Raw genomic sequence first — 53,616 nt, forward strand, 5'->3', positions numbered from 1 at the left:
ACATTGAATAGTAAATCCTTCTTTATTTAAAAGTATTGCTTTTTCATTCCATGATTTGTATTCTGTTTTATCTGGGTAGGCAATAACTTTATACTCTTTTATAGGTTGTAGCATTTCTTTTTTAAAACCTGTTTTACTACCTGTAGCTAACCATAGGAAATTTGGTATTACTATACTCATTATTACGGCAGTTTTTTCAGATTCTACAATACAAATAGTATCATCTTTTGAAATATTATTTATTTGATGTAAACCAAATAAACATTGTTGTAATACAAAGTTGTCTAACTTCAATTGCTTGTGCATCCAACTAACATGATTATAAGGTTGTTTCACCCTTTTACCTGTGTTACAATTGTACAACATAATTTTACCACCTCTTATTTTTTTTTTAGTATCTATTTGCCAAAATATAGTTGCTCCTTGCCAATAGTTTGTAATACCAATGTTGTACGTTTTTATGGCTTGTATTACACTTTTTACGCTAAAAGTGCTTAATAAATAGGTAATAAAGCTACTTTGTTGCAATGTATCACAATATTTTACTGCAATATCTTTACTGTGATACGTTGGTTGTATTACAGTTGTGATAGAGTTATTGTTATTTGTAATACAAATGTTATTTGAAGGTTTTTTAAAATAACCACACTTACTTTCTCTATCACATCTGCCATCAATATCATTTAGATAATGTTTTGTTTCCTTGTCAATAAATTTCACAAAGGTCTTTTTATGGCAATTGGGGCAAACAAATTTTTTACTTGTTCTGTCTAAACTATACTTATAAGAATTATTCATATTATATATACACCTCGTACCATTCGTACCATTATTATGGGTACGAATGGTACGATTATGTTTTAATTGTTTTTGTTATGTGATTCTTTAGTAAATAACGCAATCCATCTTCTAGTGTAAAATCTGGTAACTTATTTTTCTTTTTTAGTTTTATAGGATCTGGGTTTACTTCACTTCTGATTATTTCGTATAGCTTTATATACTCTTCTTTTGAAAGAGCTTTTGCTATAGTATGTACATCAGAAGCATTCATTCTAGATATCTAGTTTTTTTCTTCTTTTTCTAACAGCTCCTTCGGATAAACTAAATATTTCACCTATATGAACATTTGACTTTCCTTCAGAAATTAAAGACTTCATCTGCTCGTCTCTTTCTTCTAAGTCTGAAGAACCAAAAGTTTTAAGATGATTTTTCTCTGATCCAAATTCTACAAACTGAAATTCTAAAAAGTTAGATTCCTTTTCTACACTACATACTATTACATTTTCAGAATGATATAAATGTTCTGTATTACGTTGTTTAATTTGTTTGATATATCTAAATGAAGCGTCCTGAGAACTTGTACCAATGGCAAACGAACTGTCACAAAAATTCATTAACATTTTACTACCTGCTAAATCATTTTTACTGATGGGTTTAGATTCATCTCTTTTAGGTGTATGTGCTAAAACTAGAATTGATAAATCCTCTTTCTGTGATAATTTTTTAAGAGTTTTCATTAAAACTAAAGCATCTTTTGCTTTCTCATTTTCACTACTTAAAAAAGTAAGATTATCAATTATTAAAACCGAGACATCATTATTTTTAATAATTATATCTAATGTAGCGCATAGGTAATCTTCAACACCTTTAAACTCTTTAGGTATATCAAGTTCGGTATTAATTTCAGCTCTTAAAAAATTAGAGCTAAATTGATAATGGTTTTGATATTCTTCTGAACAACGGTTTTCAAATTGTTTATCAGACAACTCAAAGTCTAAATACAGTACTTTTCTGGGGTCACTTTCTAATTTAAAGCCAGAAATAGCAGTTCCTCTACTGATACTATCTGCAATTTGAACGGCTAGAATAGATTTCCCTAAATTTGTATCTGCAAAAAGAATACAAACTTCTTTTTCATACCACAATTCACTAAAGAGCATATTGGGTATTGGTCTATTTTTAGCTTCTTCAACCCATGTGTTGGCTTTTTTAACAACCAAACAACTACTCAATGTACTATTGTTTTCGAGTAGTTTTTGATTGTTTGCTATATCATCCGTAATTCTATCTATTGTATTACTTATCATAATGAATAGATTTAATACGAATTATTGTTTTCTTTTTCGTCTATGAATATTGTAATTACATTTGGTTTATTATCTGAATTAGCTTTTTTTAATTCACATAGATAATCAGAAATTATTTCTCTAATAATTACTGAAATTTTCTCTCCTCTTTTGTTTGCTAGAATTTGAAGCTCTTCTTTGTATTCGTTGTAAATTCTAAAATTAACTGTTGTTTTCATACTTTAAATTTTTAAGTATTATTAATAAATCTATTAATAAATGCTTGCTAAAAAGTATGATGAATTTATACCATAAACACAACGTCTTCACTAGCAGCACTTAACTAAGCGCAAGTTAGGAAGACATTGATGTTATTAAAAGGGCACTGAAAGGGTCAGTTGAGGAAATACTGGGTATTTCTGGGTCAGAAAGACCGAAGTTGGGTCAATGGTAAAAAAAGGCTACTTATTTTGAAAATCATCCCATTCTTTTGATAGCTGTTTTAACCTTTTTTGATGTGAATTACTTGATGAATCACTAACTTTAATCCTATTAAATTTAGTATTAAAATAATGATTTATGATTTCCCTAAAAGTTGGTTCTTTAGGGATTTTTAATTTTTTTTCGTTTTTAAAAAAGAAATAAAGACTAGTAATATATTTAGGTTTTTTATTATATTCAATGTTAAGCTCTTGTTCTATAAAATCTAGCTGCTTTAAAGAATAGAATTGCTCATGATATTCTTCATAGATGTTTTGTGCTTTCGTTTTTGGAGTAAAAAAATTTTCTTGCTCAAAATTAAATTTTTTATTTAAGTCAATCAGAATGGATAGAATATTTTCAAAATTGAACATTTTAATTAAAAAAGGAAGAGATTCAAATGTTTCTCTACTAAAATAATCTAAACTTCCAAGGAGGTATGATAAAACTAAATTATTGGGCTCTTGCAATTGATATCTAAAAGATTCTCTAAGAGCATACAGTGTTTTAAATCTTTTTTCGGCTACTATCTCTCGTTTAGAGTTGTATTCCATACCTATTGGAAAGTCTCCTTTTACTAAATTAAAATATTTATTAAAGTAATCTAAGGCTACCTTTTTCTTTTCTAATTCGGGTAATCCAAATGTTTCATCATCAAAATCTCTTTGAAATAAGGCTTTCTCTCCTCCAATACCAGCTTTATAGTGTTCTAAAAGAAAATCATGAACTACTTCGGTAACTTCATCAATATATAAATAGCTCATATTTTTATCAGAAATTTCAAGTCTATTTTTTACTACACCTAACTCACTAGTATGTGTTGGTTTTGTATTTGTTTGTCTATAGCTTTTATATGCTAATTTTTTGTCAAATAAATAGGTGTCAATTTGATTAAAATTGAGAGAATCTAATTGTTTGGCATCTATTATTCCGAAGTATTTTTTATGTATCATTTTAATAAGTTTGAATAGTCATCTGGTAAAACCGCATCAATATCTCTTAGGTACATTTCTAATGCTTTCATATCTGCATGACCTGTAATTAATTGTAATTTACTTTTTACCTCTAATGGAGTAGCGGTTTTTGCCATTTCTTTATATAATTTAGTAATAAAAGTATGTCTAAAACTATATAAGCCATAATCTTTACCTAAACCAAAATGGTCTTTTACTTTTTTAAATTGCTTTGAAAAATAATTTCTTTTATTATTTTCTATAGTATCCCATTTACCTCCAATAACTTCAGGGGTAAAAAGAAAATCATCTTTATCTAATTTTGTTAAATCGGGTAGTTGCTTAATTAAAATATCAGGAATAATTTTAATCTTAACTGGTTTGTTTTTCGCTCTAACATATAATTTCTTATCAGTTAAATCAATATCTTTAATTTTTAGCCTACATACTTCTACTGGTCTCAAATAGTTATAGGATACAAATTGTACAAACAAATATAAAATTTCATTACTTTGTTTTAGGTATTTAAAAATATCTTCTTGTTGTGTATTGGTATATGTTTTGTTTCTTTCTGGTGTAGCTTTTAACACATTTATTTCACTAACAAAATTTCTCTGTATTATTTCATTATCCACCAATGTTTGAAAAAGAGAACTTAGGTCTAATCTTGTATTATTTCTATTTCTAGCACTACTAGAATGTAATACAGAGTTTAGATATTGTATTACAGTTTTCTTAGTAATACTATTAATGTCTTCTTTTGAATCAATTTTTTCATTCTTTAACCATTTTTCAAATCTATTTATTCTACTATTAAAATTAGAATAAGAATTTTTACTTTGTACTTGTAATTTAATTTTTAATACAAGTTTAAAAGCTTTTTCTATAGGATAAATAGTTTTTATTATCTCTGTTTTTTTAGAGGGCTGAATTTCCTTAACTACTGTTTTTGTGGTTTTAACTTCTTTATTTTTATTTAAAAGCTTTTTTTCAATAAATTCAGCTAAAGAACTGTTATCTTCATAAGGATTATAACCTTCTGATAAAACATACTCTAAACTTTCCTTAAGGATTGATAAAATATGATAACGACTTTTTCTGTCTCTATATCTGTTAGCACCTCCTTTAATATTTGGTTGTCTTTTTAATCTTCCTGTTGTTGGATTTCGATAGGAGTAATGTACGTACCAACTTTTAGAAAGTGCGTCTTTTTTCTCCTTAAAGGAGAGCTTAGACCATGAGTTAATATCTACACCACCTGTGTATATTTTGGGTTCAGAATAATTCAATTTCATAGTTGAATCGTGTACTTTTTCGTGTACTTTTTGCAAAAGTAAGTAATATGAAGACATAAAAAAACGAATTGTGAGACACAATTCGTTGATTTAATTAACATTAAGTTTGTAGCGAGAACGGGATTTGAACCCGTGACCTCAGGGTTATGAATTATAAATTAGAGATATCAAAGTAAACTAAATCAACTGTAAATCAACTAGTTAGTTGTATTTTAATTTTGTATGATATTGAATAATATCATATAATATCATCAAATGTTGTACCTATGTTGTACCTAAATTTTGTATCTTTAGCTTAATAAATTTATTAAGGTGTCTTCAATTAAAGCAGTTTTAAGGAAAAAAGCAAATTCTCAAAAATTATATCCTATTGCACTTAGGATTATAAAAGATAGAAAAGCTACTTTTATTTATATCGGTCAATATATAAAACAAATTGACTGGGATAATAAAAATTGTGCTGTTAAGAAGTCACATCCAGATTTTTTGTATATCAATCAACTTATTTTGAATAAAAAGTCTGAGGTCAATAAAAAGTTAATTGATGCTGAGATGGAAACGAACTATCAGTCGGTAACAGCTATAAAAAGTAAAGTTTTAAATAAAAAAAACGAAGACTTTTTTCTAGTATCAAACTATTATTTGAATCAATTAAAAAATCGAAAACAATTCCATCAGGTAGATATAGAAAAACAGCGCCTTCAAGTTTTTAAAAATTTCATTAAAAAAGATACATTTAACTTAGGTGATTTTGATTTACGTTTGATGAAGGAATTTGAGAATCATTTATCTACTAAAAGGAAGCTATCTAAAAGAACGATTGCAAATTATATGATTACAATCCGAACAATTCTGAATATAGCTATTTCTGATTTTTCGATTAAAAATGTAAGTTATCCATTTGGTAGAGGGAAGTATCAAATAAGGTTTCCGGAATCAGTTAAGATAGGTTTAACTATTGAAGAAATTAAAATTTTAGAAAATATAAAAGACCTCACTCAGGCGCAACAATATGCCTTAAATGCTTGGTTACTTAGTTTTTATTTTGCCGGAATTAGAGTTAGTGATGTTTTATTATTGAAGTGGACAGATTTTTTAGATAATAGGTTGCATTATAGAATGGGCAAAAATAAAAAACTTGTTTCTTTAAAAATTCCAAATAAAGTAATAGGTATTCTTAGTCAGTTAGAGAAAAATGAGGAAACAGTTTATCTTTTTAAAGAGTTGGAAGGTGTTGATTTAGATGATGACAGGTATTTAAAAACCAGAATAAAAACAGCTACAAGAAATTTTAATAGACGCTTAAAAATGGTAGCAGATAAAGCTGGTATTGATAAAAAACTAACAATGCATATTGCTCGTCATAGTTTTGGTAATATTTCAGGTGATAAAATTACAATTCAAATGCTTCAAAAGTTATACAGACACTCTTCAATTACAACTACTATTTTGTATCAGTCTAATTTTATGCAACAAGATATTGATGATGCTTTAGATAAAGTTGTGGAGTTTTAATGTTTGAAGATTGATCTATTTTGCTAGCGACTTGAATCATTTCTTGCTTTTTTAATTTGATATTAAAAAAGTTTTTTTTGTTTTTAAAAAATGCTGTATTATAAATAAAGTTTGCAATATGGGAAACCGTAAAGTTATTTTAGTAAGTCATTGTATCTTTCCTGATTGGCAATAATGCTGGGTAGTTAAAAAAAATATCATTGATAGCAAAAGATAATAAACATTATGAATTGTCGATCGGGTATGATTTGGTAACTGTAAAATTATTGATGCCAGAAGATAAAGAAGAGTTAGCGTTAAATCGTCTTTTTATCAATTTACAGAGAAGGTAATTGTTGGAGGAATTAGGATAGCAATAAATTTAAGGGTGATTCGACGGAATTAAATAATATGAAAATAACTAAACCTAATGCTGTTTACAATTAATGACTTAATCTAATCTAAAGTTAGTTACTTGTTTGCTTTTTATTTTCATTCTGAAAAAATACTAGATTACAAGCCGACTACTTTTCTTGAATATTTATAAAAAACGTTAGACTAAATAAAAAAAAACAAAAGAATGAAAAATAGTTTTATCTTATTTATTTTCTTAATCGCATTTACATCTTATAGTGCACAAAATGAAAATTACTTAAAAGAGAAATCGTTAATTCTAAAAAATAAATATGAAACCTTGAAAAAGTTTTCAGAAATTGCAAATATTATTGACAGTGATTCAGAATCATATTGGGCTTACAAATATGCTGATAGTACATTAACAACAATTGATAAATCAGGAAAAAATTACTACAAAGACTTAACTAAAATTTATTCCGCTTACAGTCATATCTTTTACGGAATGTCCTACACCAGAACAGTGATGTCAATATCAAGAGGAGGTGATTATTCTTTAGAAGAGTTAAATAAGACAATAATAAAACCATTCAACAAAACTGTTGATTTACCAAACCTTTCAGAAACTGAATTAAAATCGATATATAGTATTATAAATTTTTATAAAGTTAGCAGAATGCAACGTTATAACAACATGAATGATCTGTTTAAAAAAAATATTCTGAAAAATGAATCAATATTTAAAAACGCTTCAAAAGAACAAGCTTATAAAATAGCATCATTCAATAATAAAAAATTATTCTTTATGATATTTGCAGGATTGATTATAGATATTTACACATTAAATAATAAAGGTGTTGACGATACTATATACAATAATTATATGCAGAATATCCTTAAACTCGGAGAAAAAATGGATGAGATTCCTTCAGATAACACAAAAATCATGAATCTAAAGGAATCTGAATATTATTTATATTTATTAAAAAGTTCCGAGGTGCAAAAATCAATGCTAAAGTTGTTAATTAATGAAATTAATGTTTTGCAAAAAAGAAATTAATGAATTACAAACTTAAATGGTTCATGAAAACCGCTAGTTTCCTTAACAGATATTCCAAAATCAAATTGAAATAAAATGGTTAAACTTTTTCTAAAAGTATTTACGATTCTAGTACTTATTTTGTTTTTTGTTAGCTGGCATATTAAAATTATTTTTATATACATTTTATTTAGGGTATTACGTAAACGAGTACCATTCTACAGTGAGAATAAAAAGAGAATAAATCGTGGAGTATTAATTTTATTCTTTGTGTCATTTTGGTGCTTTTTTCCAAATAGAAGCTCTGATTCAGGTGATTATCTTCAAAGTGTATATTTTGATATCAAGACAGGAGATAAAATTAAACAACCAATTATACCATATTTATCTAGTTTTATAGGTGAAGGAGATGTAATGGCAGTAGTTTCTTTTGCTTCTTATTTTGTGCCTGAAAAATATTTTAAAGGGAGTGCTGTTGGTGACATAATAAATTATAATAAGAGTACATATTTTATTAACAATAATTTCCATAGTTTTTATAGAGAACTGGAGCCAAAAAAGACACCACCGCATAATGTCCCTTTCCAAATTATGCAAGATATGGGACATTATAAAGGAATAGGACACTATTATTTACATGTACCTAATATTGATAAATTACAAGATTGTGAAGTAATTGTGTTTTGTCATGGATATGCAGGAAACTGGTTGTTATACCCAGCTTTATTTGCAAAATATACAAATGCAATTGTTATAGCTGTAGAAACTCCAAGTTTTAGTGGGTATTTTACAAAAAAAACAATGAATGATATAATGAATAAAATATTACCTCATGCATACGACCAAGCTGGAATTAGCTATAAAAAGGCTCATTTAGTAGGGCTTTCTAATGGAGGTTCGGCTATAAATACTTCTATTGTTAATTTTCCAAATAAGTTTAAATCATTTACAATTCTATCCGCTAGCTTAAAAAATACTCCTAGAACAAATAAAAGGGTACATGTAATTTATGGTTCAAATGATAGGAGTGGAGGAATATACAAAAACATTCCAAAGTCAAAGTATGTAAGACACCGAATCGAGGGAGAAGATCATGGTTTATTAGTTGCTCACCCTGATATTATATTTGAGTTGATTAATAAAATAATAGAGTAATAAGTTAAAAACAAATAGCAATGGAGAATCTAAACATGAGATATATATTCTATTACTTCTCTTTTTTTGTTGATTTTTATTAAAATAGATTTAACATGTTTTTTAGAACTAACTCAAAAGGAATATAAAGAACAACGAATTTTTAGAACACATAGTAGTAAATAAAACAAATAATGGAAGATAAATTTAATTTACAAAGATTCATTGACGCACAATCAAATTCCTATGAAAGAGCTTTAACAGAAATAAAAAACGGTAGAAAAACTAGTCATTGGATGTGGTATGTTTTTCCTCAATATCGTGATCTTGGTAGGAGTAGTATCTCTATAAAATATGCTATTAATAGCAAAGAAGAAGCAACTAGTTATTTGAAAGATCCCATACTTAGTTTTCGTATTTTAGAGATTACAAAGGCACTTCTTTTAATTGAAAACAAATCTGCTTATGATATTTTAGGTAAGCCAGATGACTTAAAGTTAAAATCATCAATGACCTTGTTTGCCGCTATTCAATCTGAAAACGATTTCTTTAATTTAGTTTTAGAAAAATATTTTGAAGGAAATAGGTGTAGGCGCACATTAAGTAATATAAAGAAAAAATAAAACGACTGTATTTGTAGTTGTAGAGAATCGTCTATTGTTTTTTTATTCTATTAAAGTTATTAGTGGTATCTATTTTTTTAATAAAAGTCGGTGGAAATAAATTTTTAAAGTTTTATACAATGATTACGGAAACCCGTAATCATTGTTGCTTATATATAAGTACATTTGATTCTTAAAAAAATGCTTTTTATATAGGTTTTTGTGATTTTATTTGTTGATAAATCAATATATTTGGCTTAAAAAAAATGCATGGCAATAAACTACAAAACTCGAAATAATCCGGAAAAGACTGACGATAAGCAAGAGGTCGGTTTTAAAATCATCTTTTTTGCATTAAACTTTCTCCTAGTCCCATTCAGTGCTATAGCAACCTATAAAGGTTACAGAGGTTTTCTTGACGAATATTTAGCAATTGTTTTAGCTACTGCAACGGGTTTATTGTTCTTTGGCTTGAATTATATTATAATGGAAAGGCGAAAAAAAGGGGAAAGCCACTTAAAACAATCATTAGGTTTTTTACTACCATTATTAATTAGTTTTTTCGGAAACTTCACTTATTTTTATGGAAATCAAATGGAGGGCAGTCTTTTAAATAAGGATTTAACCGAATACAAAACGACGTTTAAAAAAACTTATGAAAGTGCTGTTTCCGGATTAAATAACTCTACGGGTATAATTGATCTTGAAACAAGGCTTAAAGGAGAATTGAAGCTTTTAAAGTTTCAAATGGAAACACCTCCAAGGGGATATGGTAAAGAAGCTAAAAAAAAATGGGAAGATATCTCTCAACTGTTTAGTGAATATAATTCCAAATTTAATGCTTCATCACAATCAAGTATGACTAAAATTCATATTAAGAAATACATCAATTTTGAAAAAGCAGCAATGAGTTATTTTAATTCGTTAAAAGATTCGAAAGAAAGTGAAGTTAATACTAAGTTAAATGAGCTTACTTCTTTATATGAGCCTGTGAATATAGTTGCGGACTCCCTTTTGAAATCAGCTAATGAAGCACAGTTAAAAATGGGAGGTGTTGATATTGTTAAGAAAATTAAAAGCGTTAATGATGATATTGGTCAAAAAGCCAAAGGATTTTTACCAACTTTCACTTATGAGGAGGTATCTGATTATGAGGCTGTAAATGCTAAAAATATAAAATCTGTATTGGATAGTGCATTCGTTAGGAGGGATAATAACTCTGCTACGGTTTTTTCAATAATTATAAGTTTAATAATTGATTTAGCAACATTAGGGTTTGTTTTTTTAGCACTTTCTTACAACAAAGAAAGAAAATACACATCAACAGGTCCAAGAAGTTTATAAAAAATAATTATGGCTAAGAAAATTAAAATACCAATAAACCGAAAATCAATTCATGAAATTGATGTGGAGAAACCGAAAGAAATTATTATAGATACTCCAGAAACTTCAAACCCTTTTGATTTTAGTGATAACGATTCGGTAGATCCCTTCGAAGATACCGAACATTCTCAAAATACATTTCCTACAGATGATAATCCTTTTGGGGATAATGAATTAGATGAAGATGATGACTATGTGTTTGAAGAGCAACCTACCTTAGTAACATCTGAGCCAGCTACAACAGTATCCATGGATCTAGAGATAGATCCTAATATGCCATATTTCTTTGTATTTGGTAATTCAACTGCGGGTAAATCGGCAATGCTATCTGGGCTTTTATATTATATTCAAACCTCTAGAATAGGGCAATTAAGGTCGCTTAGTTTAAATGAACATAATCATCATCGAAAAGGAGACTATATTTTAAGCGAAATGACTAAAAAGGTTAGGAAAGGTGAGTTTATTGCTGGAACTCAAACTTTAGATCCTACCGAATTTGTGTTTCCAACGGAAATTAATTTAGAGTTTCAACCTAGTGGAAAGCCCAGTATGCCTTTTTGTTTGTTGGAAATGGCAGGAGAAGATCTTAGTGAAATTGAATTAAGAGATGAAGGTCGTTCTGGAGGTGATTTTGATGAGCGTATTAATGCATATATGAAACATCCTGAATGTAACATGATTTTTATTTGTGTTGTAGATGTGGATACGCCAGAGAATAGTGAAGACTTAATAAATCAATTTTTAAAGCATGTCCATAAATTAGGGCATACTCATAACCCTGTTTTAATTACTGTTAATAAATGGGATAAAATTGAAGATGAATATGAAAACGTAAAGGATTACTTAGAGGCAAAATTACCTATTCTTACTAATAATTTATTTGATGATAATAGAGAGATGGCCTATATGAAGTTTTCTATTGGAGATGTAATATCAAATTCTGAAAGAGGTGATACTTATAAGTTTATACCTGAAGACTCAGAAAAACTTTTAAAATGGATGTATTCTACAGCAACGGGTATATCGTTAGATCAAGAGGTTAAAAAATCTACAGTTAGTAATATTATTCAATCACTAAAAAAACTATTTTCAAATGAGTAATATAGGATATGCGGTTTTTGGAAGTCCTAAAGGTATTTCGGTGTTATCCAATGGCTTGTTTAAAGAATTAAATTTAGATAAATCTTTATATTTAAATAGCTCACATGTTGTTCTAGAAAAAGGAGAACAAGTGTTAATGATTAGACGTATTCCATCTAGCTCTCAAAATTTAGATAAAAAAGATGCGTTGCTAATTGTACTTTATGAAAATGCACTTCAATATGGTGAAAATAGATCTGGAGGCTTTGTTGGTAGTGCAATATGTTTTAAGAACAAAATGCAAAATTCCGAGAAAATGGTTTCTGGACTTCTGTATTTATTTTCTAAAATGAAAGAAAATGTAGATGCTGATAATCGTTTTAAAGCTATTGACTCATCTAACTGGAATGTTAAATTACCAGACACCAATAAGGAGTTTGGTATGTTTGAAGAGAGTAAATTAAATTATTCTTCTATTTCTACAACTAGTAAGAACCTAGTGGTAAAGTTACATAGTCTAGAAAAGGATGCTGTTTCTCTACTGACTAATTTTTCTTTAAATAACTCTTATCATTCAGTAGATTTTATTTATGCCAGTATTTCTACTAAGGTTTTAAATAAATTAAAAGCTAATGGTTTTTTACAGATAGATTTTAGCTCTTTATTTAATTACGACAAACACTTAGGTTTTTATAAAGACAGACTAATTAATGCTGAGGAAAAGTTTGGCTCAATTAAAAAAGAAGCAGTTACTCTTAAACGTAAAATTGATGTTGAGACTAATGAAGTAAAACGCTTAGATAGTCAGATAATCTCAAGGAAGACTGAACTTGAAAGGTTAGATAAAGAAATTAATAGAGGTAATGAAGATTTAACTCAAGTTAAAAATAATACTAGAAATGCTTCTAGAGAGCTCAATGAAGCTAAACGTTTAGTGAATAATACTTCTAACAGTAGGAATACATTAAGTGAGAATCAAAACTCTAATAAAGTTAATGAGCTAAATGACATAATTAGTAATGCGGCTAATGTATTAAAACCAAATTCTCTAAAAAGTAATGAAAGTATAGTAAAGAGTTATTTTGAGAAACTACCAGGAAATATAAGGAAGAACACTATTCGTAACATTTCAGTATTTTCCGTATTATTAATATTCTTATCAACTTTTGTAGTCTTATTTATACTTGAAAAAGGAGATTCAAAAGATTTAAGTAAGCAAAATAAAAAACTTAATCAAATAATTTCAAAGACAAATAAAGATATTAAAGAGGAAAAAGAAAAGCTAGAGGAAGAAGAAATAAGGCAATTAAAAAAGATAGATAAAAGTAGTTCTACTTCTGATCCTATTGAGTTTAAAAAACTTGCAAAAAAAATATTAGAAAAACATTTAAAAGGTAAGACGAGTTCTTTAGAAGAAAAATATATAAATAAACATATATGGGAATTTTGGGAGTTTGATTATACTAATAAGGATTTAGTTGGAAAGTTGAAGCCAAGTTCTAAAAATACATTTTTTGTTACGCTTAAAAATGAAATTAAACCACTTAATCCGTCTTTAAAATGGCAGGGAGAAGGGAACTTAGATAATGTTTTAAAACTATATATTGAAGATAGAGATGATAATGATATATATCAAAAAATGGATCCAAAAATTTTCGAAACATTAAAAGGTTCAGAAGTGTTAGAACATTTTAAATGGATGATAGAAAAAGAGAATGGGGAATTAGATAAATTAAAAAAAGGTTCGAAAATAAAACTACCATTTTTCAAAAAATAAAAACAGCATATGAACAATATTGGCTATGCAATATTTAAAAAAACGTCAAACCTTGTTGTAGATTCAAACGGTATGTTTGAAGAATTGCAGTTAGCTAATAATGTTAATTCAATTATTGATAATTTAAACCAATTAAAAGGAGTAGAGGAAAAAGTACTCTGTTTTAAAAGAATAAGTAGTAAGTTAGGGACTGTAGGTTTAAAAGATGCGTATTTAGTAGTTTTACTAGAACGTGTGAATAAAAATAATGAAAGCTTTCTTTTAGGTAGCGCAATCTGTTTTAAAGAATTTCAGATTAATGAGAATAAAATAATTGATGGTGTTAAGTATTTACTAAGTCAGTTGCAACGTAATTTTGAGAGTAACTTTGATGTTGAAGATGAAAATTTGGGAGTAATTTTACCCAGTACTAATAAGGATTTTAAGATATTCAAAAATCAAAAGCTATCTCCTAATAATTTAAAGCCTTCTATAATAGCATTTGATGAGGTTTCAATTTCTAATAAGGGAGTAAATACATGCCTAAATCAATTTTGTAATAACACTTCATTCGGTAAAATAGAATGTTTATTGCTAACTCCTTCCACAGTTTTACTTAAAGAGTTTGGTTACGAAAAGTATCAAAGGATAAACATCCAAACCATATTAAACCCAAGGACATCAATTCAAAAGAAGGAAGTTTTAAGTTCTAGTACTGCTGAAAATCTTAATTTTAAGAATGAATTAATTAAGGTTACTTCGGAAAAAAACAAAATACAGAAAGATAGAAACCTATTTAGAATTTTGACATTTTGTTTTTTTATTGGAGCACTCGTTTTTGCTTTGTTGTTTATTACTAAAAATGGAGGAGAAACGAAAAAGGTAGTTAATAGTTCATTGTTTCCAATTAACGATGTTGTTTATATCAGTCATAGTAATTATAATGTGAATGTTAGAAGTACTCCTGTTTATGATTCTAATATTAATAATTTAAAAACGACATTATCTGATGGTGATAAAGTAGTGTTATTAGGTTTTGATAAAAAAACGCTTTGGGCAAAAATTAGCTACAATAGTGGAAGTGAGACGGGCTATGTTTCAAATCGTCTTATTTCAAAAAACATTGATACCGATAGAGTTAGGGTGATAAATAAAAAAGCGTATATAAATGGTGCTTCATATTCATATATACCATTATACTCTTCCCCAAAAGAAATAGGGAAGTCAACCCCTAATGTTTTGATATATTTAAAAAGCAATGATGAAATTTTTATTAAAAATAAAGATTTAAAACTAAATACTTATAGTGTTAAGGTTGAGGGGAACAATGAAATTTATCACGGCTATTTGGAGAGCCAGAATATTAAATATTACTAAATAGAAAATTCTATAAAATATGATCGAATTAATTCAAAATACAGGAATTCAATTTATAGAAATTCCATTAAATATAGATGAAGACGATAATTTAAGTAGTGAAAAAAGTTTTGCTGAGGAAATTATATATGATGAAGAGGGTAAAGAAGAGTCGGGCTCTATACTTTTTCCCTATAAATGGAACGACCAATACATAGATTTCGACTCCATTAATGCAGAAGCCATTGATAAAAATGGAAATGTAATTCCTGATGAAATTCGAGAAGATTTTATAAAAATTATTGCAAAGAAAAATATTTATAAAATAAGAGGTAGAGAAGCTTTTGACATTTATACAGGTCATTGGATTCCGATTCCATATTTTAGAACAAGAAACGATAAATCTAAACCATTTCATGCAGGACCGCAAGACTGGTGTAGAATGTGGTTTGGTGAAGTAGATTTAGAAACAAAAAAAAAAGAAAACTGTACACATAAAATTGTACTTGCATTCGATACAGAAACGTCTAGCAATGAACAAAAAAAATATTTAAAACCAAATGAATCAGATGCGACTCCTTCTGGTAACATTAGATTTAAATGTGTAATAAAAGAGCGTTTTTTTACTTCTTTTTATAGTAGGGAAGATATTGATACTTGGTTAACGAATATTTATGACTTAAAAGCTTCCAATACTAAAAACTATTTTAGGCACTATGCAAACTACTTTGTACTACTTGATATATTAGATAAGGTAGGTGGTTTTCCAGAAATAGCACTGTTGACAGGAGAAAGAACTATAGATACTAGTCTAATATTAGACATAGGTAACTCTAGAACTTGTGGATTGCTTGTAGAAACAACTTCTCCCAAGGCAAATTCTACATTTGACTTAACATCATCCAAGAAAGTTCAAATACGAGATTTATCGATACCATATAAAACTTATGCAGAACCGTTTGAAATGCAAGTGGCTTTTGCTGAAGAAAAATTCGGAAATGAAGCGAGTGCTTTTTTTAACGATGTTTTTCAATGGCCAAGTCTTCTAAGGGTTGGTAAAGAGGCTGTAAGGTTAACTTCTATTTTTGAGAGTGAAGACTCTCAAGCAACAATGAGTAGTCCTAAGCGCTATTTATGGGATTACAGTGAGTCTAATTTACCATGGATTAAAGTAGATAAGGATGGTTATATTGGGTATAGCCAGACTCAAAATTTAAAAAAAGCGGCATTATTCGGAATCGCTGAATATCTAAATATTGATGGTTCTTTAAATGAAAGTGGGTTTCCAACAACAGAAAGCAACTATTCTAGAGCATCCTTAATGACTTTTGCTTTAGTAGAGATAATATATCAAGCCATTTCCCAAATTAATAATCATAATTTCAGAAAGGATATGGGGAACTCTTCTTTTCGAAGAATTCTAAAAGATATTGTTATTACTTGTCCAACAGCAATGACGTTGAAAGAGCAAACTTATTTAAATAAATCATTAGAGACAGCTGTTTTACTTGTAAAGAAACAGTATCCAAATATTATTCATGAACAATTAAAAATTCATCCAAGTGAAAACGAGGAGTCTTTTGAAGAGGAGCAAAAATATTGGAAATATGATGAAGCAACATGTTCTCAAATCACTTACTTATATAGTGAGTTGGTTGATAAATTTAAAGGTAAACACGAATTATTTTTTAGATATAAGGGGAAAAAACGAAAAAACACGTTACACCCAGATAAGGAATCTGTAACCATTGCAAGTGTAGATATTGGGGGAGGAACTACTGATTTGATGATTTGTAATTATCAAACAGATGCAGATTCTGAAATACCAATTATTAAGCCAATTCCTGTTTTTTGGGAAGGCTTTAATGTTGCTGGAGACGATATTGTTAAACGAATTATAGAATTTGTTGTGCTTCCAAGTATAGAAAAGAGTTTAAAAGAAGATGGAGGTATTAATGTAGATGAAACACTCAATTATCTTTTTGGTCAAAACTTAGGTAATCAGGCTGCTACTCATAGAATTTACAGAAAACAATTTGCAAATCAAATTGCTACTTATTGTGCTTACGAAGCGATAAATCACGTTATGAATAATGCGATAAATCGGAAGAAGAAAATAAGTGATATTTTTAAATCATATCCAAAACCAAAAAATAATTTAATTCCCTACATAGAAGAAGTAATTCAAAAAAAGTGTGCACTTCCTACTTTTAACTTTTTAGATGTTTTAATAGATTTTGACACTAGCTTGATTAATTATGCCATTGCAGATATTATTAAGCCTGTAATAGAACAATTGACGGCCTTAATGGGGGTTTTTGATTGTGATGTTTTATTGTTGTCAGGAAAGTCAAGTAACCTAGGAATTATTAGAGAATTATTTGAAAAAACACTTGTATTAAGCCCAGATAAAATTATAAATTTCGGAAATTATAAATTTGGAGATTGGTATCCTTTTGCAAATTTCGGTGAAGTAAAAGATCCTAAAACAACAGTGAGTGTAGGGGCTTTAATAGCTTTTCTTAGTTCTATAAATAGATTAGATAAGTTTAGAATAGATTTAAGTAGGTTATCTGAAATTCAATCTACAGCAGAATATTTAGGGGTAATGAGTGATGATTTTTCACGAATTAAAGATTCTAAAATCATATTTGAAAAAAATAAATTTGAAGGTGCATTTAAATTTTTTGGAGCACCGATTTCAATAGGAATGCGTCAGTTACCTTCGGAAGATTGGATTGCAACTTCCTTATATGTTTTTGGTTTTAAAGATGATCTTCATAAAGAACTATTAACGAAAGAAGATTTTGAGTATCCTTTTACTATTACCATTAGCAGAGATGAAGAGAATAAGGAAGAGTTATTAATAGATGATATTGCTATCGTAGATAAAAATGGTTATGAGGTTGATGGAGAAAGCTATTTTACACTGCTCTTTAAAACGTTACCTAGTGGTCTAGAATACTGGAAAGACAATGGATCATTCTTACTTAAAAATTACACTGATGAATAAATTAAGAATTAATCCAAGAGGGAATAATAATACACAACAAAATGAAAATTTGAAGAGTGGCAATGATACTTCAAAGGTATCATTGGAAAATGTTAGCGAGACAATCGATTTTTTTTTAAATAAAAATGAAAAGGAGTTTACTAAGGATGATATTCAGACGTTTCAGAATCTAAATCAACAAAATACTGATAAGTATTTAGAGATTTCAAGAAGAGTTATAAATAAGTTATTTGCGATTTCAAAAGTACTTGTAGACAAAAATAATGAAGTTATAAAAAATGTAAAACAAGAAGATTCTTTTGAAATTGTTTCTCGCTTACCTAAAAGCTTTGTAGAATTAAATTCATTAATTGCAGAAATTGTAGAAGATAATTATGAAGAAGGATTATTGTTTTTAACTACATTAATAAATGAATTAGTTATTGTAGACGTAGAACTACAGAAAGAACAAATAAGCATTGAAAACCTATATAATTTACTTAGTGAAATGCTTAGGAAATTACAAGCTTATAGTATTACACAGCAAAAATATATTTATAGATCGATTGCTAATTCAATCAACCTAAAAACTCCAAACTATAGTTTTATTTCTCCTGAAGATGGGAATTTTGTAGATCCAAAATTTCACAAAAACGTTTCAGGTAACGGTCAAAGAATCTTAAGAGGCTTGACTTATATTCTTTTAAGTACAGAAAATGACGAAGTTTTAAAATTTGGAAACGTAAAAACCATCTAATTATGCAAAGTATTAATAACAGATTTAAGGACATAAATTCGAAAACTGAAAAAGTAGTTTCAGCCCTTCAGGATGGGATTAAATGGATAGATGAAAATGGAGATATCGCTACAAGAGAAACTAAAATAAAGTTATTACAAGAAACTAAAAGAAATTTAAATAGGGTAATTCAAGCTACTAATAAAAGACCTTCAGTGGCAGTTTTTGGGCAAAGTCAGGTTGGTAAGTCGTTCTTGGTTAGGAGTTTAGCTAAATCTCCGAAAACTTCAAAATTAGAGGTTTTAAACTCCATCACTCAAGAACGAATTGATTTTTTACAAAAAATAAATCCTCCAGGAGGAAGAGAGTCAACCGGAGTTATTACTCGTTTTTCAACAAGTAAACCAAACAATGTAAAAAAGGAATATCCATATAAAGTAGAATTATTAAGTCAACTTGATGTGGCTTCAATCATTATCAATGGATATTTAGAAGATATTCAAGATTATATTGATGAATTAGATAAAGAGGAAATTTTAGAGAAAGTAGCCTCTTTTAAAGCAGAAAATAATAATGTAAATGTTTCAGATTTACATGAAGATGAAATTTATGATTTTAATGATTACCTTACTAATAATTATAAAGATAATTACCGTATAAAATACTGTGAAAGTATTGATTTTTTTAATGATTTAATTCTACTACTTCCTAAAATAGCCCATAATAGAAGGTGGGAGTTGTTACATTTTTTTTGGGGAAAAAATGAATTTCTTACTAGTGTTTTCAATAAATTAAGTGACACTTTAAATGTGGTTGGTTTTTCTAATATTGCTTACGTAAATGATAAAGCAATTATTAACGGTGAAAAAAATCCGCTATTTGGCAACACAACAAATATTTTAGATGTAGAACGTGTAAAAGAAATGTTTCATACAGCTACTTTAGAAGAACTTTCCGTATGTAATGAAAAAGGAGAATTAAATAATGTTGGAGTAAGTGAATTTAGCGCCCTTATTAAAGAATTGCATTTTGAAATTCCAAATGACTTTCTTGAAAAAGAGGAGAAAAAGTTTCTATTATATACAGATATATTAGATTTTCCAGGAAGTAAAAGCAGAGATAGGATACCTGAAGTAGTATTCAACTCTAACAAGGAAAATGCAAAACTTTCGATGTTTGTAAGAGGTAAAGTTTCTTATTTATTCTATTTATATAATAGAGATATTGGAATTTCAACCTTATTATATTGTATGGACAATGAGCCACCGTTAGTTTCTGAATCTCCTGGATTGTTAGATAAATGGATAAAAAGATATATTGGTAATAACCCTGAATCAAGAAAAGAACACCAAGAAAAAGTATTAAGACTGCTTAAATCTGAAAATATTGAATGTGAGGTAAATAATATTTCACCGCTATTAATTGCGATGACCAAATTTAATGTAGAACTCAATGGAAAAGGCGGTGCAGAAGTATTAAATGATCCAGATTCCCATAACTCAAAATGGTACGCTCGTTTTAAAGAAAACTTCAGTAATTATATGAGTAAACCTGTTCAGGATAAATGGACAGAAAATTGGTCTCATAAAAATGAACCTTTCAAATTTATATTTCCAATACGAGACCCAGGTTTTTCAGGTGCTTTCTTTCAGGGATACGAGCCTGTAAATCAAAAAGAAGAAATGCTTAGACCTGAAAAAGTAGGGATTATAAATGATATGGAAACATCATTTATGAATTCAAAAATAGCAACTGATTTTATTTTTGATAAAAAGACATTGTGGAAAGAGTTACTTACACCAAACAAAACAGGTATAGATTATTTATGTAAATATTTGGAGCCGTCTTCTCACCCCATAAATATGTTAGCTCAATTACATAATATTTATGAAGATGCTGTTCAGAAAACTCTAAACATATTAGAAAGTGAGTATTCGTCCGGTAATATGGATGAAGATTTGCGACAAGCTAAAATAAAAGGAGCAATGGCATTTACTTCGATTTTAAGTCTTAATAATAATTTTGATAGCCCATTAAGTAATTATTTAAAACAAATAGCAACTACAGAAAATGAAATTTGGCGATTACTATATGAGTTTAAATTTAATATTCAAAAGGAAGAGGTAGAGGAAAAAATTGATTATAATAAAGTTAAAGCATTTCTAAATCCCCTAGGTATTGATTTAGATAGTAATACCCCTAAAACCGTTGTTAAGCAGGAATTGTTAGACTTTTTTGAAGTTGGAGAGGAAGATTTAAACGAAATATTAAAAAGTCAAATAGGAGTAACAATTGATGATCTATTATCAACAAAATTAAAAGCAAAAAATACAAGTGAAATGTTTTCTGACGTAGTATTGAATCATTGGTCTAATAAACTAACTTCAATACGTTTTAAAAATGATGCAAAACCTAAAAAAGGGAATAATGAAGTTTTTAATACAATCTTTTCAGAAATTTTAAAAAGCAATTCTAAAAAAAATATAAAAAGGGAAATTATTTTAATAATTGATGAAGAGTTGAAAGATGGTCTTACTAAAGAAAAGTTTAATTTAATATCAAGTTGTATTACAAGTATATTAAATCGCTACGTGTTTTCGGCAACATGGTTGTTTAGTAATCAGGAGGATAAACCTATTCAGAGACAAAATAATTTACCTATCTTTTCTAATGAATCGACTTTATATGATGGTAATGTCATAACAAAGCAAGTATTGAATGGAGCTTCTAAAAAATATATTTCAGAATTTTCTCTTGGAGTTAAAGAGTTATTTAAAGAAAATGTAAAAAAAGAATATGGTATAGATAGTGATTTCAATACTGCACTAAATGCTGAATTGGGGGGAGTTATTAATAAAATTCAATCACTTTAAAGTTTTTATATAATGCAAAAAGAAGAATTTGAATTTCAGAAATTTGGAAAAAGTAGTTCAATTTTACCATTCATAATAGCAGCTTTGGTAATTTTGACTGCGGTGTTCTTATTAAGAAATTGCAATTCTCCTAATGAGTTTTGGAATGGTACAAATCCCAATTATGCTCATAGAAAACCTGTGTTTCCAGAAAAACCAAATTTATTAATTCCTATTGACACCTTAAAAATAATAGTAAGACCCGACGATCCCTTAAAGAGACCAATAATATCAAATTTATTAAATGTATATGTACAGGATACAACGGATTTAAAAGTCTTTTCTCAAAATGTAATTAGTAATTACATTAAAGATTCTTTAAAAGTAACCTATTATGCCGATGCATATAAACGTGTACAGTTTGAGGTTCCTCCAAGTAGAAGAATAGGCCTAAAGGCACAAATTAAACAAGATTTTTCATTAGTTAAATTTGTGTGTTATGAATCCATTTTAACCTCTAGTCAAACTAAAACAGATCCTGGGTTTAATAACCCAAATTATGATTGGTTTTACAGTCAAATTGGACTTTTTAAGGCATGGAATCAAACAATGGGAGACCCTAGCATCAAAATTGCTGTTATAGATGATTCCTTTGATCCAAATCATAAAGAACTTATAAATCAAATAGAAAAACCTTGGAATGTATTTGAATATTCAAATAAAATAAGTTCCTACAATAATAAAATGATTCACGGTACTCATGTTGCAGGTACAGTTGTTGGAGAAATTAATAATGGTATTGGAATTTCAGGAGTTGCGCCTAGGTGTAAATTAATACCAATTCAAATTGCAGATCATAAAGGGATGATGACAACCTCTTCTATATTAGATGGTATTTTTTATGCATTAAAAAATGATGCGGATATCATTAATATGTCATTAGGAATGAATTTATCTTATGCTTTTGGAAATTTAACAGAAGAGCAACAGGAAGCGTATGCAAAGACAATTTATATAGATGAAGCCGAAATGTGGAATGAAGTTTATGAAATTGCAGAAAAGGAAGGTGCTATTATTGTACAAGCTGCAGGAAACTCTTCTGTAGTTTCAGATTTAGATCCTATGAAGAGGTCAAAAGTCTCCATAATTGTAGGTGCAACCGATAGAAATGAAAAAAAAGCACAATTCTCTAATTATGGAGAAGGAGTTGATATTTATGCACCAGGTGTTGATATTTATAGTAGTATACCTAATCAGCAATTTAAACTTATGGACGGTACTTCTATGGCATCACCAATTATATCTGGATGTGTGGCTTTAATTAAGTCGATTGATAGAGATATTTCCTTAGAAGAGATTAAGAAGCTAATGAAGGAAACTGGTAAAAAGGTAAATGGTACTAACAATAAGTTAATTCAAATTAATCAACTTTTATTAAAAATGAAAGCATTATGAATATAGTTAATGAATCCAACTTAGGGAAAATAAAATCGGTATTTAATGATAATGCTTCGAATTCACATTATTATAAGATTATTCATAAAAAAATTCAAGGAGTCCTGCAAAATTTGGAGTTTGCTAAGCCAATCATACAAATTAATAAAGGTACAATTGTATGGCAAGCAGACACTGATGGACCGTATCTTAATTACACTTCGTTAGATCAAGAAGGTAAACAGTATATTGATGAGTTAATTCAAGGTGCACTTAATAAATTGGCTACAACCCTAGAAGGTATTTCAGATAAGGGGTTCTTAGAAAATATAATAGAAATACCAGATGAAAATGCTATTTTTTATACAAAAGATTTAAATAATAATATTAGTATTATTCTTACGGAATGGGGGTATACAAAAGATGAACATATAAAAAGAGAAGGTGTTTTAAAAAAGATATTCTCTGCAACTATGAAATCATTTATTATCAAATTTAAATCCAATAAGAATGAATTCTTAGAGGGTATAAATGCTGTGATTTTATCAGAAAATTTAAACTTTCAAGGAACTTCGAATAAGGAGGGGGTAATTAAGATAAATAACTTAAAAAAAGGAAATACAATAGCAATCAGTAGCCCTGAAAAAAGTTTTCAAGAGGTGAAATTAAAATTAAATACAATAGAAGAATATGTTATAGTTGTCCAAAGAAACTATACTTTAACCTTTAACATTATTAACTCGAATGGTATAGCTGTAGCAAACGAAAATTTTTCATTTAAATCTGAGTTATTCAAAAATAGAAAATTCAAAACTGATTCAAATGGGGTGTATGAATTTGAACATCCTGAAAAAGATGGAGATTTTCAAATATTCTCAAATAAGGGAGATGAATTATTGTATTCAAATTTACCTAGTGAAAACAAAACTTACACAATTACATACGATTTACCCATTATGGAAGAACCAATCAATATAGAAAAACCATTATTGGAAAGAAATATTGAATTAGAGTTTTTAAATAGGAAACGTAAGCCTATTGTTAATCAGCCAATTGATATTTATGGCTTAAATGGAAAAACAAGTTATACAACCGATACAAATGGTATTGTCTCTATTACTTCTCTAAATAAAGATATTGAGTATGGAGTTTTTATGAATTATAAGAAGACCAGTTGGAAACAAGAGTTTAAACATACAGATAAAAGAAAGTATACTTTTATAGTTAAGCAGAAACGAATTTTATGGTGGTGGTTGCCATTCGTCTTTTTTTTTTTACTCTTACTACTTATACCAACTGAAGTTGTTCACGATTATACAGTAATAGATAAAAAAACTAAACAGGCTATTGATTTAGCTGAGGTTTCAAGTTCTGAGTTAAGTGTTTATCAAGTGCAGAGTAATAATCATAAAACAGATAGTCTTGGAAAATCGTCTATAAAGTATGGTAAATACCCTTTGTACAAGCAAATTTTTAATAATCAATCTACAGATATATTTATACAAAAACCAGGATATGAAAGTTTAAATGCTAAGGTCTCTTTAAGTTATTTTAATACACAGGAGAGTATTATATATCTCAATAAATTATCTCTACCTGTGTTTGTAGAGCCAATAATACCTTGTGGGGGAGGTGAAAATTATAACAATACAGGAAATCAAATAAAACGTTTTGATTTAGGAGAATCTAATGCTGATTTTTTGTTTGAATACTATAATGATACTGCCTTAGATATTATAACAGTGTATTGCGATGATGGTACTGCATTATTTAAAGTTGATACTGTAACAAACACTTCATCTTTTCAGGATTCAAAAATAATTAATGCGCCATGTAGATATATTTATGTAGAAGTGGTTGGACAAACTAATTGGGGGATTAGAGTAAATTGTCCAAGATAATTTTTTTAATTATTATTGACTTTAAAGAACTAAAGGTGTTATTAACACTTTTGAAGCTCTGCGCATTTTGATATTGTTAGATTTAAAAGATAAATTTGTTTCATAGTTAAAAATAAATTTAAATGACTTATTCCTATATTGATAATTTTTTTCTTGTACTCCAAATAATAAGAAAAACATGGTACTCCCACAAGAAGAGTTAGCATAAATTGTTTTCTTGTCTCTAAGTCTATGCAGCTAAGTGCGACAAACAAAAAGAGGTGCATCTAATTAATTTATAATTGCAGCTTGGACTATTCAATATTTAGGAAGATGTAAAGAAAAATAGGGAATTCTTGAAATCGCTAAAAATCTTAGAATTTTTGATTTAGTATCGATTCAAGAAATAGTTGTAAAAGATCCATTAAGAGTTCATGCAGTAGCCAAAATTATACGCTTACTATGACAGAAAAAGAAACGATTATAAAATACATTTTTGAAATGAATGCGGACGCCTTATCATTAATCTTAGATGATAACAAATCATACATGGATGTTTCAAAAGAAACCTTTATAAATAAGTTGAAATCTAAATTTTCAGATCTAAATAATCAGGGAATAACTCAATTTGCAAAAGTTATTAAAGGATATTGTGCGGGCGGAGATCAGTGCAAGAAAAAAGGCTGTGGAGGATATTTATTTCTTACAGAAGACAATCAGTCTCTTAATTTAATATTTGAGGAAGAAAATGATATAGTAATTGATATTTATAGATGTTCAAACTTTCATAGTGAAACACCTGTTCTAGTTAAACGAGTAATTTTTTTTTGTTTTAAAGAGTATGAGAAAGTAAATTATGTCCCCTCTAAAAGGCACTTGTTTTTACAATCAGAGATTGAAAGAATTTATAAGGAATTTAAAGAATTTAGTAATGATGTTACACTGATCGAAGATTTTTGTATTTGGAGTGACAAGGTTGCAGTATTTTATAGTGATATTCAGATATTTGAAAAGATGAATTTCATCTCACCTTATAGTCTTTTAGGATTAATAAGTAGTAACTCATACATTAAAGAGTTATGTACTTTAAATCCTTTAGCAAAGAAAGCTTTAGAAGAGTATAATAATTTAGACCTTTCAAATAAAAAAGAACTGATTAAATGGGTGCTGCAGTATGAGGAGGATGCTGTATCCTATGGGGATTATGAAAAAGTAGATAATTGGCAAGTTAATAACCTTATTTTGCATGGTTGCGATGAAAGTGTTGTCTTAGATTGTAAATTATATGCAGAGACTTTACAGTTTAATGATACTCATGAAAGACAGTATAATTTACTTTTTGAAGAATATAGAATGACTAGTGCAGAATATAGAGAAGAACTAGCTAAAAATGAAAATTTCCAATTCGATCTTAGAGATTTTGTAAAATATAGAGGTATTGATATTTCAGATGAAAGCGATTTTTAATTATTTAAGTTTCGGACCATAATTACCAATTTAATCGCAGTGTGATATCTAAATTAAAACCTAATAATTTCTATAAAATGAGAACCCAAAAATTATGTTATTTAGCAATTATCTTAATTTCTTTATTATTTATCGAATGCAATAAGAAGGCTAGGAATTCTAGTTTAAAACCATCGAGAAAAGACACTATTAAAGAAGTGCATCAGAAAGAAAATATTGATTATGAAGCAATATATGACGCTCTTGTAGAAGAGTATAAACCTGAAAAAATTACAGAAGAGGAATTTCTTAACTTTAAGAAAAAGAGTAATTATATTAAGGAGATAGAAGCATACGATGCTAAAAATTCAGTTGAATTTTTTGGAGGAAAAGAGAATGAGGAAAATATTAATTACGCTCCAATTGCAACAAGAATAAATGAACAAGAATATGGAAATAACACCATTCTGTTTGGAGATTTAAACGGAGATCATAAAAGAGATTGCATTATTAGTGTTTTTAGATCTAATCATTATGATGAGGTAACTTTCTTTTATGTGTTTATAAATAGGGGAACAACTTTTAAATTAGAAGACGTAACCAATGAAACCGAAATTTGTGGGTGTAAAAGCAATTTTTGGCCAAATATATTTAGATATCAAAAAATAGAAGACGGTTTTTTAAAAGGAATCTCTACGTGTCATTATAACGATGCGCATTGTTGCCCGTCTATATATTTTAAAACAAAAGTTAAGTTTATTGATGGAAAACTACAGTTTTATAGTACAAATTTTGTAATGGATGAAGGTATAAAATACAGACCAACACCTAATTTAGATTCGATTATTTTTAAGAAGAAAGATTTAAGAAAGTAAGATAAAACAATGAAGAAAAAAGTACATGAATTAAGATTATATCTACAAAGGATTTATCGTCTATCAATAAAGATTAACAAGCATGAAGAAATAGTTTGGAATCATTTAAAAAAGGTACATGCAGAAAATGATTGGAAATCTGGGATTTATGAAAAAGATAAGTTTATTGAGACTTTTTTTAAAACGGATAATACAAAATCATTCGCTTTTAGTTATTTTATTTTCGATTCTGGCTTTCATTGTATGTCTAGAGTGATAGAAAAATTTCCGACAGAGATCACAACAGATTTATTTATTCTAGCCTCTCATTTTAATAATATATTGAATAATGGAGTTGTAAAAGTAAATGTAAATAATCAATGTGTGGAGTATCATATTAACAGTGATCTTTTAATCAATTTGTTGTATCCTGGCGAAATAAATAGACAAATAGAGCGTCATTTTTCTACTTCAAAAGATGTTTTTTATGCATTTCAAAGGCTTATTATAGAGCAAGAAGCACCCGCAATTATAATTGCAGATTTATTAAAGTCTAAAGAGGTAATTGATGAGAAGAAAGAGTAATTATAATATCAATAAAATATAAATTATGTTTAAATCATTATTTAATAGAACAAAAAAAACTCAAGAAAAATCTAATACTCAAGAAAAGTTTAATGAACATAAACATTATTTTTCTTTATTAGTAAAATCATATTTAGTGAAAAATGGATTTATTCAAGAGGAAAATTTAACATGGAATTCTGAAGTAGAAGAAAACATAAAAAGAATTCAATCTGCATTGTCTTTTGAAGATAATATTGAATGGGTAATTATTGAAGAATGGAATTTGGTTTTAAAAGAGAATAGAAATATAATAATAGAAACTTTCCTAGAAACATTTTATAATAAATTCCATAATTACAAAATATCTAAATATGCACCAGATTATGTACAAGAAAGAAATATAAAAATTGAAAAAGCGTATGATTCATCGATAGAAACTATAACGAGAATTCAAGGATGGTTAGATGATAAATTATTAAGATCTAGAATTGAAAGTGACACATTGAGTACAAATGAAAATTTTTCTACAATTAAAATGTGTAGTACTCCTTTTTGTATCATTTCATTAGGTTCTGACACTTTGGGAAGATATAGTATTGTTTACAGTCTTGATCATCGAATTATCCAAATGATATCCAATGATTTTACAAGTACATTAATACGTAGAATTTATGAATTTACCTCTGGAGAAATGGAGTCATTTGTTGCTATTGGGTCATTGTATGAAGATTGTTTAACGTCGTTTAATAATTTATTAAAAAGAACTGAAATAGAAACAAATCATAAAGTCATAAACAAAGAACGTAATAAAGAAAAATCAATTGAGGATATGTTAAGTAAAATTGAGTTAAAGGATAATTTAGATTAGGGGGCAAAAAAGGGTTTACTAAATAAAAGAAAATAAGAGAATGACTAAAAAGCAGATTTTTTATTAATTTGAATTTATTTCAGATTCTTATCTTTATTGGTTTTTGGTAAATTGAGATATTGAAACAAATAGGGGGTGATAAAATTTAGTTCTATTTTGACACCTTCTTTAAATTTATATGCTACAAGAAGTTCTGTCCTCTCTATTTTATATTCCTAATTTATTTTTGTTTTATTGTTGAGATATTACTGTTTAATAATTCATAAAATAACTGTAATAATTTTATTAAAAGTATTACAGATGTAAAATTAGATTGTTTTCATTTTATTCCCCATAAGCTATAAATGTAGTTTTATAACTCATCATTAATTTTGAACTTCTGTTTTATTAAGACTTAAATCAGTAAAAAAATATTTATTTTTGCAATCTAATATGAATGCAGAAATCGTTTATCAGGTAGTTAAAGCACTTTCAGTAGAGGAGCAAAGATTGTTGTTTATTAAATTGAACAAAGAATTTGATAATGTACTTCCATCTAAAAAAAAATGCAAAAAAAAACTAATTATTAGTGATGAAGAGGCAATAGCCTATTTGATTAAAAATGTGTTTTCTAAGAGTAAATTAATCAAAAAGTAGATGTTTATATATCAATTGTATGTAGACTGATTGCAAAATGAAGTTTAACTATTTCTAAAATTATTTTTCACAATACTGGAATATTTCAATTACTAAAATATAAAACTTGTAGATGGTTCCTTAATAATAATCTAGTTTATATTTTCTTTGAAAAAGCCTACTTTGTTTTAAATAATATTATTACTACACCCTAATAGGTATAAATATTGTTTTTAATTAAATTTTACACCCTAATAGGTATAGTTATCGAATATTTCACTACATTGTACCTATAAAGGTATACTATGATAAACTGGGATAGAGAAAATAACATCGCCCAATTTGTAAGGGAAAGGCGTAAGAAAGCAAAACTAACACAAGTAGAGTTGTCTGACTTTACAGGGGTCGGTTTGCGTTTTGTACGCGAACTAGAACAGGGTAAAACAAGTCTAATGTCAGACAAAGTAAATCAGGTACTCTTATTTTTCGGACACACATTAACTCCAACACCTATAAGCGATGAGACAAGGCGAAATATGGGTAAATAATACATTGGCAGGTGTTTTAACTGAAAATGACAATGATTATAGTTTTGAGTATGAAAAAACATACTTAGAAAAAGAAAATGGCATACCAGTTAGTGTAACGCTACCATTACAAAAAGAATCTTTTATATCAGAACAACTATTTCCTTTCTTCGATGGTTTAATCCCTGAAGGTTGGTTATTAGATATTGCACACAAAAACTGGAAAATAAACCCAAGGGATCGAATGGGATTATTACTAACCACTTGCAGAGATTGTATTGGTAATATTAGCATTATAGAAAAAGTATGAAGTATTGTTTAGCCTGTCATAAAAAACTAAATAAAGGAGATAATAATTATCACCAAAAATGTCTTGCCAATTTTTGGCAAGAAGATACACCTGTGCTAGAACTAGATTATGAGTTATCACAAATAGAAGATTTAGCAAAAGAAAATGTAGCACAACGTATTATTGTAACAGGAGTACAACCCAAATTATCGTTAGGTTTTACGGAAGAGAATGCTCAAAAAAGATTAACTATTGTAGGGGCTTTAAATGGAAGATATATTTTAAAACCACCGTTTCAATTATATCCACAAATGCCAGAAATTGAGGCTTTGTCTATGCTGTTAACCCAAGCTTGTGGTATTGCAACAGTACCTTTTTTATTAATTCCTTTAAAAGATGGTTCGTTAGCCTATTTAACAAAACGTATAGATCGAAATGGAAAGGGAGAGAAATTCCCAATGGAAGATGCTTGTCAATTTACCGAACGCTTAACGGAACATAAATACCGTGGTTCTTACGAGCAAATAGCAAAAGGTATTTTTAGGTATACACAAAGCTCTTTACTGGAAACCGTAAAGTTTTATCAACAAGTGATTGTATCTTTCCTGATTGGAAATAACGATATGCATTTAAAGAACTTTTCTATAATAGCAGAAGATCATAAACATTATGAGTTATCACCTGCTTATGATATGGTAGCTGTAAAATTATTGATACCAGAAGATCAAGAAGAATTGGCATTAAATCTTAATGGGAAAAAACGAAAACTGAAACGTGAAGATTTTAATGAGGCAATGATAAGAGGTCACATACCAGAAAAAGCTATTGAAAATCTTTGGAAACGTATCGAAAACGGAATGAAAAATTGGAAGGAACTTATTAATAATAGTTTTTTAAAAGAAGAGAATAAAAAACTATTATTAGAATTAGTAGAAAAAAGAAGAAAACAACTTGAATTATAGTTTTAAGTTGCTAAAAAAAATAATTGCAAATGAATATATTCAACGTACATAATCAAATTATAAGTGATTATAAATCGTATATTAATAGTTTTTTATTAATTAAAGATCAAAGAATAAAAGAAAAAGTTGAAAAAGAGTTAGAAGAAGGTCGACTTTGGCCTGAGCCATTAATTCAATTTAATCCTACATTCGAAAAAGGGACTTCAATTAAAGAATTAGCAGATAATCATATTGTAGATAATAGATTAAATGATTGTTTTAAAGGATTTGATTTATACCGTCATCAAGTAGAAGCTATAAAAAAAGGAGTTAGTGGAAATAGTTTTATTGTTACTTCTGGAACAGGTTCTGGTAAATCATTGACTTTTTTAGCTACAATTTTTAGTGACTTATTAAAGAATAATTATGCTCCCGGTATAAAAGCTATATTGGTTTATCCAATGAATGCTTTAATTAATTCTCAAGAAGAAGAAATAAAAAAGTATGCCGAAAACTTTAAAGAGAATACAGGTAAGGAATTTCCGTTAACATTTGCAAAATACACGGGGCAGGAATCTGGTAGTGATCGAATAGACATTAGAGATAACCCGCCAGATATAATTCTTACTAATTATATGATGCTTGAGTTAATTATGACAAGAGCTTCAGAAAGGTTAATGCGCGACTCTATTTTTAATAACTTAAGCTATTTGGTTTTTGATGAATTACATACATATAGAGGTCGTCAGGGAGCAGATGTATCTTTATTAATTAGAAGAATTCAAGCTTCTTCAGTTAATGAATTAATTTGTATTGGAACTTCGGCAACTATGGCAAGTGGAGGTGCTTTGTCGGATCAAAAATTAGCAGTAGCAAAAGTAGGGAAACAAATTTTTGATAAAGAGTTTAATGAATCTCAAATTATAGGTGAGTATTTAGAGAATACAACCATCAGTAATACTATAAATTTTAAAGAAGTAGCAAGGGGTTTAAAAGAGGATATAGATCTATCAGGATCTCCAGAGAAATTCATTAATGATCCATTGGCTATTTGGTTAGAAAATAAAATTGCATTAAAATTATTAGAAGATAAAACGACAACAAGAGCAACTCCAAAAACTTTATCAATAATAGGGCAAGAATTATCAGAAGATACGGGTCTAGAGCAAGAATTATGTAAAAGTAAATTAGTTGATTTTCTTAAATGGGCAGAGAATTTAAATGAGGAAGCTTCTAAAATGAATAACCGTAAAAGTTATTTACCTTTTAAATTTCATCAATTTATAGCGCAAACAGGTAACGTTTCTGTAACCATGGAAATTCCTGTTGATAGGCAAATAACGCTAGAAAATACGTTGTATACTAGAGATGACGAAACCAATGAGGAGCTTTTTGTGTATCCTGTGCTATTTAGTAGATATTCCGGCCATGAATTTATCTGTGTAAGAAAAGATTATAAGAATGGTCTTTTAACACCTAGACACCCTAGTGATTTACCAACAAAAATAACAAAAACGTCTTTATCTGGTAGTAAAGCTTTAGGTACAAAAAAAAGACAATTAGGGGCGTTAGATTTTCCTGATGGATATATTTTATTTGACAATAATCAGCCAGTTTGGAAAGATGATGATGTTTTTGATTTACCTGAGAATTGGAAAAAAAAGAGTGATGAAAGAATAATTGAAAATTTTTATGAGTCTAAGGTTCCTCAAAGAATTTGGATTGATAAAAAAGGAAATTTTTCAGAAAATGAAGATGCTTCTAAAACACAAGCTTGGTTTTTACCTTGTCACTTATTATTAGATCCAACATCAGGTGTAATCTTTGATTCAAAAGTTCATGAGTTTACCAAGCTAATGAGATTAGGAAATGAAGGGAGAAGTACTGCAACAACGATAACAGCTTTAAGTACAATAAAAGCACTAAATCAAGAAAAATTAGACCCAAGTTTACAAAAGTTATTGAGCTTTACAGATAATAGGCAAGATGCTTCGCTTCAAGCAGGTCATTTTAATGATTTTATTTCAACCGTTCAATTAAGATCTGCAATATATTATGCGCTTTTAGAGAATAAAGGAGGATTAAATGCTAGTAATATTGCAAATAAGACTGCTGAAAAATTGGCACTGAAAGAGGTTGAATACGCAAGGCGACCTTCTGAAAATCCAAAATATCCAGTTGCTAAAAATATAGAAATGCTGGAGGAATATTTATTCACCCGCATACTTTACGACCTAAAACGTGGTTGGCGTTACAACACTCCCAATTTAGAACAATGTGCATTATTAAATATTGATTATAACACATTAAAACAATTGTCGGAAGATGATGAAGAGTGGGAAAACATTGCGTTAATGAATACATTACCTGTTTCAGATCGAAAAGATGTATTAAAACAAATAACAGCCTATTTTAGAACTTCTTTTGCTTTAGATCACCGTAAATTAGAGGACAGTAAAAGAATGGAATTGGCCAATGAAATAAAGGATAAGTTAAGGGTTGATAGCAATTGGTGTTTAGATGAAAACGAGCCAATTGATGCTCCTGTTACTTTAATTCCGAGAGGTGTTGGTAAGTTGCCTTATGGCGTGCAGACTGCAGGTTGCGGACATTTAAGTGCTTTAGGAAAATATTTCAAAAGACTATTTAACCAGCATCAAGGTGAAATACCTTTTAAAGGGGATGAATTAACCGACTATATGGTGAAAATATATGAGGTAATGTGTGGAGCTAGAATTCTTACTCGTTCTGAAGTTAAAGGAAGAAAAGGTTCTGTAACTGGATATCGCTTAGATCTTGATCAGGTTCTCTGGAAATTAGGGGATGAGAAAAAAGTGGAATTAGACAAAGTTAGAATTAATACAATTTCTGATCTTGTAATAAAACCGAACACTTATTTTCAAGACTATTATAAAATCAACTACGCAGATTTAAATAAAAATATTTATGGAGCTGAGCATACAGGTCAATTACCTTCAAGTGACAGACAAGAGAGAGAAATAGATTTTAGGTCAGGAAAAATATCAGCACTATTTTGCTCACCAACAATGGAGTTAGGAATTGATATTAGTAGTATGAATGTGGTGCATATGCGAAATGTTCCACCAGGTCCTGCAAATTATGCGCAAAGAAGTGGACGAGCAGGAAGAAGTGGGCAAACGGCATTAGTGATGACATACTGTTCAAACAATTCGCCTCATGATAGAAATTATTTTGACAATGCTACAGAAATGGTGGCTGGTGTTGTGGCAGCTCCAAAATTAGATTTATCAAACCAAGAGTTGATCATTTCTCATTTAAATGCATATATTTTTATGGAGTTGGGCTTGTCTCAAGTAAAAACCTCAGTTGCTGAAATTTTAGATTTATCACAAATAGATGAATTTCCTATTAGAGAAGATATCGAAGCTTTTATAAAAGAACAGATTGAATTGAATCAAGGCAAATGGATCATTCAATTTAAAAAATCCTTAAAAAATATACTTCCTCAATTAGAGGAAAGCAACTGGTATTCTGATAAGAAATTAGAAAATCAAGCTAAAAAATACTTTGAGATTTTAGATTATAGCTTCCATCGTTGGAGGGAGTTATACAGAAACGCAACGAAAATGATTAATAGAGCACGTATGATTATGGATGATCCTACAATTAGATCAAGTGCTCAAGAAAAGAAAAATGCTAATAAAGACCATTTTTTAGCACAAAGACAAAGAGAACTTTTATTAAATGATTCTCGAAATCACAACTCACAATCAGAATTTTACATCTTTAGATATTTAGCTGCAGAAGGTTTCTTGCCAGGGTATAATTTTACACGTTTACCAGTAAGAACATTTATTGGTAATAGAGATAAAGGAGAATACATTTCTAGACCTCGTTTTATTGCATTAAAAGAATTTGGACCTAACAATCTTATTTATCACATGGGAAATAAATACCGTGTAAATAGAATGATGTTAACGGATTCTGAAAATTTATTACATAATTTAAAAATTAGTAAAACTACGGGATATGTGTTCTTGGATGATGAAGGAACTAGTATTAATAATGACCCGATTACAAATGTTGAATTAAACAATGAAGATACTTTAGAAGTCAAGCCCAATTTATTAGAATTAGCAGAAGGCCAAACAAAGCTAATGGAGCGTATTTCTTCACAAGAAGAAGAACGTGCTTCATCAGGTTATGATATTGAACAATATTTTTCTTTTGCAGGAGGAATTAGAAATACGCAAAAAAGCCAATTGACTTATAACGGAGAATTGTTATTAGAATTACGTTATGGTCCTTCGGCTAGGTTATTGCAAATGAACCGTAAATGGAGAAGATCTAAGCCTGGAGAAGAAAACGGATATAATATTGGATTAAATACAGGTTTTTGGAAAAACCCTTCTGAAGAAGAAAAAGAGCCGGAAAAAGATCCTATTAGAAAAGTACATGTATATGCAACAGATACAGCAGATGTTTTATACATACAACCTGTAAAAACATTAGGGTTAGATGAAGATGGTGTTATTACGCTAACTTATGCTTTAAAAAGAGCTATTGAGAAAATTTTCCAAATTGAAGAAAGCGAATTAGGTGCTTGGAATATGGGGTCAGGAGAACATTCTAATATCTTGTTATACGAAGCTGCTGAAAGTAGTTTGGGAGTACTTTCTGAATTGATTAAAAATCCTGAAAAGCTAAAAGAAGTTTTTAAAGAAGCCTACAGAATCTGTTACTACAATCCTGTTACATTAGAAGATGAAAAACCGGATGCTTTACGTGCTTCTTATGATGATTTACTTTCATATTACAATCAAAGACATCATAAAGTAATAAACAGAGAGTTTATAAAAGAGCCTTTAGAACTACTTTTTAACGCAACTATAGCAGTTGGTAAAAACGAGCAAAGTACTTACCATAAGCAATTTGAATTTTTAAAGGATGCGTATGATAAAAGCTCATCAACAGAATTAAAGTTTTTAAACCATCTGTACAACCAAGGTTTGGCACTACCAGATAGAGCTCAGGTTAATTTTAAAGACTATTATATTTCCGCAGATTTCGTGTATGATAATCATGATAATGGTACGCAAACATTTGTATTTATAGATGGTTCTGTGCATGATAAAGAATCGGTAATAGAAGATGATCAGAAAAAAAGAGGTTTATTATCAGATGCAGGTTACGATGTAATTGTATGGAGATATGACCAACAATTAAATGAGTTAGTAGAAAGTAGAAAAGATATTTTTAGAAAAGTAATTGACAATGAATAAAGAACATAAACCAGGGACTTTAATTGATTACAGAGGGAGAAGTTGGATAGTAATGCCTTCGGACGATAAAGAGATTTTAAATATAAAACCGTTAGGTGGATCAGATCACGAAATGACAGGTATCTTTTTACCTATTAAAATCCCTGGGCAAGAAATTAAAAATACAGAAATAGCGTATCCAGAGAAAAAAGATATTGGTGATTTCCAGTCTGCTAAATTATTATTTCATGCTGCAAGATTATCTTTTAGAAATGCAGCAGGGCCTTTTCGATGTATGGGAAAATTATCTTTTCGTCCACGCTCGTATCAAGTAATACCATTAGTAATGTCGCTGAAACAAGACGTTACTCGATTGTTAGTTGCAGATGATGTGGGGATTGGTAAAACCGTAGAAGCTTTAATGATTTTAAAGGAAGCTATGGAACGTGGAGAGGTAGATCGTTTTGCGGTGATTTGTTTGCCTCATTTGTGTGAACAGTGGCAGTCTGAATTAAAAGACAAACTAGATATTCAAGCAGAAATTATTCGTTCGTCTACAATTGCTGGTTTAGAAAGACAAATACCAGATGATAGAAGTGTATTTCATCATTATCCTTTTCAGGTCATCTCTATAGATTACGTGAAACAAGATTCTAAAAAAGGAATTTTCTTAACAGATTGCCCTGAATTTATCATTGTAGATGAAGCACATACGTGCACACTACCTGCAGGAGCAAAATCTAAAACGCAACAACAACGCTATAGTCTTTTAAATGATATTGCTAAAAATGAGAAAAGACATTTGTTGTTATTGACAGCAACACCACACAGTGGAAAAGATACAGAGTTCCGCTCTCTTTTAGGCTTGCTAAATCCTAAGTTTGATGCGTTAGATTTTGAAAACATTACACAATCTCAAAGAAAAGAGTTATCCAAATATTTCGTCCAAAGAAAAAGAGCCAATATTAAAAGATGGTTGAATGAAGATACTCCATTCCCTGATAGAGAAACAAAAGAAATAGGGTACACGCTAAATACAGCCTATAAAAACTTTTATACAGAAGTCTTAAGCTTTGCCCAAGGAATCACTAAAAAAGGAGAAGAAAACAAAAAAGGAGCTGCACATTATTGGGCTGCTTTGGCATTGTTAAGAGGCGTAATGTCTAGCCCTAGAGCAGGTCTAGAAATGCTAAAAGTAAAAAGAGCAAAACAAATTACTAGCGAGATTATTCAAGATGAAAATCCATTATTAGATCCTCAAAATGAAGACTCTGATGTTTTGGAAACCGATTTAATGGAGCAATTAGAGTTGCAGTCTGAAGATGTAATTACTATTGATAATTTAATTGCACAAGTAGAGCAATTAATGACCTTAAAAAATGATAACAAAGCAAAATTTGCTACGGATCAAGTAAAAGAATGGGTTGCAAAAGGTGTTTATCCAATCATTTTTTGCAGATACATAGCAACTGCGAAATATTTGGGAGATTTATTAAAAGATGCTTTACCAAATAATGTAGATGTGCAAACAATTACATCTGAATTTGCAGATGAACAGCGTAAGGAAATGATTGATGCTATGGGCAAAAGCGAGAAACGCGTGTTGATTGCAACCGACTGTTTATCCGAAGGAATCAATTTACAAGAACATTTTACAGCAGTATTGCATTACGATTTACCTTGGAATCCAAACCGTTTAGAACAACGAGAAGGGCGTGTAGATCGTTACGGGCAACAAGCAGAAACCGTATATGCATATTTGTTATGGGGAGAAGACAACCCTATAGATACGGTAGTATTAAAAGTATTGATTAAAAAAGTTAGAGACATTCAAAAAGCAACGGGAGTTTCTATTGTTATTGGAGACGAGAATAAATCTATTATGGACTCGGTGTTAAAAGAAGTATTATTAGATCCCTCAAAAGCAGCCTTTAGTGATAATCAAATGGCCATAGATTTTGGAGATGAAGTTTCTAACGCAAATAAAATAATCACCAATCAATTAGAACAAGCAAAAGAGAAGGCAGAAAAGTTGCGTAGTATTTTTGCACACGAAAGCATCAAACCAGAAGCTATTGAAAAGGAGTTGAAAGAAGTAGATGAAGTTATAGGAGATGTTACTACTGTAGAAAGTTTTGTGGTACAAGCCTGTAGAACGCTTGGAGCTACCGTAAGCAATGAAAAGTCAGGCTATGTTTTAGACCCTGTGAATTTACCTGAGCATTTAAAAAGAACTTTGCCAGAAGTACCTCAAATTCCATTAAGTTTTGTGTCTCCAACACCTAGAGGAAGAATCTATATTGGTCGTAATCATAAATTAGTAGAACAATTAGCGCAGTTAATGATGTCTTTGGCTTTTGAGCCTAAACAAGGGGTCAATCATATTGCACGTGCAGCCGTAATTCAAACAGATGCTGTTTCAGCTAGAACTACCATTGTACAATTTAGAGTTAGAAATGTAATTAAAGAAGTGAATAGAAATAAAGAGGTAATTGCAGAGGAATTATATTTATGGGGCTATTCAGGAAAAGAAGATGAAAAAGAAATTCTAGATTATCCAACCTGTAAAGGTTTGTTAAACGAGGCAAAAAGTGCCGTAAACATTTCGCACGAGCGTCAAGAACAAATATTTTCTGAAGTAAAAGAAACCTATCAGTCTTTAAAAAGTGAAGTACAAACTTTATCGGAAGAACGCGCCATGCATTTAGTAGAATCTCATGGAAGGTTTAAAGAGCTAGTTGGAGGAAGAAGGTATGAAGCTGTGCATCCTGTTTTACCGCCAGATGTTATCGGAATCTATGTATTAATGCCAAAACCTAAAATGCTCTAGACTATGAAATTTTCAAGCATCAATATTCAAGGAAATATAGTTTCTTCAGAGATTTTAGATAAAATCCGTTCAGAAGAAAAATTCAAACATCAATCACCAGAAGCTTTTGGTTTATCCCGTACAGCATCTTTAAGAGATGAAATAGGAATGTCTTGGGCGATCATGAGAACGCATTGGCAAGCCTATAAAAAAAGACTAGAAACTTTACCTAAAGGAGATACAGGTACCACATTAACCAGAGAGCGTTTAATTATTCCTTTGCTAAGTGAGTTGGGTTACGAAGTCCATCGTCAGAACGCGCAAATAGTCAATGGTAAATCGTATGCCATTAGTCATAATGCTACCAATAAAGATCAGTATCCAATTCATATTATGGGGTATAATGATCATTTAGACAAGCGTAGAGATTCTGGTGGTCCGCGTTTATCGCCTCATGCATTGGTACAAGAGTATTTAAATAATACCGAGCATTTGTATGCTTTAGTAACCAACGGAAAGCAATTACGATTATTACGTGATGCCACGCGTTTGGTGCGTATGAGTTATTTGGAGTTCGATTTAGAACGTATGTTCGAAGAAGAGCTCTATGCCGATTTTTCACTGCTATTTCGTGTGCTGCATGCCACACGAATGCCAGATAAAATAGATGGTGGTTCAGAAAGTGTTATAGAATACTACCATCAAGAAAGTATGGCTTCGGGTACGCGTATTCGAGAAAAGCTAAGTGAAGCGGTAGAAAACTCTATAAAAACATTGGCAAACGGGTTTTTAGAAAATGCTAAAAATACGGAACTAGTCATGTTGTTTAACGATAATAGCATTTCTTCTAGTCAATATTATACACATCAATTAAGGTTGATTTACCGTATTCTTTTTCTAATTGTTTTAGAAGAACGTAAATTAATTTATCCTGATGATTTAACGGAAGATCAACAACGTCTAAGAGAAGTCTATTATCGTTATTATAGCATAGAGCGTTTGCGCACATTAACAGAAAACAGAGTGTATGTAGATGCTGATAAATATGATTTATGGGAAAGTTTAAAAACCACTTTTTTACTATTTGAAGAGGAAGACTACGGAACCAAATTAGGTATAAAACCATTGGGAAGTGGTTTGTTTGCTCCCAATGCCATTGGTATTTTAAAAGAGCAATTTTTAAGCAATGGGAATCTAATAGAAGTTTTAAAACGATTAACAACCTTTGTAAACGAACAGAAAATATTAGTTCGTGTTAATTATTCCGATTTAGATGTTGAAGAATTTGGTTCTATTTACGAAGGCTTGTTAGAATACGATCCTAAAGTAGAAAAGATAGGAAGTGTATACCAATTTAGTTTTGTAAAAGGAGACGACCGTTCTAGTTCGGGTTCGCATTACACGCCAGAAGAATTGGTAAAACCTTTAATAAAACATTCCTTAGATTATATTATTGCAGATAAGCTAAAAGAAGAAAACCCAGAAGAAGCATTACTCTCTATTACAGTCTGTGATGTGGCATGTGGTTCTGGACATATATTACTCTCCGCAGCTCGTAAAATAGCCACAGAATTGGCAAGTATACGTGAAGGTGCAGAACAACCTTCGCCAACGTATTATCGTGCAGCCATGAAAGATGTAATACGCAACTGTATTTACGGAGTAGATTTAAACCCATTAGCTGTAGAATTGTGTAAAGTAGCCTTGTGGTTAGAAGCACACAACCCCAACGAGCCTTTAAACTTTTTAGACCACCACATTAAATGTGGAAATGCTATTGTAGGTTTAGCCCATTTTGAAGAATTACAAAACGGTATTGCAACCGAGGCTTTTAAAACCTTACCAGGAGACGAAAAAGAGTTTGCAGCAACGCTAAGAAAGAAAAATACAGCAGAACGCAAAACCAAACAAATTAGCACCTTCGATACAGAAAAAGAAGATGTAAACTTACAAGGCATACAAAAAGAATTTACAACGTTTGTGCAATTGCCAGAAACGACACCTGAAGAAATTACAGCAAAAGCAGCAGCTTATAAAAACCTAACAACAGATGAAAAATGGTACCGTTTAAAAAATTTGGCAGATTTACAAGTAGCACAGTTTTTCATACCCAAAACCGTTGAAAATAGAGAAAAACTAACCACGAATGAAAAGTATAAAACTTATTTAAACTCTGGTGCACAAATTATAGACCGTGGAGCTGCATCTGCAATGGCAGTAGAAAAGCGATTTTTTCACTGGTTTTTAGAATTCCCACAAGTGTTTAGTAATGAAGGTTTTGATTGTATTTTGGGAAATCCTCCGTATTTGGGGGGTGCTAAAATAAGTGGACATTATGGACGGTATTTTTTGAATTTTCTTTTTTCAAGTTATGAAGGGTCAAAAGGGCAAACGGATCTTATTGCTTACTTTTATAGAAGAATATTCGATATTTTGAATAGAAAAGGATTTCAAGGTTTAATTACAACGGAAACAATATCAAAAGGGGACACAAGGTCTTCTTCACTAGAAATAATTCTTAACAATTTTGGTGAAATTATCTTTGCTATTAAATCTATTAAATGGCCTGGAGAGGCAAATGTACAAGTTGGATTAAATGTGATTTCTAAATCTAAGCATCATGATATTCAAAAAGTATTAAATGATAAAAATGTTGATTTCATTAATTCATTTATTTCAGATCAGTTAGAGTTAAAACCTTATAAATTATTATTTAATAGTAATACAATTTTTAAGGGAACAGATATATTAGGAACTGGTTTTTGCATAACACAAGAAGAAAAGGATTCCATTTTAAATGATAAAAACAAGAGTATAATTTTTCCTTATATCAATGGTTCCGACCTAAATAATAATGTTGATTTTGAAGGGTCAAGATGGATTATAAACTTTTTTGATTGGAATGAGAAAAAGGCGAAACAATTTCCAAAATGCTATAGTATAATAGAGAAACGCGTTAAGCCTGAAAGAATGCTTAATAATCGTGAGATTTATAAAAGAAAATGGTGGCAGTATGGTGAAAAAAGAGTAGGTCTTTATTCTTCTATAAAAAATATAGATTTTTGTTTTGCCGGTGCAGCATCCTCAAAATACTTAAATATTGTTCGGTTAAAATCAGAACAAGTTTTTTCAAATCGTCTTTTTATTATAGCAAAAGATGGATTTGAATTTTATGCTATATTCCAATCTTGTTTAAAAAATGTTTGGTCTTGGGAATATGGAGCAAAACAAGGAGGAAGCACATTAAGCTATTCAACTAAAGATTGCTTCGAAACTTTTCCTTTTCAATATTTGAATAATAAAAAAATAGATAGTTTTGGATTTCTTCATCATGAGATTCGTTCTAAATTTATGAAACAATATAATATTGGATTAACTGAGTTTTATAATAAAATTCACTCAAAAATTGATTCAAATTTATTTGTAGAATTTTTAAGTATTCAAGAATCAATGGATAAAGAAATTTTAGCAACTTACGGTTGGCAAGACATTAATTTACGTCACGATTTTTATGAGGTAGACTATTTGCCAGAAAATGATAGAGTCCGTTATACCATTCACCCAGAAGCTCGTAAAGAAGTTTTAAAACGTTTGTTATTACTAAACCACGAGCGTTTTGAGGAGGAAGTTTCCAAAGGTTTACATAAAAAGAAAGATGTGGTTGCTTTTTACCAACAAAAAGGTACAGAAATACCAGAAAACACGGTGTTTAGTGATGGTAAAAAGAAACCTGTGAAAAGAAAAAAAGTGACTAAAGTAGAAGAACCACAAGCACAATATGGCTTGTTTAATGCAGAGGTTGCTGTAGTAAAAGACGGTAGTAAGGTCACTATTAAAAATGAAGACGGGTCTTTATCTAAATATCATATTAGTAAAACAGCGGTTAAAGGCAAATTTACAGAAGGGTTTAAACAAATAGCTACAAGTTCTACGTTAGCAGAAATTATGTTGGGTAGAAAGGTGAATGATAGCTTTTCTTTTGGAGGAGTTAAGTATGTTGTTTTGGAGGTAATTTAATAAATATAATATGTCAGTTACAAATAGTCCTAAAATGGAAAAGCAAGTTATTGATATTGTTGGTTTGTGTGTTGAGGTTTTAGCTAGTTTAGCCCAAATAGGGTATGAGAAAAAAGGGAGTGTTTCAATTGAACAACTTATTTTTCCAATGAAAACTAAAAGAAAAAAGGACTATGAAGAAGAATCAGAAGATAGAATTTCAGAACAAGAATTGCGACAATTGTTTATTGATAAATTTAAAGCTAAAGCTTATCCAGATTTATACTTTTCAATAGAAACACCAACAAAAGCAAAGTATAAGTTCGGTGAAGCAGACAAAGGGACAGAGCAAGGAGAAGAACTTAAAAATATTAAAGTTGATGAAAAAGGACAATCTGCATTGCTTGATATGTGTGTTTTTAAAAGTGATGGAAAAGACTATAATCGAATTTTAAATATAGAATTTAAACACGGAAATGCTCCACTTAAAGACATTGCAAAAGATGTTCTAAAGCTAATGCACGAAAAAGAAAATGGTGCTTTTATCTTTTTACTTGATAATACCAATAAAGGATCCCTTAATAATATACGTGAGGATAAAATGGGCGTGTTAGATAAATTGTCTAAATCATTTTCTGAATTTTATAATAGAGATAACAGTAATTGGAATGGAGACAGTGAAAAATGTATTCATTTAATCATTCTTTCATTAGAAAGAAAAAAGAATTCAAAAGGACCTGCTTTAATACATCAAATACTTGTTAGAGAGAGGTTTGATAGTTTAAAACCATTAATTACAATTAATGAAAATGGAGAAGGGAATATAACAACGGTATGCAAAGCTAGTGGATGGCAAATTGTATCGAATAAAGAAAATAGCACCAACATCACAATTAGCAGAAAACAAGATTAGCAGAAAAGTAGGAGGTGTTTTTGTTTTTGGTGAAGAGAATTATGAAATAAAAGAAGTGATATAAAATAGCAGAATTGAGTATCATAAAATTAAATTGCTAAAAAAGAGATTGAATGAATATAAAAGCTTGTACTACAGATAGATTTAGAAAAACATACAGAAGTTTAAAAAAAAATGAGCAAGAACTTGTAGATAAAGGAGTCGATTTATGGTTACAAAATCCTGAAAATGGTTCTAGTAACTTTGAGAAGTTAGGTTTTATGGGAGGTAATATTTTCTCAATAAGACTAAATAGTGCTTGGAGAGTGATCATGGCTAAATTTGATGATGTATATTTTTTATTACATACCGGTGGCCAACATGATAAAACAAATGAATGGGCAAAAAATAAAACCATAGACAGAAATAGTACAACGGGAGCTATTCAGATTTACAATGTAAATGTAGAGGAAATAGATCGTCAAATATCTAATAGTAAGCCAGCAGAAGAAATTAAGGGAGCTTTTGAAAGCATTTCTAAGGAAGATTTAATGATTTTAGGAGTTCCTGAAGATTGGTGCGAAACGGTAAAGAAAGTACAAACAGAAGGACAATATATGAATTTGTGGGATGTTTTACCAGAAGATGCCTTAAGTAACCTAGAGGTTTTGTATGATAATAGTATCGATTTAAAAATTTTACTAGCTCAAGTTAAAAATGATATTGAGCAAAAACCAACCGATGTAATAGAACAAATTAAAATTCAACCAGGGTTTCATGTTATTGGAGAAGACACCAGAATATTAGACGCTATGAATGAAGATATTAGTGTGTTTCGTTTTTTCTTACATCCATCTCAAAAAACATATACAACTAAAAATGCCAAAGGCCCCTTAAAACTTACGGGTGGCGCTGGTACAGGTAAAACAGTGGTGGCATTGCACAGAACAAAGTATCTTTTAGAAAACTTAAAAGCAGCTGATAAACCTATTTTATTTACAACGTATACCAAGTATTTAATAAAAAACATTCGATCTTTATTTGCTTCTCAAGGCATTAATGAAGAAAAATTAGTGATAAGCAATCTCCATCATTTTGCACTTAAATATGCGCAAGAAATAGAATTATTTGACCAAAATATAAAAATGGTAACACAACAACATGAACTCAAAAAATGTTGGAAAGATTTTGTTAAAAGAAATCCAGAGGTAAAATGGGATCCAGATTTTTTAAAATTAGAGTATGAAGAGGTAATTCAAAAATATCATATCACCACACTAGATGCTTATTTAAAAGTAAAACGTACAGGACGTGTAGATGCTTTGGTGGTAAGTGATAGAGAAACGGTATGGAAAGCTTTAGTAAGTTACGAAGCGTATCAGAAATACACGAAGAATTATACCTTTAATGATATCATTTTTCAATTAAACAAATATTTAGAATTGTGGCCAGAATACAGACCGTTTAGCCATATTATTTGTGACGAAATTCAGGATTTTAATAATCTTGAGATGAGGTTATTAAGAAATTTGGTGGAAGAAAAAGAAAACGATTTATTTTTATGTGGAGATCCTTTTCAGAATATTTACCAAAGAACCTTACGTTTTAGTCATTCTGGAATTAACATCCGAGGTAATCGTAGTTCTCGTCTTAAAATTAATTACCGTACTACAGAAGAAATTAGACAATTTGCGGTTAAGATGTTGGAAGGTTTTGAATATGATGATTTTTCTGGTAAAAAAGCCTCGTTTGAAGGAGATACAAGTGTTTTAAACGGAAACGAACCAAGTTATGAGCTGTTTGAGAATAATGAAGAATTTTATAAATATATCTTAGACTATATTAAAGGAAGTTTTGGCGAATTAGGCTTGCATGAAATATGCATAACTGCCCGAACATCAGTTGAGGTTCAGAATATTTACAATTTTTTAAGCGCGTCAAAAATTCCTGTTAAAAACTTAAAAGATATTGAAGATGTTTCTGAGACAGAAAATCATATTGTAGTCTGTACCATGCATGCCTTAAAAGGATTAGAATTTAAAAATGTAATTGTAGCAGGTTTTGATAAAAAGACTTTTCCGTATAAACCTAGAGGTTATAAAAATTGGAGTGACCAAGAAAAAGAAGCTTTCTTAAAATCTGAACATTCTTTATATTATGTTGTTTTTTCAAGAGCAATTTCACAGCTTATCGTTACTGGTATTGGAGAAAAAATTCAGTTAAATTAAAGAAAAGAGAAACTGATGAATACAAGTATTGAAAAACATAATTGGACAGACTGGAAGGATTTTCCAGATCCAAGAAAAGGAGATTATGTATCAGCTCCGTTTGGTTTTGGATTGTATCAACTAAAGAATTTTAAAACAAATGAATTCATCCTTTTTGGGATAGGAAATAACTGTGCTTATAGAATGAGTTCTCTATTGCCAAAACCTTTTGGTCAGGGAACAAGAAACAATGAGGCAAAGAGGGATTTTGTTTTAGAAAACCTAAAAGATATTAAGTATAGAACACTTTCTTTTACAGATGTTGAAGAGATGAAACGTGTTGAAAAGGAAATAAAAGTTTTAAAAAGACATCAATACAATACTTAAATTTCATGGCATTATTAGAAGAGACAATTCAGCAATTAGGAAGACCAGCCATATTATTAGGTAACGGTATTAACAATTTAGAAAACTCTTTTTTAGATTGGAAATCTTTATTACATAAATTAGGTGGAGAAAACTTAAATTTTGAAGGGCTGACCTATAATGAAATGTATGATTTTATAGAGATTCATAGTGCCAATGCTAAAGAATTAAAACTAAAAGTCTGTGAGTATTTACAATCTCCTCAAAAAGAAAATTTACATCCCCATTTACAGTTTTTAAACTTAGCGCAAACGAATAACTGTCCAGTGCTAACAACAAATTTTGATTTAGCTTTAGAATCAGCAAAAGATTTAGAATTTTTTAAAACTAAGAATAAAGGGTTTACAAGGTTTTATCCTTGGGATAGATATTATGGACAAGAAGAATTATCAATGCCTACAGAAGGTTTTGGTGTATGGCATATTCATGGTTTAACCCGTTATCACGACAGTATTAGATTAGGTTTAACGGATTATATGGGTAGTGTAGAAAAAGCCAGGAATTGGATTCATAAAGGAGAAAGCCGCCTATTTAATGGCAAAAATCAATCTTATTGGAGAGGAAAAGATACCTGGTTACATATTTGGTTTAACATGCCCTTAATTATTGTGGGTCTAAAATTAGAATCGCAAGAAGTATTTATTAGATGGTTGTTAATTGAAAGAGAACGGTATTTTAAACAATTTCCGGAGAGAAGAAAAGAGACTGTATTTATGAGTACAGGAAGTGATCTGAAAATTAATAATTTTTTAGAAAATTTGAATATTATACATAGAACAGCTCATAATTATAGAGATTTATATAACTAAAATAGTTCCCCCATTATGAAAAAATTTGAAGTAGCTTTTAAAAATGGTTTACTAATAGATAAAGAAACAGGTAAAATTTTAACACCAGTTCCTTTTAGTTCATTTACGATAGAAGGTTTAGAAGAAGGTTTTTTATTAGAAGATGATCAGTCCAAATTTGTCCCGCTATCATCAGAAGAAAAAATAAAAAAGTTACACCAACAGTATAAAGGTTTTGAGCTTGAAAAAATGGCTTCTAAAGGAGCTGTTTTTTACTACAAGATTGGATTAGGAAAACCTAGTGGAGAAGATATTGCAAAAGAATATTTATTTAATGCAGTATTAGAAGAAGATCTATATATTAAAACTAAGAATGGTTTAAAGTGGACATTTTGTAAATGCAGATGCCAAACTAATAAAGTTATAGAAGGTGAGTTAGGTTTAGAGTTTCAGGTGGTTACAGCTAATTCTTTAAGTGAATTGTTTGCAAATGTGGTAAGCACTTATTTTAATAAAAAAAGAAGTACAGCTTGTAATGCTTTTAAAACATTTTATAGTTTAGGTAAAGACGATTCACCAAGTTTAAAATGGATTAAAAGTAGAAAGAATACAAAATTAGATTTGTTAAGAAAAACCCTTATAATGGGGAAGTCGCAGAAAGAATTATTGGATAAATTGAAGTAAGAAATTAAACAAAATGAAAATACTAAACATTTTAATAACCCCAAGTTATGAATCTACTAGAGACGCAATGGGGTTTTCAGAAGAGGAAGACTACAATAGTGATGCTGTATTATTTCAGCAAGGTTATAATATGGATATTCTAAAATTAGAACCTGGAGAAGAGTTTACAATAAGTGATGATTTTAAAGGTCAAGTAGACTGTGAAGAAACTCAATATAAATTCATAGAGTTAAAAGAAGAATGGGAAGATGAACCTGATGATTGGGATGAAGATTATTACGAAGAAGGCGACCCTATAGATTTGCTTCCAGGTAGATATCATTTTTTAGAAGATGGGATTACAATTAAAGAATTGTCTTAAAGTGTATTGAAGGAATTGCTTTTAAGTAAAGTTAATAATAATCTGACTTTTTATGTATTTCTACATATTTATATTAAACAGAAATATGAATAGTATAATTAAGCAAAGAATAAAAGAACTTCAAAATGAAGTAGTAGAATTAAGAAAAATAATAAGAGTTTTAAATTATGATATTTTGTTTCGTAATTTAATTATTACCGAATTAAGGCAGTTGCATATAAACTACTATTGTTATAACGGTATAAATAAACTAAATGAGATTGAAAGATTAGAAAAAATAATAGAGAAAGGGAATAGTTTGTTTCAATAAAAATGAGCTAAGTTAAAAGAGTACAAAATTAGAATTAAAGTTGTGTGTTAGGTATGAATAATTTAGAAAAAGACATTAATAAAGTATTTCAAAATCACTATGATTTTCACAGATCCATTGGTGCTGATTTTGTAAAAAGTGATTCAGGACATATCAATCAAGTAAGTGCTGATTATCAAGGTAGAGTTTTATATGAACTTTTACAAAATGCGTTTGATAGAGCCGAGAAAAAGATAATAGTAAAAGTAATAGGTAAGTCTTTATTTGTTGCGAATGATGGTAAACGGTTTACTTATAATGCAGAACACGATTATATAAATGGAGGGCGTGTAGGAGAAAAATTTGAACGTTGTGATTTTCAATCTTTATGTTCAATATCAACATCCAATAAAACGGCAAATGAAAGTATAGGGAATAAAGGAGTGGGTTTTAAATCGGTATATGCCTTGGGTAGATATGCTAATATTTATACCAAAGGAATCATCAACCCTAGTACTGAGAAAAAAGAGGCTGAAATAGCATTCCGCTTATATGATATTTTTGATGATGTAGATACTATCCCGAATGATTTTATTGAAGAAATAAAAAAACATATAACGAAAGCTATTGGAGATGTTAAGCGAGAATTTTCTGATAGGGGGTTACCTGGTTATTATTTTCCTTTACAGTTAAATGAAGAAAATAACAAAGTATTTAATAATTTTGATAAAGACATAGTGACTATTATTGAAGTTCCTTTTCAATCAAAAGATGAAGTAGATAAACTTTTAAATGAAATTGAAAGTATACATTTTGGTTTTGTAGGATTAAAATATGAGAACGACTTTGATATTAAATTTGAAACTGAAGAAAGTTCTTTTATTAAAAACACTTCAACAACCGATGAAACTTTATTTTCAGCAAAACTAGATACTGCTAAAATGCAATTATTAGCAGAAAAAGCAGGTGTAAATATTAAAGAGCCTGAAGTTGCTATAAAATTTAAGAATGAACCTTCAGGGTTGTTTTATAATTATTTACCTACAAAAAAAGAATCCCCATTTAAGTATGTTGATTTTCATGCTGATTTTCATACAACAGTAGACCGAAAGGATATTAATTTTGATGGAGATAAAGTAGGAGCTTATAATAGAGCATTATTGGAGGCTTGTGTTGAGCTGTATTTTAAAATGATAAACAATTCTTTATCAATTAATAAACAAGTCTCTCTTAATTTACGTTATATAATTGGACCAGGAGATATTGTTGGGCTAAAAGAATTTAATTGGCATTTGTTGGAAAGTAACAATGCTTATAAAATTTTTAAGACTGTGAAGTCTATTTTATCAATTTGGAATTATGAATATGATAAAGCATCTAATTTGTTGGCAAATTTAGCATTACAATTTTTTAATAATAAAAGAGAAATTAAAGAACACGAAGTGTTTTTTAAAACAATTACTGATTTTATTAATTATTTTTCGAGAGATGATGGAGATCGTTGGAAGTGGCCAGATTTATTTAAAGAATGTTTAGCAGGTAAACTTCTAAATGAAAATGTTCAATTTTTGCCAGGAATTAATTTAAAAGAAGGAGATATAATTATATATCAAAAAAATGAAGATAAAAAAATAGAACTTCCAGATAGTATTCCTATTAAAATTACAAATTTTGATATTAAAGATTTTAAAATTAAAGATAAGCTTACTATAAAAGACTATACCCAGTCAAATGAGATCTTAAAATATTTTAGACAATGTTCATTTTCAGGAGTATATAGTAGAGAAACAATAGGTGAAGAAAACCAAAAACATATTTTAAAAAGTTGTTATGAGTTATACCTTTCAAAGGATAAAAAGAAATATTTAAGTTCTCACCGTTATGCTACTGCTTTTACAACAGATTTAAGGAAACAAAATAGTACCAGTAACCAAGCTAATTTTAATATTTCAACACTGTTTTTAAAACAGATTGATGGTAAATATAAACCAGCTCAACTTTGTAAAAAGACTGAATTAGATTTAGAATTTTTAGATTTTCTAGAGGCTTCAGAAGTGGATAATTGGTTGCGTTTTATGGGAGTTTCTACAGAAACGAACACTCGGTTTTTAGATTTAAATATTTACAATCAATTAGGTGATGGAGTTCGTCAGTTACCAAAACTGTTAACTAAGGGAGAACATAAAGAAGAAGTATCTGGAAAATTATTAGAGAACGTACGTATATTAAACTCTAATAAAAAATTAACACATCCTTCAGTTATAAATGACAATAATTATAGCTTTTTAGAAAATATAAGTAATAATAAGCTAAAACCAGAACTTGATAATTTACTTGTTAAAAATTATAATGATTTTCCTAATCAATACTTAAAAATACTTAGGGAAAGATTGGAACCACTTTTAGCTACTAATAAAAAGAGTATTATTCAGTTTTATCAAAATGTTTTTGAAGTATTTGCTTTACAAGATTGGTATTTAGTTATTAAAAATAACAAACTCAAATGGATACAAGAAGATAACTTTCATATATTAAGCAATAAAGTTGATTTTGAATTGTGTGCAAAACAATTTCCTTCAAAAGCTATTTTAGCATATTATTCAGGTAAACTTAAAGAAAGTTTAAAAGAAAAACTTGTTAAATTAACTAAAGGGAAAATAAAATCTTCTAATGTAAAAATAAACCTTGATTTAAAATCTATTTTAGTAGAAAGGCTACCTTTTATTTTAATCAATTTAAGCTATTCTAAGAATTCAGAATCAGATTACTTATCCGAAAATGCTAATCTTTCAACTTTACAAATGAAATTTGAAAGTATGTCCATTTATGAATGTGCTATGCTAACTCAGGAATTGAATTTTGAAAAGCTTGGTAGTGATGTTTCTCCTAAATCTTATGCTTATAATGAAAATGAACTTTTTATTTCTAGTACTTCTACAAAATCACAGCAGATACAAGGTGTATGTGATTTTCTTTTCAATAATATTAGTATAAAAGATCAAGTAGAATTAATTGTTTTTCATAAAGAATTAGATGAATTAAGAAAAGAAACAGACATAGTTGAACTAGGAGTAATCAATAGAAAGTGGAAACCCGATTATCAAGAAAAGTATGTTGAATTTCAAACTAAAATACTTTCCTTTTATAATAGAAATCTAGATAGTAATGTGTTTTGGTATAAATACAATGAAGAAGAACAAAATGAATTTCTTATTGAACTGGATAAAGCTAATAAAATAAATGAATTGGAAAGTCTTATTTTACAATCAATAAATGAGTATGAGGACTACTTTGATGGGTTTCAATTAGAAATAGACTATTCTCATATTATTGTAGATATTGCCTTTATACAAGCGTATATAGATAGTGCTCCGTTAGAAGAAAAATTTGAGAAAAAATTGCTGGGTTTAATTAGAAAGGCTGAAAAGAGAACTTTAGGTATTGAAGATGAGATTCGAGAGTTAAAAAGTGATTTCCCTCATATATTTGTAGTAAACGGAAATGAAAATGAATTAAAGACTAAACAAGACGAGATAAACAATGTTCAAAAGATAGAAAATATCTATGCAAAGTTAAAACTAGGAAGGGTTAAGTTTTTGGAACATAATAATTTGGTTGGAGCAAATAAAACAAATATTATACTACCTATTAATAGTAAACAAATTATTTTCCAGGGTACTGCAGACAAGTCAGAAAATAATTTGCAGTTAGAAATAACAGGTGCTTGTGGGGAAGTAGAGGTTTTGATTTGCTTAATAAATGAATTTATACAATTAAATAAAGAAGAACGAAAAAAGGGTATAAAAGCTATTAAAGACGAATTATCTAAACATATGAGGGATACTAGCTTTTTTGATAAATATGCAGAAGATTGTATAGAAGTAATTGAAGATACGGCTAAACTTAGTAAAGCATTAATACCTTTATTTTTTGTTTCTAGAAAATATAAATATGCCAATTTTGATCTTATTACTTACAGGAAAGGATCTCCTACACTAATAGAGGTTAAGACAACAAGTAATATGAAAAGTAAAAGTTTTTTTATTTCTATAGCAGAGGTAAATAAAGCAAGAGTTCATCCGAATTATGAGATTGTAAGAGTTACTCCAAAATCAATTATTTTTATGGGAAACCCAATTAAAAAAATTAGTAAAAAAATACAAGAAATACAAACCGATGGATTTACGCTTACACCACGTAATTTTGAACTTATTATAAATTAGGAGATAACCTTATTTAAATATAAAGTAAATTACTGCTTACCGATCCAAGGATTAAGTTTATTGCGTAATTCAGTTTCAATTTGTGTAATGATAAATTGTTTAATTTCTTTAGTACAATTAGCTAATTCAATAGGTAATTCCCAATAAGAAAAACTTATGTTTTCTTTGTTAAAAGAAGCTCGTCCTTCTAATTTTAAACTGTAAGTAGCTGTTTTTCCTTTATGTGTAATATGTTCTTTTATTCTTGCACCTAATTTTTCTGATTTTCCGATATAAAAGACATATTCAGTATCAATTTTTATCTGATTGTATTTATTAAATCTTTTCTGTACAATTTTGGGGTAATTATTATATCCGTTTTGAGTCCAATTTTTAGTTAACGTTTTTAACGTGTATGCTTCTTTAGGTTTTATATAAAAAATATAAATTCCAAAAGTATTTTTGATATTTATAAAATTTATTTCATCAATAGAACTTTGCTTTTCTTTTAATTTATTTTTTATTGAATCTAAGTTCTGCTCTGAAACTATATTTTCTTGAATATTTTTCCAGGCAATATCTAATTGAATTATTTGGTTTGAAATTGTCTCCATATTATTTAATCTTATACCCTTTTTTAAACTCACCACAAGTATCAATTTTTCTTTTAATAGCACTTGGTTTTGCAGCTCTTATGCCTTGTTCATTTCTTGCAACACCAATACT

At 29.2% G+C, this 53,616-nt stretch carries 39 protein-coding genes; 32 read left to right on the forward strand and 7 right to left on the reverse strand.

The window, feature by feature from the left end; translation table 11 throughout:
• The 6 genes from MPF19_RS16520 to MPF19_RS16545 all read right to left on the reverse strand — a co-directional run.
• Positions 1–798, reverse strand: a 798-nt coding sequence (locus MPF19_RS16520) for a DUF6371 domain-containing protein (RefSeq protein WP_284041562.1), incomplete at its 3' end; no start/stop codon positions are given.
• Between the two features lie 55 nt (positions 799–853).
• On the reverse strand, positions 854–1,051 hold the full coding sequence (locus MPF19_RS16525) for a hypothetical protein (RefSeq protein WP_203394326.1): 198 nt from the start codon (positions 1,049–1,051) through the stop codon (positions 854–856).
• Between the two features lies 1 nt (position 1,052).
• Positions 1,053–2,087: an AAA family ATPase gene (locus tag MPF19_RS16530; protein ID WP_249989309.1), complete on the reverse strand. Its 1,035-nt coding sequence runs from the start codon at positions 2,085–2,087 to the stop codon at positions 1,053–1,055.
• Positions 2,088–2,098: 11 nt separating this feature from the next.
• Positions 2,099–2,305 carry a hypothetical protein gene (locus tag MPF19_RS16535; protein ID WP_249989310.1) on the reverse strand — a complete coding sequence of 69 codons (207 nt, stop codon included), beginning with the start codon at positions 2,303–2,305 and terminating at the stop codon, positions 2,099–2,101.
• Between the two features lie 222 nt (positions 2,306–2,527).
• Positions 2,528–3,499, reverse strand: a complete 972-nt coding sequence (locus MPF19_RS16540; protein ID WP_203394328.1) for a hypothetical protein — start codon at positions 3,497–3,499, stop codon at positions 2,528–2,530.
• Positions 3,496–4,830 (reverse strand): tyrosine-type recombinase/integrase, encoded by a 1,335-nt coding sequence (locus MPF19_RS16545; RefSeq protein WP_349666071.1) that lies wholly within the window; start codon positions 4,828–4,830, stop codon positions 3,496–3,498. Before MPF19_RS16545 ends, MPF19_RS16540 begins: the two co-directional genes overlap by 4 nt.
• A 276-nt stretch (positions 4,831–5,106) precedes the next feature.
• Here MPF19_RS16545 and MPF19_RS16550 point away from each other — a divergent pair, with 276 nt between their 5' ends.
• The 32 genes from MPF19_RS16550 (at position 5,107) to MPF19_RS16700 (ending at position 52,911) form a co-directional block, all read left to right on the forward strand.
• A complete protein-coding gene (locus MPF19_RS16550) occupies positions 5,107–6,309 on the forward strand; it encodes a phage integrase SAM-like domain-containing protein (protein ID WP_249989312.1) in 1,203 nt (400 codons plus the stop codon).
• Positions 6,310–6,509: 200 nt separating this feature from the next.
• Positions 6,510–6,641 carry a hypothetical protein gene (locus tag MPF19_RS19365; RefSeq protein WP_284041563.1) on the forward strand — a complete coding sequence of 44 codons (132 nt, stop codon included), beginning with the start codon at positions 6,510–6,512 and terminating at the stop codon, positions 6,639–6,641.
• A gap of 227 nt (positions 6,642–6,868) precedes the next feature.
• Complete coding sequence (locus tag MPF19_RS16555; protein WP_249989313.1) at positions 6,869–7,702, forward strand: hypothetical protein; 834 nt, start codon at positions 6,869–6,871, stop codon at positions 7,700–7,702.
• 249 nt (positions 7,703–7,951) lie between these two features.
• Entirely contained in the window at positions 7,952–8,836 is an 885-nt protein-coding gene (locus tag MPF19_RS16560; RefSeq protein ID WP_249989314.1) for an alpha/beta fold hydrolase, read from the forward strand.
• A 173-nt stretch (positions 8,837–9,009) separates the two neighbouring features.
• On the forward strand, positions 9,010–9,438 hold the full coding sequence (locus tag MPF19_RS16565; protein ID WP_249989315.1) for a DUF1810 domain-containing protein: 429 nt from the start codon (positions 9,010–9,012) through the stop codon (positions 9,436–9,438).
• Positions 9,439–9,687: 249 nt separating this feature from the next.
• A complete protein-coding gene (locus MPF19_RS16570) occupies positions 9,688–10,761 on the forward strand; it encodes a hypothetical protein (protein WP_249989316.1) in 1,074 nt (357 codons plus the stop codon).
• A 9-nt stretch (positions 10,762–10,770) separates the two neighbouring features.
• Entirely contained in the window at positions 10,771–11,901 is a 1,131-nt protein-coding gene (locus MPF19_RS16575; protein WP_249989317.1) for a hypothetical protein, read from the forward strand.
• Complete coding sequence (locus tag MPF19_RS16580) at positions 11,894–13,657, forward strand: hypothetical protein (RefSeq protein ID WP_249989318.1); 1,764 nt, start codon at positions 11,894–11,896, stop codon at positions 13,655–13,657. The genes MPF19_RS16575 and MPF19_RS16580 overlap by 8 nt, the downstream gene beginning before the upstream one ends.
• Before the next feature lie 9 nt (positions 13,658–13,666).
• Positions 13,667–15,013 carry an SH3 domain-containing protein gene (locus tag MPF19_RS16585; RefSeq protein ID WP_249989319.1) on the forward strand — a complete coding sequence of 449 codons (1,347 nt, stop codon included), beginning with the start codon at positions 13,667–13,669 and terminating at the stop codon, positions 15,011–15,013.
• Positions 15,014–15,032: 19 nt separating this feature from the next.
• A complete protein-coding gene (locus MPF19_RS16590; RefSeq protein WP_249989320.1) occupies positions 15,033–18,005 on the forward strand; it encodes a virulence factor SrfB in 2,973 nt (990 codons plus the stop codon).
• A complete protein-coding gene (locus tag MPF19_RS16595; RefSeq protein WP_249989321.1) occupies positions 17,998–18,741 on the forward strand; it encodes a hypothetical protein in 744 nt (247 codons plus the stop codon). The genes MPF19_RS16590 and MPF19_RS16595 overlap by 8 nt, the downstream gene beginning before the upstream one ends.
• Before the next feature lie 2 nt (positions 18,742–18,743).
• The gene (locus MPF19_RS16600; RefSeq protein ID WP_249989322.1) at positions 18,744–21,593 is read left to right on the forward strand and encodes a virulence factor SrfC family protein; all 2,850 of its coding nucleotides are present in this window, start codon (positions 18,744–18,746) and stop codon (positions 21,591–21,593) included.
• 12 nt (positions 21,594–21,605) lie between these two features.
• On the forward strand, positions 21,606–23,027 hold the full coding sequence (locus MPF19_RS16605) for a S8 family peptidase (RefSeq protein ID WP_249989323.1): 1,422 nt from the start codon (positions 21,606–21,608) through the stop codon (positions 23,025–23,027).
• Positions 23,024–24,907 carry a hypothetical protein gene (locus tag MPF19_RS16610; RefSeq protein ID WP_249989324.1) on the forward strand — a complete coding sequence of 628 codons (1,884 nt, stop codon included), beginning with the start codon at positions 23,024–23,026 and terminating at the stop codon, positions 24,905–24,907. Before MPF19_RS16605 ends, MPF19_RS16610 begins: the two co-directional genes overlap by 4 nt.
• Before the next feature lie 441 nt (positions 24,908–25,348).
• Positions 25,349–26,353, forward strand: a complete 1,005-nt coding sequence (locus MPF19_RS16615; RefSeq protein WP_249989325.1) for a hypothetical protein — start codon at positions 25,349–25,351, stop codon at positions 26,351–26,353.
• 77 nt (positions 26,354–26,430) lie between these two features.
• A complete protein-coding gene (locus MPF19_RS16620; RefSeq protein ID WP_249989326.1) occupies positions 26,431–27,207 on the forward strand; it encodes a hypothetical protein in 777 nt (258 codons plus the stop codon).
• Positions 27,208–27,216: 9 nt separating this feature from the next.
• On the forward strand, positions 27,217–27,771 hold the full coding sequence (locus tag MPF19_RS16625) for a hypothetical protein (RefSeq protein ID WP_249989327.1): 555 nt from the start codon (positions 27,217–27,219) through the stop codon (positions 27,769–27,771).
• Positions 27,772–27,796: 25 nt separating this feature from the next.
• A complete protein-coding gene (locus MPF19_RS16630; protein ID WP_249989328.1) occupies positions 27,797–28,621 on the forward strand; it encodes a hypothetical protein in 825 nt (274 codons plus the stop codon).
• Between the two features lie 432 nt (positions 28,622–29,053).
• Positions 29,054–29,257 carry a hypothetical protein gene (locus MPF19_RS16635; RefSeq protein WP_249989329.1) on the forward strand — a complete coding sequence of 68 codons (204 nt, stop codon included), beginning with the start codon at positions 29,054–29,056 and terminating at the stop codon, positions 29,255–29,257.
• A 284-nt stretch (positions 29,258–29,541) separates the two neighbouring features.
• Positions 29,542–29,784 carry a helix-turn-helix transcriptional regulator gene (locus MPF19_RS16640; protein ID WP_249989330.1) on the forward strand — a complete coding sequence of 81 codons (243 nt, stop codon included), beginning with the start codon at positions 29,542–29,544 and terminating at the stop codon, positions 29,782–29,784.
• Positions 29,756–30,073, forward strand: a complete 318-nt coding sequence (locus MPF19_RS16645) for a HipA N-terminal domain-containing protein (RefSeq protein ID WP_249989331.1) — start codon at positions 29,756–29,758, stop codon at positions 30,071–30,073. Before MPF19_RS16640 ends, MPF19_RS16645 begins: the two co-directional genes overlap by 29 nt.
• On the forward strand, positions 30,070–31,014 hold the full coding sequence (locus MPF19_RS16650; protein WP_249989333.1) for a HipA domain-containing protein: 945 nt from the start codon (positions 30,070–30,072) through the stop codon (positions 31,012–31,014). Before MPF19_RS16645 ends, MPF19_RS16650 begins: the two co-directional genes overlap by 4 nt.
• 29 nt (positions 31,015–31,043) lie before the next feature.
• A complete protein-coding gene (locus tag MPF19_RS16655) occupies positions 31,044–36,257 on the forward strand; it encodes a DEAD/DEAH box helicase (RefSeq protein WP_249989335.1) in 5,214 nt (1,737 codons plus the stop codon).
• Positions 36,250–39,066, forward strand: coding sequence for a DUF8741 domain-containing protein (locus MPF19_RS16660; RefSeq protein ID WP_249989337.1), 2,817 nt, complete (start codon positions 36,250–36,252; stop codon positions 39,064–39,066). The genes MPF19_RS16655 and MPF19_RS16660 overlap by 8 nt, the downstream gene beginning before the upstream one ends.
• Positions 39,067–39,069: 3 nt before the next feature.
• A complete protein-coding gene (locus tag MPF19_RS16665) occupies positions 39,070–43,062 on the forward strand; it encodes an Eco57I restriction-modification methylase domain-containing protein (protein ID WP_249989339.1) in 3,993 nt (1,330 codons plus the stop codon).
• 10 nt (positions 43,063–43,072) lie between these two features.
• A complete protein-coding gene (locus tag MPF19_RS16670; protein WP_249989341.1) occupies positions 43,073–43,954 on the forward strand; it encodes a hypothetical protein in 882 nt (293 codons plus the stop codon).
• A 113-nt stretch (positions 43,955–44,067) separates the two neighbouring features.
• Complete coding sequence (locus MPF19_RS16675; RefSeq protein ID WP_249989343.1) at positions 44,068–46,161, forward strand: UvrD-helicase domain-containing protein; 2,094 nt, start codon at positions 44,068–44,070, stop codon at positions 46,159–46,161.
• 15 nt (positions 46,162–46,176) lie between these two features.
• Positions 46,177–46,527, forward strand: a complete 351-nt coding sequence (locus MPF19_RS16680) for a hypothetical protein (RefSeq protein WP_249989345.1) — start codon at positions 46,177–46,179, stop codon at positions 46,525–46,527.
• A 5-nt stretch (positions 46,528–46,532) separates the two neighbouring features.
• A complete protein-coding gene (locus MPF19_RS16685) occupies positions 46,533–47,375 on the forward strand; it encodes an SIR2 family protein (protein ID WP_249989347.1) in 843 nt (280 codons plus the stop codon).
• 15 nt (positions 47,376–47,390) lie between these two features.
• On the forward strand, positions 47,391–48,038 hold the full coding sequence (locus tag MPF19_RS16690) for a hypothetical protein (RefSeq protein WP_249989349.1): 648 nt from the start codon (positions 47,391–47,393) through the stop codon (positions 48,036–48,038).
• A gap of 13 nt (positions 48,039–48,051) precedes the next feature.
• Positions 48,052–48,399, forward strand: a complete 348-nt coding sequence (locus tag MPF19_RS16695; RefSeq protein ID WP_249989350.1) for a hypothetical protein — start codon at positions 48,052–48,054, stop codon at positions 48,397–48,399.
• A 363-nt stretch (positions 48,400–48,762) separates the two neighbouring features.
• Positions 48,763–52,911, forward strand: a complete 4,149-nt coding sequence (locus tag MPF19_RS16700; protein ID WP_249989352.1) for a protein NO VEIN domain-containing protein — start codon at positions 48,763–48,765, stop codon at positions 52,909–52,911.
• 29 nt (positions 52,912–52,940) lie between these two features.
• Here MPF19_RS16700 and MPF19_RS16705 read toward each other — a convergent pair whose 3' ends face one another.
• Positions 52,941–53,504 carry a hypothetical protein gene (locus tag MPF19_RS16705; RefSeq protein ID WP_249989355.1) on the reverse strand — a complete coding sequence of 188 codons (564 nt, stop codon included), beginning with the start codon at positions 53,502–53,504 and terminating at the stop codon, positions 52,941–52,943.
• Positions 53,505–53,616: the final 112 nt, after the last annotated feature.

Source organism: Polaribacter sp. Z014 (assembly GCF_023555435.1).
In the GTDB taxonomy this organism is placed as follows: Bacteria; Bacteroidota; Bacteroidia; order Flavobacteriales; family Flavobacteriaceae; genus Polaribacter.

Bases quoted from the DNA above. Each gene is read 5' to 3' on its own strand.
- MPF19_RS16635 (WP_249989329.1), top strand. From the start codon at position 29,054: ATGAATGCAGAAATCGTTTATCAGGTAGTTAAAGCACTTTCAGTAGAG.
- MPF19_RS16705 (WP_249989355.1), bottom strand. From the start codon at position 53,504: ATGGAGACAATTTCAAACCAAATAATTCAATTAGATATTGCCTGGAAA.
- MPF19_RS16630 (WP_249989328.1), top strand. From the start codon at position 27,797: ATGTTTAAATCATTATTTAATAGAACAAAAAAAACTCAAGAAAAATCT.
- MPF19_RS16590 (WP_249989320.1), top strand. From the start codon at position 15,033: ATGATCGAATTAATTCAAAATACAGGAATTCAATTTATAGAAATTCCA.
- MPF19_RS16600 (WP_249989322.1), top strand. From the start codon at position 18,744: ATGCAAAGTATTAATAACAGATTTAAGGACATAAATTCGAAAACTGAA.
- MPF19_RS16690 (WP_249989349.1), top strand. From the start codon at position 47,391: ATGAAAAAATTTGAAGTAGCTTTTAAAAATGGTTTACTAATAGATAAA.
- MPF19_RS16610 (WP_249989324.1), top strand. From the start codon at position 23,024: ATGAATATAGTTAATGAATCCAACTTAGGGAAAATAAAATCGGTATTT.
- MPF19_RS16525 (WP_203394326.1), bottom strand. From the start codon at position 1,051: ATGAATGCTTCTGATGTACATACTATAGCAAAAGCTCTTTCAAAAGAA.
- MPF19_RS16535 (WP_249989310.1), bottom strand. From the start codon at position 2,305: ATGAAAACAACAGTTAATTTTAGAATTTACAACGAATACAAAGAAGAG.
- MPF19_RS16580 (WP_249989318.1), top strand. From the start codon at position 11,894: ATGAGTAATATAGGATATGCGGTTTTTGGAAGTCCTAAAGGTATTTCG.
- MPF19_RS16660 (WP_249989337.1), top strand. From the start codon at position 36,250: ATGAATAAAGAACATAAACCAGGGACTTTAATTGATTACAGAGGGAGA.
- MPF19_RS16620 (WP_249989326.1), top strand. From the start codon at position 26,431: ATGAGAACCCAAAAATTATGTTATTTAGCAATTATCTTAATTTCTTTA.
- MPF19_RS16680 (WP_249989345.1), top strand. From the start codon at position 46,177: ATGAATACAAGTATTGAAAAACATAATTGGACAGACTGGAAGGATTTT.
- MPF19_RS16555 (WP_249989313.1), top strand. From the start codon at position 6,869: ATGAAAAATAGTTTTATCTTATTTATTTTCTTAATCGCATTTACATCT.
- MPF19_RS16640 (WP_249989330.1), top strand. From the start codon at position 29,542: ATGATAAACTGGGATAGAGAAAATAACATCGCCCAATTTGTAAGGGAA.
- MPF19_RS16575 (WP_249989317.1), top strand. From the start codon at position 10,771: ATGGCTAAGAAAATTAAAATACCAATAAACCGAAAATCAATTCATGAA.
- MPF19_RS16675 (WP_249989343.1), top strand. From the start codon at position 44,068: ATGAATATAAAAGCTTGTACTACAGATAGATTTAGAAAAACATACAGA.
- MPF19_RS16625 (WP_249989327.1), top strand. From the start codon at position 27,217: ATGAAGAAAAAAGTACATGAATTAAGATTATATCTACAAAGGATTTAT.
- MPF19_RS16655 (WP_249989335.1), top strand. From the start codon at position 31,044: ATGAATATATTCAACGTACATAATCAAATTATAAGTGATTATAAATCG.
- MPF19_RS16595 (WP_249989321.1), top strand. From the start codon at position 17,998: ATGAATAAATTAAGAATTAATCCAAGAGGGAATAATAATACACAACAA.
- MPF19_RS16570 (WP_249989316.1), top strand. From the start codon at position 9,688: ATGGCAATAAACTACAAAACTCGAAATAATCCGGAAAAGACTGACGAT.
- MPF19_RS16565 (WP_249989315.1), top strand. From the start codon at position 9,010: ATGGAAGATAAATTTAATTTACAAAGATTCATTGACGCACAATCAAAT.
- MPF19_RS16540 (WP_203394328.1), bottom strand. From the start codon at position 3,499: ATGATACATAAAAAATACTTCGGAATAATAGATGCCAAACAATTAGAT.
- MPF19_RS16645 (WP_249989331.1), top strand. From the start codon at position 29,756: ATGAGACAAGGCGAAATATGGGTAAATAATACATTGGCAGGTGTTTTA.
- MPF19_RS16650 (WP_249989333.1), top strand. From the start codon at position 30,070: ATGAAGTATTGTTTAGCCTGTCATAAAAAACTAAATAAAGGAGATAAT.
- MPF19_RS16685 (WP_249989347.1), top strand. From the start codon at position 46,533: ATGGCATTATTAGAAGAGACAATTCAGCAATTAGGAAGACCAGCCATA.
- MPF19_RS16530 (WP_249989309.1), bottom strand. From the start codon at position 2,087: ATGATAAGTAATACAATAGATAGAATTACGGATGATATAGCAAACAAT.
- MPF19_RS16665 (WP_249989339.1), top strand. From the start codon at position 39,070: ATGAAATTTTCAAGCATCAATATTCAAGGAAATATAGTTTCTTCAGAG.
- MPF19_RS16700 (WP_249989352.1), top strand. From the start codon at position 48,763: ATGAATAATTTAGAAAAAGACATTAATAAAGTATTTCAAAATCACTAT.
- MPF19_RS16585 (WP_249989319.1), top strand. From the start codon at position 13,667: ATGAACAATATTGGCTATGCAATATTTAAAAAAACGTCAAACCTTGTT.
- MPF19_RS16605 (WP_249989323.1), top strand. From the start codon at position 21,606: ATGCAAAAAGAAGAATTTGAATTTCAGAAATTTGGAAAAAGTAGTTCA.
- MPF19_RS16670 (WP_249989341.1), top strand. From the start codon at position 43,073: ATGTCAGTTACAAATAGTCCTAAAATGGAAAAGCAAGTTATTGATATT.
- MPF19_RS16615 (WP_249989325.1), top strand. From the start codon at position 25,349: ATGACAGAAAAAGAAACGATTATAAAATACATTTTTGAAATGAATGCG.
- MPF19_RS16695 (WP_249989350.1), top strand. From the start codon at position 48,052: ATGAAAATACTAAACATTTTAATAACCCCAAGTTATGAATCTACTAGA.